General features: G+C 65.6%; 52 protein-coding genes, 1 tRNA gene and 1 rRNA gene (1 of these 54 running past the window's edge). 36 read left to right on the top strand and 18 right to left on the bottom strand.

Annotated elements, in window-relative coordinates; genetic code table 11:
- Positions 1-911, top strand: partial view of a D-alanine--D-alanine ligase family protein gene (locus MHY23_RS06310; RefSeq protein ID WP_311389331.1) — the 3' portion only. It extends 130 nt beyond the left edge of the window; only the last 911 of its 1,041 coding nucleotides appear in the window; its start codon lies off the left edge, out of view; the stop codon is at positions 909-911.
- An 11-nt stretch (positions 912-922) separates the two neighbouring features.
- On the opposite strand, the gene MHY23_RS06305 is transcribed toward MHY23_RS06310, so the two are convergent.
- Complete coding sequence (locus tag MHY23_RS06305; protein ID WP_239306852.1) at positions 923-1,852, bottom strand: DUF3515 domain-containing protein; 930 nt, start codon at positions 1,850-1,852, stop codon at positions 923-925.
- A gap of 34 nt (positions 1,853-1,886) precedes the next feature.
- Between MHY23_RS06305 and MHY23_RS06300 the strand changes: the two genes are divergently transcribed.
- From MHY23_RS06300 to MHY23_RS06270, 7 genes are read left to right on the top strand one after another with little or no spacing between them, the layout of a single operon-like run.
- A complete protein-coding gene (locus tag MHY23_RS06300) occupies positions 1,887-2,849 on the top strand; it encodes a thiamine-phosphate kinase (protein WP_239306851.1) in 963 nt (320 codons plus the stop codon).
- Complete coding sequence (locus tag MHY23_RS06295) at positions 2,849-3,490, top strand: uracil-DNA glycosylase (protein ID WP_239306850.1); 642 nt, start codon at positions 2,849-2,851, stop codon at positions 3,488-3,490. Before MHY23_RS06300 ends, MHY23_RS06295 begins: the two co-directional genes overlap by 1 nt.
- A gap of 24 nt (positions 3,491-3,514) precedes the next feature.
- Positions 3,515-5,047 carry a DAK2 domain-containing protein gene (locus MHY23_RS06290; RefSeq protein WP_239306849.1) on the top strand — a complete coding sequence of 511 codons (1,533 nt, stop codon included), beginning with the start codon at positions 3,515-3,517 and terminating at the stop codon, positions 5,045-5,047.
- Positions 5,048-7,150 (top strand): ATP-dependent DNA helicase RecG, encoded by a 2,103-nt coding sequence (locus MHY23_RS06285; RefSeq protein ID WP_239306848.1) that lies wholly within the window; start codon positions 5,048-5,050, stop codon positions 7,148-7,150. It begins immediately after the preceding gene.
- A gap of 18 nt (positions 7,151-7,168) precedes the next feature.
- Positions 7,169-7,753: a 16S rRNA (guanine(966)-N(2))-methyltransferase RsmD gene (rsmD, locus tag MHY23_RS06280; RefSeq protein ID WP_239306847.1), complete on the top strand. Its 585-nt coding sequence runs from the start codon at positions 7,169-7,171 to the stop codon at positions 7,751-7,753.
- A complete protein-coding gene (gene coaD / locus MHY23_RS06275; protein WP_126858292.1) occupies positions 7,754-8,230 on the top strand; it encodes a pantetheine-phosphate adenylyltransferase in 477 nt (158 codons plus the stop codon).
- Entirely contained in the window at positions 8,230-8,967 is a 738-nt protein-coding gene (locus MHY23_RS06270; protein ID WP_239306846.1) for a sulfite exporter TauE/SafE family protein, read from the top strand. The genes coaD and MHY23_RS06270 overlap by 1 nt, the downstream gene beginning before the upstream one ends.
- 90 nt (positions 8,968-9,057) lie before the next feature.
- Here MHY23_RS06270 and MHY23_RS06265 read toward each other — a convergent pair whose 3' ends face one another.
- The 9 genes from MHY23_RS06265 to MHY23_RS06225 form a co-directional block, all read right to left on the bottom strand.
- On the bottom strand, positions 9,058-9,831 hold the full coding sequence (locus tag MHY23_RS06265; RefSeq protein WP_304504235.1) for an amino acid ABC transporter ATP-binding protein: 774 nt from the start codon (positions 9,829-9,831) through the stop codon (positions 9,058-9,060).
- Positions 9,831-10,796 carry an amino acid ABC transporter permease gene (locus MHY23_RS06260; RefSeq protein ID WP_239306845.1) on the bottom strand — a complete coding sequence of 322 codons (966 nt, stop codon included), beginning with the start codon at positions 10,794-10,796 and terminating at the stop codon, positions 9,831-9,833. The genes MHY23_RS06265 and MHY23_RS06260 overlap by 1 nt, the downstream gene beginning before the upstream one ends.
- A 2-nt stretch (positions 10,797-10,798) precedes the next feature.
- On the bottom strand, positions 10,799-11,698 hold the full coding sequence (locus tag MHY23_RS06255) for an ABC transporter substrate-binding protein (RefSeq protein WP_239306844.1): 900 nt from the start codon (positions 11,696-11,698) through the stop codon (positions 10,799-10,801).
- 116 nt (positions 11,699-11,814) lie between these two features.
- Positions 11,815-12,450 (bottom strand): hypothetical protein, encoded by a 636-nt coding sequence (locus MHY23_RS06250; protein WP_239306843.1) that lies wholly within the window; start codon positions 12,448-12,450, stop codon positions 11,815-11,817.
- Between the two features lie 22 nt (positions 12,451-12,472).
- Positions 12,473-13,681 carry an MFS transporter gene (locus MHY23_RS06245; RefSeq protein WP_239306842.1) on the bottom strand — a complete coding sequence of 403 codons (1,209 nt, stop codon included), beginning with the start codon at positions 13,679-13,681 and terminating at the stop codon, positions 12,473-12,475.
- Positions 13,678-14,133 (bottom strand): MarR family winged helix-turn-helix transcriptional regulator, encoded by a 456-nt coding sequence (locus tag MHY23_RS06240; RefSeq protein WP_239306841.1) that lies wholly within the window; start codon positions 14,131-14,133, stop codon positions 13,678-13,680. The genes MHY23_RS06245 and MHY23_RS06240 overlap by 4 nt, the downstream gene beginning before the upstream one ends.
- Before the next feature lie 83 nt (positions 14,134-14,216).
- Positions 14,217-14,723: a hypothetical protein gene (locus MHY23_RS06235; protein WP_239306840.1), complete on the bottom strand. Its 507-nt coding sequence runs from the start codon at positions 14,721-14,723 to the stop codon at positions 14,217-14,219.
- Entirely contained in the window at positions 14,720-14,929 is a 210-nt protein-coding gene (locus MHY23_RS06230; protein WP_239306839.1) for a helix-turn-helix transcriptional regulator, read from the bottom strand. Before MHY23_RS06230 ends, MHY23_RS06235 begins: the two co-directional genes overlap by 4 nt.
- Positions 14,930-15,396: 467 nt before the next feature.
- Positions 15,397-15,470 (bottom strand) — tRNA-Leu (locus MHY23_RS06225).
- A gap of 152 nt (positions 15,471-15,622) precedes the next feature.
- Between MHY23_RS06225 and polA the strand changes: the two genes are divergently transcribed.
- A complete protein-coding gene (gene polA, locus MHY23_RS06220) occupies positions 15,623-18,226 on the top strand; it encodes a DNA polymerase I (RefSeq protein WP_239306870.1) in 2,604 nt (867 codons plus the stop codon).
- Positions 18,227-18,638: 412 nt separating this feature from the next.
- Here the strand turns inward: polA and MHY23_RS06215 are convergent, their stop codons facing one another.
- Positions 18,639-19,871, bottom strand: a complete 1,233-nt coding sequence (locus tag MHY23_RS06215) for a hypothetical protein (RefSeq protein WP_239306838.1) — start codon at positions 19,869-19,871, stop codon at positions 18,639-18,641.
- A 304-nt stretch (positions 19,872-20,175) separates the two neighbouring features.
- Here MHY23_RS06215 and rpsA point away from each other — a divergent pair, with 304 nt between their 5' ends.
- The 6 genes from rpsA to MHY23_RS06185 all read left to right on the top strand — a co-directional run bounded on the left by rpsA (position 20,176) and on the right by MHY23_RS06185 (position 25,899).
- Complete coding sequence (gene rpsA, locus MHY23_RS06210; protein ID WP_181888344.1) at positions 20,176-21,639, top strand: 30S ribosomal protein S1; 1,464 nt, start codon at positions 20,176-20,178, stop codon at positions 21,637-21,639.
- A gap of 109 nt (positions 21,640-21,748) precedes the next feature.
- A complete protein-coding gene (gene coaE / locus MHY23_RS06205) occupies positions 21,749-22,342 on the top strand; it encodes a dephospho-CoA kinase (protein ID WP_181888345.1) in 594 nt (197 codons plus the stop codon).
- Between the two features lie 68 nt (positions 22,343-22,410).
- Entirely contained in the window at positions 22,411-22,761 is a 351-nt protein-coding gene (locus tag MHY23_RS06200; protein ID WP_181888346.1) for a DUF4259 domain-containing protein, read from the top strand.
- Positions 22,762-22,826: 65 nt separating this feature from the next.
- A complete protein-coding gene (uvrB, locus tag MHY23_RS06195) occupies positions 22,827-24,926 on the top strand; it encodes an excinuclease ABC subunit UvrB (protein WP_239306837.1) in 2,100 nt (699 codons plus the stop codon).
- Between the two features lie 15 nt (positions 24,927-24,941).
- Positions 24,942-25,400: a universal stress protein gene (locus MHY23_RS06190; protein WP_181888348.1), complete on the top strand. Its 459-nt coding sequence runs from the start codon at positions 24,942-24,944 to the stop codon at positions 25,398-25,400.
- A gap of 52 nt (positions 25,401-25,452) precedes the next feature.
- Entirely contained in the window at positions 25,453-25,899 is a 447-nt protein-coding gene (locus MHY23_RS06185; protein ID WP_194990092.1) for a universal stress protein, read from the top strand.
- Positions 25,900-25,908: 9 nt separating this feature from the next.
- Here MHY23_RS06185 and MHY23_RS06180 read toward each other — a convergent pair whose 3' ends face one another.
- The 3 genes from MHY23_RS06180 to MHY23_RS06170 all read right to left on the bottom strand — a co-directional run bounded on the left by MHY23_RS06180 (position 25,909) and on the right by MHY23_RS06170 (position 29,852).
- The gene (locus tag MHY23_RS06180; RefSeq protein WP_239306836.1) at positions 25,909-28,062 is read right to left on the bottom strand and encodes a UvrD-helicase domain-containing protein; all 2,154 of its coding nucleotides are present in this window, start codon (positions 28,060-28,062) and stop codon (positions 25,909-25,911) included.
- A gap of 67 nt (positions 28,063-28,129) precedes the next feature.
- Positions 28,130-29,170 (bottom strand): DoxX family protein, encoded by a 1,041-nt coding sequence (locus MHY23_RS06175; RefSeq protein ID WP_239306835.1) that lies wholly within the window; start codon positions 29,168-29,170, stop codon positions 28,130-28,132.
- Positions 29,171-29,258: 88 nt separating this feature from the next.
- Positions 29,259-29,852 (bottom strand): MBL fold metallo-hydrolase, encoded by a 594-nt coding sequence (locus MHY23_RS06170; protein ID WP_181888352.1) that lies wholly within the window; start codon positions 29,850-29,852, stop codon positions 29,259-29,261.
- Between the two features lie 85 nt (positions 29,853-29,937).
- Here MHY23_RS06170 and uvrA point away from each other — a divergent pair, with 85 nt between their 5' ends.
- The 4 genes from uvrA (at position 29,938) to rplT (ending at position 34,282) form a co-directional block, all read left to right on the top strand.
- A complete protein-coding gene (uvrA, locus tag MHY23_RS06165) occupies positions 29,938-32,796 on the top strand; it encodes an excinuclease ABC subunit UvrA (RefSeq protein WP_239306834.1) in 2,859 nt (952 codons plus the stop codon).
- A gap of 250 nt (positions 32,797-33,046) precedes the next feature.
- Positions 33,047-33,619, top strand: a complete 573-nt coding sequence (gene infC, locus MHY23_RS06160; RefSeq protein ID WP_181888354.1) for a translation initiation factor IF-3 — start codon at positions 33,047-33,049, stop codon at positions 33,617-33,619.
- Between the two features lie 33 nt (positions 33,620-33,652).
- On the top strand, positions 33,653-33,847 hold the full coding sequence (gene rpmI / locus MHY23_RS06155) for a 50S ribosomal protein L35 (RefSeq protein ID WP_034999913.1): 195 nt from the start codon (positions 33,653-33,655) through the stop codon (positions 33,845-33,847).
- Positions 33,848-33,898: 51 nt separating this feature from the next.
- Positions 33,899-34,282 (top strand): 50S ribosomal protein L20, encoded by a 384-nt coding sequence (gene rplT, locus MHY23_RS06150; protein ID WP_070473163.1) that lies wholly within the window; start codon positions 33,899-33,901, stop codon positions 34,280-34,282.
- Positions 34,283-34,422: 140 nt separating this feature from the next.
- Here the strand turns inward: rplT and MHY23_RS06145 are convergent, their stop codons facing one another.
- The 4 genes from MHY23_RS06145 to MHY23_RS06130 all read right to left on the bottom strand — a co-directional run bounded on the left by MHY23_RS06145 (position 34,423) and on the right by MHY23_RS06130 (position 38,193).
- On the bottom strand, positions 34,423-35,868 hold the full coding sequence (locus MHY23_RS06145; RefSeq protein WP_239306833.1) for a hypothetical protein: 1,446 nt from the start codon (positions 35,866-35,868) through the stop codon (positions 34,423-34,425).
- A 162-nt stretch (positions 35,869-36,030) separates the two neighbouring features.
- A complete protein-coding gene (locus tag MHY23_RS06140) occupies positions 36,031-36,729 on the bottom strand; it encodes a response regulator transcription factor (RefSeq protein ID WP_239306832.1) in 699 nt (232 codons plus the stop codon).
- Between the two features lie 19 nt (positions 36,730-36,748).
- On the bottom strand, positions 36,749-36,919 hold the full coding sequence (locus MHY23_RS06135) for a hypothetical protein (RefSeq protein ID WP_239306831.1): 171 nt from the start codon (positions 36,917-36,919) through the stop codon (positions 36,749-36,751).
- Between the two features lie 131 nt (positions 36,920-37,050).
- A complete protein-coding gene (locus MHY23_RS06130; protein ID WP_239306830.1) occupies positions 37,051-38,193 on the bottom strand; it encodes a histidine kinase in 1,143 nt (380 codons plus the stop codon).
- 37 nt (positions 38,194-38,230) lie between these two features.
- Here MHY23_RS06130 and MHY23_RS06125 point away from each other — a divergent pair, with 37 nt between their 5' ends.
- The 17 genes from MHY23_RS06125 to MHY23_RS06045 all read left to right on the top strand — a co-directional run.
- Positions 38,231-39,043, top strand: coding sequence for an RNA methyltransferase (locus tag MHY23_RS06125; RefSeq protein WP_239306829.1), 813 nt, complete (start codon positions 38,231-38,233; stop codon positions 39,041-39,043).
- 134 nt (positions 39,044-39,177) lie between these two features.
- Positions 39,178-40,248, top strand: a complete 1,071-nt coding sequence (gene pheS / locus MHY23_RS06120) for a phenylalanine--tRNA ligase subunit alpha (protein WP_239306828.1) — start codon at positions 39,178-39,180, stop codon at positions 40,246-40,248.
- Positions 40,249-40,262: 14 nt separating this feature from the next.
- Complete coding sequence (gene pheT, locus MHY23_RS06115) at positions 40,263-42,770, top strand: phenylalanine--tRNA ligase subunit beta (protein WP_239306827.1); 2,508 nt, start codon at positions 40,263-40,265, stop codon at positions 42,768-42,770.
- Positions 42,771-42,824: 54 nt separating this feature from the next.
- Entirely contained in the window at positions 42,825-43,880 is a 1,056-nt protein-coding gene (gene argC / locus MHY23_RS06110) for an N-acetyl-gamma-glutamyl-phosphate reductase (protein WP_239306826.1), read from the top strand.
- A 49-nt stretch (positions 43,881-43,929) separates the two neighbouring features.
- The gene (gene argJ / locus MHY23_RS06105) at positions 43,930-45,090 is read left to right on the top strand and encodes a bifunctional glutamate N-acetyltransferase/amino-acid acetyltransferase ArgJ (protein WP_239306825.1); all 1,161 of its coding nucleotides are present in this window, start codon (positions 43,930-43,932) and stop codon (positions 45,088-45,090) included.
- 12 nt (positions 45,091-45,102) lie between these two features.
- Positions 45,103-46,038 (top strand): acetylglutamate kinase, encoded by a 936-nt coding sequence (gene argB, locus MHY23_RS06100; protein ID WP_239306824.1) that lies wholly within the window; start codon positions 45,103-45,105, stop codon positions 46,036-46,038.
- Positions 46,035-47,213 carry an acetylornithine transaminase gene (locus tag MHY23_RS06095; protein WP_239306823.1) on the top strand — a complete coding sequence of 393 codons (1,179 nt, stop codon included), beginning with the start codon at positions 46,035-46,037 and terminating at the stop codon, positions 47,211-47,213. Before argB ends, MHY23_RS06095 begins: the two co-directional genes overlap by 4 nt.
- A gap of 4 nt (positions 47,214-47,217) precedes the next feature.
- On the top strand, positions 47,218-48,159 hold the full coding sequence (gene argF / locus MHY23_RS06090) for an ornithine carbamoyltransferase (RefSeq protein WP_239306822.1): 942 nt from the start codon (positions 47,218-47,220) through the stop codon (positions 48,157-48,159).
- Complete coding sequence (locus tag MHY23_RS06085) at positions 48,156-48,653, top strand: arginine repressor (protein WP_239306821.1); 498 nt, start codon at positions 48,156-48,158, stop codon at positions 48,651-48,653. The genes argF and MHY23_RS06085 overlap by 4 nt, the downstream gene beginning before the upstream one ends.
- Before the next feature lie 80 nt (positions 48,654-48,733).
- On the top strand, positions 48,734-49,948 hold the full coding sequence (locus MHY23_RS06080) for an argininosuccinate synthase (protein ID WP_239306820.1): 1,215 nt from the start codon (positions 48,734-48,736) through the stop codon (positions 49,946-49,948).
- A gap of 2 nt (positions 49,949-49,950) precedes the next feature.
- On the top strand, positions 49,951-51,387 hold the full coding sequence (gene argH, locus MHY23_RS06075) for an argininosuccinate lyase (RefSeq protein ID WP_239306819.1): 1,437 nt from the start codon (positions 49,951-49,953) through the stop codon (positions 51,385-51,387).
- Positions 51,388-51,436: 49 nt separating this feature from the next.
- Positions 51,437-52,639, top strand: coding sequence for a hypothetical protein (locus MHY23_RS06070; RefSeq protein ID WP_239306818.1), 1,203 nt, complete (start codon positions 51,437-51,439; stop codon positions 52,637-52,639).
- The gene (locus MHY23_RS06065; protein WP_239306817.1) at positions 52,636-54,228 is read left to right on the top strand and encodes an extracellular solute-binding protein; all 1,593 of its coding nucleotides are present in this window, start codon (positions 52,636-52,638) and stop codon (positions 54,226-54,228) included. The genes MHY23_RS06070 and MHY23_RS06065 overlap by 4 nt, the downstream gene beginning before the upstream one ends.
- Positions 54,215-54,865 (top strand): hypothetical protein, encoded by a 651-nt coding sequence (locus tag MHY23_RS06060; protein ID WP_181888368.1) that lies wholly within the window; start codon positions 54,215-54,217, stop codon positions 54,863-54,865. Before MHY23_RS06065 ends, MHY23_RS06060 begins: the two co-directional genes overlap by 14 nt.
- Positions 54,862-55,041, top strand: a complete 180-nt coding sequence (locus MHY23_RS06055) for a Trm112 family protein (protein ID WP_181888369.1) — start codon at positions 54,862-54,864, stop codon at positions 55,039-55,041. Before MHY23_RS06060 ends, MHY23_RS06055 begins: the two co-directional genes overlap by 4 nt.
- A gap of 12 nt (positions 55,042-55,053) precedes the next feature.
- Complete coding sequence (gene tyrS, locus MHY23_RS06050; RefSeq protein ID WP_239306816.1) at positions 55,054-56,316, top strand: tyrosine--tRNA ligase; 1,263 nt, start codon at positions 55,054-55,056, stop codon at positions 56,314-56,316.
- 624 nt (positions 56,317-56,940) lie between these two features.
- Positions 56,941-57,269: ribosomal RNA gene (locus MHY23_RS06045) — 16S ribosomal RNA — on the top strand; the annotation flags it as partial.

The raw sequence follows: 57,269 nt of genomic DNA, 5'->3' as shown, positions 1-57,269 counted from the left end.
GTGTCTGGGTCGAGGGTGTGGCGAATCCGGCGGAAGGGGCGGAGCTTCCCGTCGTCAAGCATGGGCGCGAAGTTGCGCTCTCCCTGAACCCGCAGCGCAAGGGCTTGCTTTACGACGTCACCTCCGGCGAGCCCATCACCACCATCGACGCCGTCTTCCCGGTGCTCCACGGCAAATACGGCGAGGACGGCACGGTCCAAGGCCTGCTCGAGATGGCCGGGGTGCCGTACGTCGGCCCGGGCGTGCTGGCGTCCGCGTGCGGGATGGACAAGGAGTACACCAAAAAGTTGGTGGTGGCTGCCGGGATCCCGGTCACGCGCGAGGTGATCTTGGACGGCGCGCGCGAGCTCACCGAGGCAGAGCGTTCGCACCTGGGGTTGCCGGTGTTTGTGAAGCCGGCCAACGGCGGGTCCTCCATCGGCGTGTCCAAGGTGACCAGCTGGGAGGCGCTGCCGGCGGCGGTGTCGCTGGCGCTGGAGTCCGACGGCAAGGTCATCGTCGAGGCTGAGCTGGTCGGCGACGAGGTGGAAGTCGGGGTGCTGGAGCGCCCCGACGGCACCGTCGCCGCGTCCGTGCCTGCCAAGCTCAACGGCACCGAGGACTCCGCGGAGGGCTTCTACGGCTTTGAGACCAAGTACCTCGAAGAAGGTGTGACCGCCACCATCCCGGCGCCGTACTCGGACGAGCTGATCGCCCAGCTGCAGGACATGGCGGTGACCTGCTTTCGGGCGCTGGACTGCAAGTCGCTGGCGCGCGTGGACTTCTTCGTTACCGACAACGGGCCGGTGCTCAATGAGGTCAACACCATGCCCGGCTTCACCGCCATCTCCATGTACCCGCAGGTGTGGGCCGCCACAGGCGTGGACTACCCGGAACTGCTGGACACGCTGATCCGCACTGCGCTGCGGTAGGGGGTGCGGGCCTAGGCCTCGCCGGTGTGCTCGGCGATGAGGTTGGTCAGGTTCGTGATCGCCTCGTTGCTCTCCGCCTGCGGCAGCGACGCCGCCACCTGGACGTCGCGGCCCATCGCGTACCAGGTGGAAGCGGTGGTGCCGTTGGCCAGCTTCACGTCCTCGAACCACGGTACGCCGTTGATCTGGTCCAGCCGCGCGCCCGGGCCGTAGTTTTCCGGGTCGGCGACGCCGCAGCGCAGCACGATCGCGTCTTGGCCTTCGGCGGACCAGGCCACGGTCTGCTCGCTCACTGCGTCGACGCGGGTGTAGCCCTCCGCGATGGAGTCGGGGGCCGCGTCGAGCAGACTGTCGCACGTGCCAGCGTCGCCGGCTGCCGCAAGGTCCGCGAGCGGCGCGGGGTGCTGCTCGGGGGCTGGGCCGTTCAACGCGGAGGTGTCGATGCCGGCGACGGGGGCGGCGCCGCTACGGAGCTGCTCCACATCTGCGGTGACGGCGAGGACGGGGGAGCGGTCCACGGTGAACCAGGTGGCCAGGGTCGAGCCCGGGGTGGCGTCGTTGACGCGCAGCCAGCGCGCGTCGTCGATGTCCTCGGTCTGCGCGTACGGGGTGTACTGCGCGGGCGCTTCCACGCCGCAGCGCAGCGTGATGCGCTCGGTGGAGGAGGCCTGCCACGCGGCGGCGCCTTCGGGGGCGGGCTTGGCCAGTTCGGCGCGTTTGAGGTCGGCGAGGGTGGACGGGAGGGCGTCGATAAGCGATGTGCACTCCGCGGAAGACGCCTCGGGCGCGGGAACTTGCGTCATCGCCACCGGCTGCAACGCCACGCGGTTGAAGAACACGCGCGCGCCGACGAGCACGCCGAGCACCAGCGCCACCGCCAGCCCAAGACTGATGTAGATGGTGGTGCGGTTAAATTGAGCATCATGCGCCGTGGAACCCATGGCGGCTGAGTCTAGTGAAAGGGTGCGCGCAGACGTGATCGAGACAGGCTTTCCCACCGGCGGGCCGACGCTGGGCGAGCTCGGCGAGCGCGAAGTCATTGCGCTGATCCGCGCCCAGGCGCCGTCCGCGCTCAACGGCGACGACGCCGCGGTGCTCACCCAGGCGGCGCCGAACTCGCGGGTGGTGGCCAGCACGGACATGCTCGTGCAGGGCCGCCACTTCACCGCCGAGACCACCACGCCGTACCTGCTGGGGCGCAAGGCGGCGCTGCAGAACTTCGCGGACATCGAGGCCATGGGCGCGCGTCCGATTGCGGCGCTGATGGCGGTCTCCGCGCACCCGGACACCCCGGCGAAGGTGCTCGAAGAGCTTGCGCGCGGCGTGGGCGAGATGGCGTCGGACTACGCCTGCGAGCTCGTCGGCGGCGACGTCACCGGCGGCGACTACCTGGTCGTTTCAGTCACGGCGATGGGGGCGCTCGGCGGTAACCGCCCGCCGCTGACGCTGGACGGGGCGCGCCCGGGTCACCGGGTGATTGCCCACGGGCGCCTCGGCTATTCCGCTGCCGGCCTCGCGCTGCTGCAGGCGGGCGTGGACGTGCCGGCGCAGCTCGAGCCGCTGGTCGCCGCGCACCAGGTGCCGGAGCTGACCCCGGGCCGCGGCGTGGTGGCGCGCGCGGCGGGGGCGTGTGCCATGACGGACAACTCGGACGGGCTGATCCGGGATCTCACCCAGCTCGCGGAGGCGTCCGGCGTGGGTGTCGACCTGGCGTCCAACGCGATCGCCCCCGACCGGCTGCTGGTGCAGGCGGGCGAGCTGCTCGGCACGGACCCGTGGGAGTGGGTGCTCGGCGGCGGCGAGGACCACACACTCATCGGCACCATCGAAGGCTCCGCGCCGGTGGGCTACCGCTCCATCGGTGCGGTGACCAAGAAACAAGGCGTGCGTATCGACGGCTCCGCGCCCGCCACCGACACCGGATGGGAGAGCTTCTGATGTTGCCCGTGCACGAATCCTGGCGAGCGCCGCTGGCGCCGGTGGAAGAGCAGATCCACGCCATGGGCGACTTCCTGCGCGCAGAAGGCGAGTACCTGCCGCGCGGCAACGACATTCTGCGGGCGTTTGCGGACCCGTTCGAGGACGTGCGTGTGCTCATCCTGGGCCAGGACCCGTACCCGACGCCGGGGCACCCGATGGGTCTGGCGTTTTCCACGCAGCCAGGGGTGGCGGCGCCCCGCTCGCTGGTGAACATCTACAAGGAGCTGCAAGACGACTTGGGCGTCCCGCCGCGCAAAGACGGGGACTTGAGCTCCTGGTCGCAGCAGGGGATTTTGCTGCTGAACAGGGTGCTCACCGTGCGCCCGGGTGCCCCGGCGTCGCACCGCGGCAAAGGATGGGAGGCCGTGACCCAGGCGGCGGTTGAGGCGCTGGTGGCCCGCGGCACGCCGCTGGTGGCCATCTTGTGGGGCCGCGACGCGCAGACGGCCGCGAGGTTCTTGGGCGACACCCCGCGCATCGAGTCGCCGCACCCCTCGCCGCTATCCGCCTCCCGCGGTTTCTTCGGCTCCCGGCCATTCTCCGGGGCGAATCAGGAGCTGGAGAAAATGGGTGCCCAGCCGGTCAACTGGGCACTCTAAGCAGAACCTGTAAACTCTCTCAGCATGTCTGCATCTCCGCTTTCTAACGGCGCACGCCTGCTCGCATGGTCCCGCCGCGCCTTAAGCGAGCTGGAGCGCAAGCGCGCGGAGATCAATGAGCTCAACGTCTTCCCAGTACCGGACGGGGACACCGGCTCCAACATGGCGCACACGATGGCGGCAGCGGTCCAGGCCGCCTCGGAGCTGGAAGACGGCGCGGGCGTGACCGAGGTCGCCGAGGCGCTGGCCGTCGGCGCGGTGCGCGGGGCGCGCGGCAACTCCGGAGTCGTCCTCTCCCAGATCCTCCGCGGCTTCGCCCAAGCCGCCAGCTACGGGGTGACGGAAGGCGAGATGCTCGCCGTCGCGCTCACCAACGCCGTCGGGTTCGTGGACCGCGCTATCGCGGAGCCGGTCGAGGGCACCATCATCACGGTGCTGCGCGCCGCCGCCGACGCCGCGCGCCCCAACGCGCACCTGCCGCTTGTCGACGTCGCATCCGCCGCCACCGCCGCCGCCCAAGACGCGCTGCGACTGACCCAGACCCAGCTGCCGGTGCTGCGCGAGGCCGGCGTGGTTGACGCCGGCGGGGCGGGCCTGGTGGCGGTGCTGAACACCCTGACGGCTGAAGGGGAAGGTGAGCGGGAACCGGAGGACGTCGATAGGCAAATGCCCGAAACCCACGGCACCCAGGGCGAGCTGGAAGTGATGTTCAGCTTCCGCGGCGACCTGGACGCACTGAGAGGCGAGCTTGCGGGGCTGGGTGACAGCCTGATTGTCGCGCCGCTGAACGAGGGCGAGGCCACGGTACACATCCACTCCCGCGACGCCGGTAAGGTCATCGAGACCGCTTTCGCCGCAGGTGAGGTGTCTGACCTGCGCCTGGAGGTGCTCACGAGCGCCGTGGCGGCCGGCGCGCCGGAGCGCCTGATCATCGCGGTGACCCCGCCGGGGTCCGTGACCAGCCTGTACGCCGCCTCCGGTGCGGTGACGGTGGTGCCGGGGCCGAACGTGGCGGCGGACATGCTCGACGCGATCACCCGCTCCGGCAGCAACGAGGTGATCGTGCTGCCGAACGGGCAGCTGAGCAACAGCGAGCTCGCGGCGGTGGAGAACGCGGCGCGCGCGGTGGAGCAGTCGATCACCATCCTGCCCACGGTGCGGCTGGTCTCCGGTATCGCGGCGCTGTCCGTGCACGACCCGGCGCAGCCGTTGGCCACCGCCGCCTTCACCATGTCTGAGGCGGCCGGCGAGATGCGCACGGCGCTGGCGTTCCGCGCCGAGAAGGGCGGGCTGACCTTGGGCGGGGCCGTTGCGAGGGGCGACGTGGTGGTTACCTCCCGCGGTGAGCACATGCTCATCGCGGACGAGCCGATGGACGCCGTGGAGCGCGCCTGCCGCCGCCTGCTCGAGCACGGCGGGGAACAGGTGAGCATCCTGTTCGACCCGAACGAGCTTCGCGCGGACGCGTTGGAGGAGCTCGAGGGCAAACTCGGTGTCGACGTGATGGTCTATCCTGCGGACGGACTGCAAGCCTGCGCGGAGATTGGGGTGGAGTAGATGCTGGGTTTCGAGGACAAGCGCCCGCTCAACCTGGTCATTCCGCTGAAACAGGCCAAGGCGATAGGCAAGCACCTCGACATCCACACCTGCGGCGAGCTGCTGCGCTACTACCCGCGGCGCTACCTGCATTACGGCACCGGCGCCGACCTCGCCGGGGTGAAACCGGGCGACACGCTCAACGTCATCGGCACCGTCGTGGGCACCGAGCAGTTCACCTCGAAGAAGCAGCCGAAGCGGCCGATTTACAAGGTGTATGTGGACGACGGCCGCCAGGTGTTTTTGGCGACCTTCTTTGGCTCCCACTACGCCCAGCGCGTGCTCAAAGAGGGCCGGCGGGTGATGCTGACCGGCAAGTACGACGTGTTCCGCAACCAGCCGCAGCTCTCGCACCCGGATTTCGTGCTTCTGGACGGGCCCACGCAGGCCACTGGTGCGCTGCGGCAGCTCGGCCACTTCGGCGACATCGAGCAGATCATGAGCGGGCGTGAGTGGCTGCCCATCTACCCGGCGGTGAAAAACGTCAGCACCTGGACCATCATGGGCGCAGTCCATGCGGTGCTGAAAGAGCTTCCGCCTATCGACGAGCCTCTCGGCTTCACCCCGATAGGATTCTTGCCCCTGAACTCGGCGGTGCACCAGATTCACGAGCCGGGCCCGCCGGGGCCTGCCCGTGCGCTGGAGCGGCTGAAGTACGACGAGGCGCTGTCCGTGGCGTTGGCGATGGGTGTGCGGCGCGCCGACGCGGAGGCGCGCAGCGCGGAGGCCCTGCCGCGGGTAAAAGGCCGCGACCAGGACCTGCTGGTGCAGCGCCTGCCGTTCCCGTTGACCTCTGGCCAAAACGAGGTGGTCGCGGAGATCACCCGCGACATGGCGCGCACCGTGCCCATGAGCCGGCTGCTGCAGGGCGAGGTCGGTTCCGGCAAGACCATCGTGGCGCTGATTGCCATGCTCCAGGCTGTGGACAACGGCGCGCAGTGCGCCTTCCTCGCGCCCACCGAAGTGCTGGTGCTGCAGCACGCCCGCTCCATGACGAAGGTGCTGATGAACGCTGGCCTGCCCACCCGCGTGGTGGCGCTGACCGGGTCCATGACGGCGGCGCAGAAGCAGGACGCGCTGCTGAAGATCGTCACCGGCGAGGCCGACATCGTGGTGGGCACCCACGCGCTGATCCAGGACGGCGTGGAGTTTTTCCGCCTGGGGCTAGTGGTGGTGGACGAGCAGCACCGCTTCGGCGTGGAGCAGCGCGACGCGCTGCGGGCCAAGGCGGGGGAGGTAACCCCGCACCTTTTGGTGATGACGGCGACGCCGATCCCGCGCACCATCGCCATGACCGTCTTCGGCGACTTGACCGTGTCCACCCTGCGCGAGCTGCCCGGCGGGCGAAAGCCCATCCAGTCCGCGGTGGTGCCGCAGTTCAAGCCGCGCTGGGTGGCGCGCGCCTGGGAAAAGATCCGCGAGGAGGTTGCCGCCGGCCACCAGGCGTACGTGGTGTGCCCGCGCATCGACGGCGAGGGCGGCGTGCTCGAGGTCTTCGCCGAGCTCGCGTCCACGGAGTTCGAGGGGCTCAACGTGGCGTTTTTGCACGGCCGGATGAAGGGGGAGGAGAAAGACACCGTCATGGCGGACTTCGCCGCCGGCGGGGTGGACGTGCTGGTGGCCACCACCGTGATCGAGGTCGGCGTGGACGTGCCCAACGCGACGGTGATGATGGTGCGCGAGTCCGAGCACTTCGGCGTCTCCCAGCTGCACCAGCTTCGCGGCCGCGTGGGCCGCGGCGGCAACCAGTCGCTGTGTTTGTTCCACACCTTGGCGCAGGAGGGCACCCCGTCGTTTCAGCGCGTGAGCCAGGTCGCGTCCACCACGGACGGCTTCGCGCTGGCGGAGCTGGATCTGCTCAACCGCCGCGAGGGCGACGTGCTGGGCACCCAGCAGTCCGGCATGCACCGCACGCTGAAACTGCTCAACCTGGTGGAGGACTTCGAGCTGGTGCGCCGCGCCTACGACGACGCCGAGCGCCTGGTGGCGGACAACCTCGAGTTCGCCCGTGCCGCCACCGCGGATTTCATTCCGGAGGACTTCGAATACTTGGACAAGAGCTAGAGCGTTAGAGTTGTGGCCATGAACCGCATCATTTCCGGCGAGGCCCGCGGCCGCAAGATCAAGGTGCCGCCAGAGGGCACACGTCCCACCTCGGACCGAGCTCGCGAGGGCCTGTTTTCCTCCCTGCAGGTCCGCTTCGGGTTCGTGGACATGAACGTGCTCGACCTGTTCGCCGGCTCCGGCGCCCTGGGGCTGGAGGCGGCCTCGCGCGGCGCCGCCGAGGTGGTGCTGGTGGAAAACAACCCGGAGGCCGTGCGCGTCATCGAGTACAACGCCGGTGTGGTCGGCCACCCGAATGTGACCATCGAGCCGGTGAAGGCGTCTACGTACCTCGCCCGCGCGCCGCGCCACCACTTCGACATCGTGCTCGCGGACCCGCCGTACGAGCTCGCGGATGAAGCCGTCGCGGAAATGGTGGAGGCGCTGAAGCCAACGCTTCACGACGGCGCCGTGGTCGTCGTCGAGCGCCACCGCGAAAGCCCCGAGACGGCCTGGCCGGAGGAGTTCACCCCGACCGGCCAGAAGCTGAAGAAGCGCCTGTACGGCATCGCGCGCATGGACATGGCCGTGTACACGGATCCGGAAGCAGAGGTGGAGGAATAAATGACTACCGCAGTGTGCCCAGGCTCGTTCGATCCGATCACGAACGGCCATCTGGACATCGTCACCCGCGCCTCGCGCCACTTTGATGAGGTGGTGGTGCTGGTCACCGGCAACCCGACGAAGACCTCGGGGCTGTTTTCCATCGACGAGCGCGTCGAGCTGATCCGCGAGGTCATCGCGCACCTGCCCAACGTCCGAGTGGACAGCTGGGGCGGGCTGCTTGTGGACTACACCTCCGCCCACCACATCACCGCCCTGGTCAAGGGCTTGCGTTCTTCGTTGGACTACGAGTACGAGCTGCCCATGGCTCAGATGAACCGACGCCTGACCGGGGTGGACACTTACTTCCTGCTCACGGACGAGAAGTACGGCTACATCTCGTCCTCGCTGACCAAAGAGGTGGCCAAGTTCGGCGGCGACGTCACCGGCCTGGTGCCGGATTCTGTGCGCGAGGCGATGGCGGAGAAGTACCGCTAGTGTTCGTCGCTTTGGGTGTCGGCATCGCCGTCGCGGTGGGCGCGTGCCTGCAGCGCATCTCCGGCATGGGCGTTGGGCTTATCGCCGCGCCCGTGCTCTCGCTGTTGCTCGGGCCTGTCGACGGCATCCTGCTGGTCAACCTCCTCGCCGTCATCAACGCTTCGACCAACACCTGGGGCATGCGCGCGGACGTGGACTGGAAAAAGTTCGCCCCGATCGCGCTCGCGCTCATCTTCGGCGTGGTCCCGGGGACTTGGGTGGTGGCGAACGCGCCGACCAACGTGCTGCTCGTGCTGGTCGGGGCGCTGTTGCTGCTCGCGTTGTCCGTGGTCACGCTGGGCAAGCGCTACGTGCCCCGGGTCGAAGGGGTGGTGCCAGCGGCCGCGTCCGGTGTGATCGGCGGGTTCATGAACACCCTGGCCGGGGTGGCAGGTCCTGCGATCACGGTGTACGCGGTGGCTGCCCGTTGGCCGCAGCGGGTCTACGCCGCCACGCTGCAGCCGATCTTCTTGGTTGCCGGCACGCTGTCGTTCACGGTGAAAGTGGTCGCCGGCGCCGCCGACGTGACGGGCATCGAGCCTGCGCTGTGGGTCGCCACGCTGGCCGCTTTGGCGGTAGGCATTGGCGCGGGCAAGCGGCTGGCGCCCCGGGTGCCGTCTACAACCGCGCACAAAATAGCGCTGGGTTTAGCTTTCGCCGGCGGGGTGACGGCCCTCGTGCGCGGGCTTTTGACCTAAGTTTTTGTACGAATCGACAGCTGATTTGCGTTTGCCCAGGTCAGTTTCCGACCAAATGGGCAAAATGTCGATTCGTACAAAAATGCGCGCCTAGAACAGGGTGGAGACGAACGCCTTGGTGCGCTCGTGCTGCGGGTTGTCCAGCACCTGCTCCGGGGTGCCGTACTCGATGATCTGGCCGCCGTCCATGAACGCGACCTTGTCGGCCACCTCGCGGGCGAACGCCAGCTCGTGGGTCACCACCAGCATGGTCATGCCCTGCTCCGCCAGCTCGCGCATCACGCGCAGCACTTCGCCGACGAGTTCGGGGTCGAGGGCGGACGTGGGCTCGTCGAAAAGCATGAGCTTCGGATCCATGGCCACCGCGCGCGCGATGGCCACGCGCTGCTGCTGACCGCCCGAGAGCTGGATGGGGTAGGCGTCCGCCTTGGTGCCCAGGCCGACCATCTCCAGCAGCTCCATCGCGCGGGCCTTGGCCTGGTCCACTGGCTGGCCCTTGACGTGCACGGGGGCCTCGATGATGTTGTCCAGCACCGTGCGGTGGCCGAAGAGGTTGAAGTTCTGGAACACCATGCCGATGTCGCGGCGCTGCTTCGCGGCGTCCTTCTCGCTCATCTCGTGCAGCACACCGTCGCGCTCGTTGTAGCCGATGAGATCGCCGTCGACGTAGAGGCGGCCGGCGTTGACCTTCTCCAGGTGGTTCACGCAGCGCAGCAGGGTGGACTTGCCGGAGCCGGACGGGCCGATCAGGCAGGCGACCTCACCGGGGTAGACCTCCATGTCGATGCCCTTGAGCACGTCGAGGTTGCCGAAGGACTTCCACACGTCCACGGCCTGAATCATTGGCTTCTGCTTGACGGTCATTAGCGCTGCCCCTTCTTCTGCGGTTCTTCCACGATTTCAACGTTGTTGGGGATGGTGCCCTCGGCATCCGCCAGGCTGGCCAGCTGGCGGGCGGTGAGCTGGCGGGTGGCACCCCGGTCGAAGTAGCGCTCCAGGTAGTGCTGCGCCACCATGAGCAGCGAGGTGATCACCAGGTACCAGGTGGCTGCGACCAAGAGCATCGGCACCGGCTCGAACAGGGCCGCGGCGATGTCCATGGAACGGCCGTAGAGCTCCAGCGAGTAGGGGATAGCCACCACGAGCGAGGAGGTCTTGAGCAGTGAGATGAACTCGTTGCCGGTGGGCGGGATGATGATGCGCATGGCTTGCGGCAGCACCGTGCGGCGCATGGTCTGGCCCCAGCTCATGCCCAGCGCCTTGGAGGCCTCCACCTGGCCCTCCGGGACGGCGGAGATGCCGGACCGGACGATCTCGGCCATGTAGGCGGCCTCGTTGAGGCCCAGGCCGACAACGGCGAGCGCGAAGGCCGACGAGGTGAACGGGTCCAGCGGGATCTCGGTGAAGCCCAGGTTGATCGTGTCGTAGATCGCGCCGATCAGGCCCCAGAACATCAGCTGGACGTAGACCGGGGTGCCGCGGAAGATCCAGAGGAAGACCCAGCCGACGGTCTTGAACACCGGGTTCGGGCTCATGCGCATCACGGCGAGCAGCACGCCGCCGATCACGCCGAGGAGCATGGCCAGCACCGTAATCGCGATGGTGTGCAGTGCCGCGGTGGCGATGCGGGTGTCCAGCAGGTAGGCGAAGTACGTGTCCCAGCCGTAGGCGTCGTTACGCGCGGCGCCGATGACGAACCAGACCACCAGGACCACGAGTAGGGCGGCCAGCGCCCAGCGGCCCGGGTGGCGCAGCGGCTTGGCCTGGATGCGCTCGGGGCGGGTGCGCTCTTTCTGGCTCGCCGCGTACTTGGAATAGGGGGTGCTCATGCTCACTGTCCTCCCAGGGGTTGTTCGTTAATCAGGGCCTGGTCCAAGAGGCCGGTGTCGATGTTCCATTGCTCGAGGATTCGCTCGTAGTCGCCGGTGTCGATGAGGTGCTGCATCGCCGCCGCCATCGCGTCTGCAAGCGGCGAGCCCTTCGGCACCGCGAAGCCGTAGGGGGCTGCGTCGAACATCTCGCCGATCATTTCCAGCACGCCGTCGGAGCGCTCCACGGCCCAGGCGGTGACAGGCGAGTCCGCGCTGTACGCGTCGGCGCGGCCCACCAGCGCCGCAAGGGCGGCGTTGTCGGCGGTGTCGAAGGCGAGCACTGTGATCGGGTCCTTGCCGGCGGCCTCGCAGGCCTCGGATTTCGGGCGCACGTCGTCGGTGTCGGAGACGGTGGTGCGCTGCACCGACACCGTCAGCCCGCAGGCGTTGTTCGGGTCCACGTCAGCGCCAGGCTGGGCGGCCCACTGCACGCCCGCATAGAGGAAATTGACAAAGTCGAAGGACTGGCGGCGTTCCTCGTTGTCCGTGAAGCCCGACGCGCCAACGTCGAGGCTGCCCGAGGACACGGCGGGCAGGATCATGGCGAAGTCCATGTCGTCGGCCTGGAAATCCATGCCCATGACCGCTGCTGCGGCGCGGGCGAGGTCGAGTTCCACGCCGATGAGCTCGCCTTGCGAGTCTTTGAACTCGAAGGGGGCGAACGGCGGGTTCGTGCCCACGTTGAGCACGCCGTCGGCGGCGACCTCCGGCGGCACCATTGCCGCAATCTCAGGCACAGCGTCCGGGACGATTGGTTCCCAGCCGTCGGGGGTGCCGCCCTCCTCGTTGGTCACGCAACCCGCGAGCAGCATTGTCGCGCTCAGGCACGCGGCGACGCGCAGGGAGGTGGTGTGTTGCATACCGGCTCCAATACACGATGAATATTTACAAGCCATCGTATATTACACCGGGGTACAAATGCGTATCGACGGCCCCAAGGTCACCCCTGTGGCCGTCGATAAGTAAATGTTTTTGGCTACTGCTGCGCCATGCGAATACCGCGCATAACCAGCTCAATCAGCGAGCCGATCACCAGCATCCCCAAGAACACGGGGATCAGCACCGAGGTGGCCTGGCTGGAACCTGCGGAGGACTGCGCGAAATCGCCGGTGAAGAAACCGGAGGACATCATCGCGGAACCCTGGGCCTCCTGCTTCCACAGCTCGACCGGGTTTGCAGTGTCCGGAACGGAGGAGTTGCGCGCCCACGCCTGGACGAATTCTTTGCCTTCGCCTTCTTCCATGCCGTCGGTCCACTCCAAGAACATGTCGGAAGAGGAGACCTCTTTGAGCGGGTTCTTCTCCGGGTCGATGTAGAGCGGATCGTTTGCCGGATCGGGATTCAGCCCCTCGAGCCCAGGTGACGGATCGCCCGGCTTCCGCGGGCCCTTCTTCTTACTGTCGGTCTTGCTCGAGGAACCTTCCTCGCTGCTGGATGAGGTGCCCTCAGCCGAAAGTTTTTCAAACGCGTCCGCGGTGTTGCGGAAAACCTCGACATCTTCTGCGGTGATGCCGGTGCCTTCCGGCTTGGTCTGCGAGGTGGCGGACGGCGCGTTCAGGCCTGCAAGGACGAGTGCTCCGGCGGTCACGCCGGCGATGAGAGACTTGCGCATGGGGCGTATCTTAACCAATCCGTTAGAGAATGCGATGCAGAGTCTTTCGACCTGCGAAGAGGATCAACAGCGAAATGATGAGCGAGCCTGCGCCGAACCAGTACGGCACGCCAGCGCCCAGCGACGCGGCCAGCGGGCCGGATACAGCCGGCGCCACAGCGCCGCCGAGGAAGCGCATCCCCGAATAGCTCGACGACGCCACGTTGCGCGGCATCTCCGTCGCCTCCATGACGGCTTCAGTGAGCACGGTGTTGAAAACGCCACTGAAGAAACCCGCGAGAATGACCAGGACCACTACAACGCCCAGCCGGTGAGCGCCGAAGCCGAGGCCAGCCAGAACAGCACTGAAACCGAGGAGCACGGTCACCACCACCGGAATCAGGCCGAAGGCGCGGGTCAGGCGAGGCGCGATGAACACCGAAGAGACGGCCAGTGCAAGGCCCCAACCGAAGAAGACGTAGCCCAGCTCAGTCGCGCCGAAGTTGCGCCCGCTCAGCGCGGCAGCTTCCTCGATGGGGTAGGGCGAGTAGGCGAGCAGGGTGAAAAACCCGAAGTTGTAGAAAAACGCCACAAAGCCGAGCGTGAGCAGGGCTGGGTCCTTGGCTGCTGCGAGCCCCGCCGTCAGCGCGACGGGCTCCGGTTTGCGCTCCGCTTTGGCCAGCAGCGTGGCAATCGCGATAAAGCCGGCCGCCATGAGCACTGCCGTGCCGTAGAAGGGCGCGCGCCAGCTGATCTCGCCGAGCACGCCGCCGACGAGGGGGCCGATGGCCATACCGACGCCGATCGCGGCCTCGTACAGGATCACTGCCTGGCCCGCGTGCCCGGCCGCCGCGCCGACGATGGCCGCCAGCGCCGTAGAAATAAACAACGCGTTGCCCAGACCCCATCCAGCGCGGAACCCGATGATTGCGTCGACCGAACCCGCAGCACCAGACAGGGCAGAGAAGGCGACGATCAGCGCTAGGCCAATCAGGAGTGTGGTCTTGACACCGATGCGCGAAGAGATGAACGCGCTGAAGAACATCGCCAGCGCGGTAATAAGCAGGTAGCTGGTAAACAGGAGCATTGTTTGCGTCGGGGAGGCGTTAAGCTCCCGGCTGATCGCTGGCAGGATCGGGTCCACCAGCCCGATGCCCATGAATGACACCGCGCAGGCGAAGGCGAGCGCCCACACAGCGACGGGCTGTTTAAGGATTGAATTGTTTTCCGGTGTGTGCGGCGAGTCTGTCACTCGCGACCTCCTTTACGTTGTTTCAACTCTGCGGTCAGCTCCGGCAGAAGCTCCGCCGCGCGCTTGAGCGTCGCGACGTCCTCCGGCTTCAACGGCTCGAACACAGGGGCAAGCGCCTCGGCTGCTGCTGCCCTGTAGCTGCGTAGCACCTCGCGGCCGGCATCGGTGATGGTCAGCGCTGTTGCGCGGGCATCGTCGTCGGCGGTGTGTCTGGCGGCGTAACCGTCGTTCACAAGCCGCTTCATGGCCTGGCTCATGGAGGGCTGGCGGATGCCTTCCCGTGCTGCAAGCTCTCCAATCCGGAGCCCCGGCTCGCGCTCGAGGGCCGCAAGCGCGCGCATGGACACGTTTGAAAGCTCCATGCCCGACGCCTGGTACGCGGCGCGTGTGAAATGGCTTCCGGCCGCGATGAGCTCAACAGCGAGTGCGGCGAGGTCCTCGTTGGAGTGCATAGGAGGACTATATAGGTTGCCTATGTATAACAAAACCCCGCAGGCCGGGGGCGTGCGGGGTGTGCTCGTGGCGGGGAGAGGGGCTAGTCCTCTGCCTCTGCGTCGAGGCGGGCCTGGTCGCGCCGGCGGCGCTTCTTGCTGATCTGGTGGCTGGTCACTCCGGCCACTACAGCGCCCACGACGGCACCGACGATTGCACCGGTAGCGCCTGCGCTGTCAAAGCTGCCCGAGGGGTCGAAGCCGCCAGTGACGATGAGGCCTGCTAACCAGACCGCGCACAATGCGAAGTAGGTGATGAGCACGCCACGGGGAGTATCACGCAGGCGGATGACTGGTGAGGCAACGTAGTTACGCATCCACTGCGAGCTTGCCGCGCTGCTGATGATGGGGATGAGCAGCACGACGACGGTCCACAGAGACTGCTGTCCTGGAAGTACCCACGCGAGGATCGCGCCGACGAGCGCCATGCCGATCAGCGAGGTGTAAAAGCCCACCGAGCTGGCCTTGTGGTACGTCGCGGCCTCGAACTCGTCGGTGGCGGTGCCGTCGACGTAATTGACGATGGAGTCTCCGAAGTTCTTGAACATCATTCCTCCTTGGTTTGGCCAAAGATTTCTTCAACTGACTTTTCAAACTGCCGGCAAATGTCGAGAGCTAAGTAGACGGAAGGCGAGTAGTTGCCCCGCTCGATGTTGGCGATGGTCTGCCGGGAAACGCCGACGCGATCAGCGAGCTCCTGCTGCGACAACTCGTACCAGCGCCGCCATTTGCGAACTGTGTTCATGTGGTCGCCCATGTAGCCTCCTTCCATTTACAAAATGTAAAAGGAACGACCCTCACTGTCAAGAGTGCTTTACATTTGTGTCACGGGGCTGGGGTAATGTAGGGATAAGAAAAAGGCACCGCGCCCGACGGTGCTTCGAGAAAAAGTGTGCCCCAGGTGATGTCTGGTTCGGTGACATCGTTCCGCTCCTCGCCCGCAACGGCCTCGAGCGGCAACGGAGCGCTCGTCGATAAGCAAAGGCTTCTGCCTGCGCTTTCCTGGGGCCGCAACGCGGGTCCCAAACTGGCCCATACCGCGTCAACCCACCCCTGAAGCAACCCCGAAGCGTCCGGGGCAATTTGCTGCCCGCTGAAACCGACCGGGATGTAGCGCTGAAAAACTCTCAGAACCCTACGAGTCACCCCATCTCGGGGCACACGAAAAAGAAAAATCTCGAGACACCGTAGAAACGATGTCTCGAGACAACAAACAACACAGCGTGCCCCAGGTGAGACTCGAACTCACACTGGACGGGTTTTGAATCCGTTGCCTCTGCCAATTGGGCTACTGGGGCGTCGGGCGAAAGTTTATCCCAGCGCAGCCTCCGCCACGAAATCACCTCGCTAATGGGCGAGCCGGGCCATGTCGGGCTGCCCGCTAGACTGGCCAACCGTGAACGATACACCCGAGAACACGAAGCGACTGTTGCTTATCGACGGCCACTCGATGGCCTTCCGCGCCTTCTACGCGCTGCCTGCGGAGAACTTCTCCACCTCAGGCGGCCAGCACACGAATGCGGTCTACGGGTTTTTATCCATGTTCGCCAACATCCTGGCGGACGAGAAGCCGACGCACGCCGCGGTCGCCTTCGATGTGGGCCGCAAGACGTTCCGCACGGAGCGTTTCCCGGAGTACAAGGCGCAGCGCGAGGCGGCACCGCCGGAATTCAAGGGCCAGGTGCCGATCATCGAGGACGTGCTGGGCGATCTCGGCATCACCACCTTGAGCAAGGAGAACTTCGAGGCGGACGACATCGTCGCCACGCTCGTCACCCAGGCCCGCGCTGAGGGGGACTTCGAGATCGTGCTGGTCAGTGGCGACCGCGACTACATCCAGCTTGTGGACGGCACCACCACGCTGATGTACCCCACCCGTGGCGTATCCACCATGACCCGTTTCACGCCCGAGGAAGTGGAGAACAAGTACGGGCTGACTCCTGCGCAGTACCCGGACTTCGCGGCGCTGCGCGGCGACCCGTCGGACAACTTGCCCAGCGTGCCCAAGGTGGGGGAGAAGACCGCCACGAAGTGGATCTCGCAGTACGGCAGCCTCGAAGGGCTCATCGAAGGCGCCGACGAGCTCAAGGGCGTGGCTGCGAACAACTTCCGCGAGCGCATCGACCAGGTCCGGCTGAACCGCGAGCTGACCCAGATGGTCACGGACGTCGAGCTGCCGGTCGCGCCGAACGACCTGGAGCTCAAACCGGCGGACGTCACCCAGGTTGCGGCGCGCTTCGACGACCTGGAGTTCGGCGTGAACCTGCGCGAGCGCGTCCTCGCCGCCGTGCCTACCGACGGCACCGCCCCTGAGCCGGAAACCGTCGAACTCGAAGACATCATCATCGACGACGAGCCGCTGGACACCTGGCTCAAGCCCCGTCAAGGCGACGGCCTTGCCGTCTACGTTTCGGGTAACGCTACTCCCGGGCAGGGGGATGTGGTGGCGCTGGCGATCGTCGATAAGCAAAGGCATGGCGTATCCAAGCTCGCTGCTGACTTGAGCGCCGAGGAGGACGCCGCGCTCAAGCAGTGGTTGGAGTCGGACGCGCCGAAGTACATGCACGAGGCGAAGGCTGCGTACCACATGCTGCGCGGCCGGGGCATCGAGCTTGACGGCATCGCGCACGACACCGCGATTGCCGCCTACCTGCTGCGGCCGGGCCAGCGCACCTACGCGCTGGAGGACATCTACCAGCGCCACCTGCAGCGCCAGCTCAACGTCGGCTCCGACCAGATGAGCCTGCTCGGCGACACTGCGGACGTCGACGCCGCCGCGGCGATCCTGGAACTGTCCGCGGAGCTGACCAAGGAGCTGCGTGAGATCGACTCCTATGAGCTCTACGCGGACCTGGAGTTGCCGCTGGTCACCGTGCTTGCCGAGATGGAGCACACCGGCATCGCGGTGGACCTGGACGTGCTGGAAAACCAGCGCAAGGAGCTCACGCTCAAAGTGGAGCAGGTTGAGGAGGAGGCGCGTGCGCTTGTGGACGAGCCTTCGCTGAACCTGTCTTCCCCCAAGCAGCTGTCCGCAGTGCTCTTCGACAAACTCGAGCTGCCGAAGACGAAGAAGACCAAGACCGGGTACTCCACGGCCGCGGGCGAGATCGAAGCGCTGGCGGAGAAGAACCCGCATCCGTTTTTGGACCACCTGTTGGCGCACCGCGAGCACCAGAAGCTCAAGTCCACCATCGAGGGGCTGATTAAGACGGTGCAGCCGGACGGTCGCATCCACACCACGTTCAACCAGACCGTGGCGTCGACAGGCCGCTTAAGCTCCGCGGAGCCGAACCTGCAGAACATCCCTGTGCGCACCGAAGCCGGCCGCGCCATCCGTTCCGCGTTCGTGGTGGGCGAGGGTTACGAGTGCCTGCTTACGGCCGACTACTCGCAGATTGAGATGCGCGTGATGGCTCACCTGAGCCAGGACGAGGGCCTGATCGAGGCGTACAGGGCGGGGGAGGACCTGCACAACTTTGTCGGCTCGCGCGTGTTCGACGTGCCCATCGACCAGGTCACCCCGGAGCTGCGGCGCCGCGTCAAGGCCATGTCTTACGGCCTGGTCTACGGGCTCTCTGCGTACGGGTTGTCCAACCAGCTGTCCATCTCCGCCGGCGAGGCGAAGGACATCATGGCCAGCTACTTCGAGCGCTTCGGCGGCGTGAAGCGCTACCTGGATGAGGTGGTGGAGCAGGCGCGTCGCGATGGCTACACGTCCACCGTTTTCGGCCGCCGCCGCTACCTGCCGGAGCTCAACAGCGACAACCGCGTGGCGCGCGAGAACGCGGAGCGCGCCGCGTTGAACGCGCCGATCCAGGGCACGGCCGCGGACATCATCAAGGTGGCCATGCTGCGTGTGGACGCCGCGCTGGAAGGCAAAAAGTCCCGCGTGCTGCTCCAAGTCCACGACGAGCTCGTTGTAGAGATAGCCCCGGGCGAGTTGGACGAGGTGCGCGAAATCGTGGAGCGGGAAATGGACGGTGCCATCGAGCTGCTTGTCCCGCTGGAGGTCTCCGCCGGCACCGGCGCCAACTGGGACGCCGCCGCGCACTAGGAATCTGGCTGGAGCAACGCTGAGGCGGGTAGGAACGATATCGATTCCTACCCGCCTCGCGCACGGCACCCCGCCCACGGCCGTGATCCCCCGTGGAGCCTCCCCCAGCAGCTCCGAGTGCGTATTCAGTTGTGGACCTCCCCTTGGGGGAAGGGGCCGCCGGGGATGGCCTTGACCGGGCTGGGGCTTAGATTTCACCCCTGGCCAGGTCGTCCCCCGAAAGCCAAGTGCGACCTTACCGACGGGTAAGGAAACACTCAACGGTCCCACAGGAGAACTTCAGGATCGAACACTGCGTTAACTGGATCACATGGATAGTTGGACGGCTGGCCAGCAATTAAAGGTGGTGGGTTACGCGCAGTTCACTTGCGCGTAACGGAGTGTTTCGCCCCCGATTTGTACCCCCGGTGTGCTAGAGCAGGTCGTTGAGGGACCGGCGCTTGTTGTCGTCCTCGGACGACTCAACTTCTTCTTGGACCGCGTCCTTGAACTCGTCCTCCTCCAGGTTCGATTCGGCGGCGAGATCCTCGACTTCCTGGCCGTCTCCGGCCTCAACTGCGTCCGCGCGGCGCTCGCCCTCGTCTTTCAGCTCGTCGCGGTGGCGCAGGTAGGTCACCGTCATCACCGCCATGACGAACAGGCCGAGGTAGCCCAGAATCGGGTACAGGCTGTTCACCAACGGCTGGAAACCGGCGAAGGAGAGCCCGAAACCGACAACGCAGGCGATGGCGTAGGTGGGGTAGAAGCGCTCCGGGTGTTTGCTGGTCAGGCGCTTCGCCAACGCGTAGAACATGCCTAGGCAGGTGTTGAAGACCATGAGGAAGATGACCCAGGTCATGATGAAGCCGAGCACCGGGTTGACGTTGTCGATCACGGCGAGCAGCGGCATGTCCGCGCCGTTGACGGACTCCACCTGGATGAGCAGCGACGCCACGAGCAGGGCCAGCATGACCGCGTAGATCACGCCACCGAGGATGCCGCCGAGGCGGCTGCTTTTTGTGTCGAACTCGTCGCCGGCCATGACCAACGCCATCGACACACCGCACAGCGCGTTCAGACCGGTGTGGTTGAGTGCTCCCAGCCACCAGTACGGGGTGCCGTCTGCGCGGGCAACCTCCTGCTGGGCGTAGTTGCCCACCTCGCTCCAATTCACGTCCACCTGCGTGAACGAGTAGATGCTGCCAATCAGCACGAACACCACCAGCAGCGGGGTGGCCCAGCCGATCACCGAAGACACCTTGTCTACGTCGAACCGGCCGACAATGAGCATGAGTGCGAGCATGGCCACGGCCCCGATCCAGATGGGCCACCCGAACGACTGCTGCAGATTGGACCCAGCGCCGGCAAACATGACGAACCCGACGGAGAACATGCACGCCACCGCGGACCAATCCATGATGAACGCCGCGGGCTTGGATGTGACGTTGTAGAAGACCTCGTTGTGCTCGCGCGCCAAAAAGTACGAGCCGAAGGTCATGAACGCCGTCGCGGCGAACAGCATGGTCACACTGGCCAGTATCACCCCGAAGAACCCGTTGGTGCCGTAGGCGACAAAGTACTGCAGCGCCTCCATGCCGGAGGCGAAGCCGGCACCGACGACAATGCCGACAAATGATGCAGCGACTGCGAGGCTGCGTTTCCACATAAACGATTGCTCCCAAAACCGTTGGTATCTATCAGACTCCGCTTATGCTAGCGGTCGGGGCAAACCGGAGGGACGTCGGAAAGCACCTGCGAATCATTTGCTCTAGCTGGGCAAAGTGTCTACACTCGTGCGGGCGTGTCTACGCGCGGGCGATGGCACCCACCGTAATAGGAGGGTGAGGTGGCCGTCGCAGCGTGAGATCGGCGCACGCGAGCCTATAGCACCCAAGCTGCAGGTTTACGTGGCCGAGAGAGACGCTTCTGTCCAAACACGATCTCCTATTTTTTCGGAGCACATAGAACTTATGCGCACTTCCAACGCACCCCAGGTAGCCATCAACGACATCGGTGGCCCTGAGGAATTCCTCGCCGCAGTCGACGCGACCATCAAGTACTTCAACGATGGCGACATCGTCACCGGCACCGTGGTCAAGGTCGACCACGACGAGGTCCTGCTCGACATCGGCTACAAGACCGAGGGCATCATCCTCACCCGCGAGCTGTCCATCAAGCACGACGTCGACCCGGAAGACGTGGTCGAGGTCGGCGATGAGATCGACGCACTTGTCCTGACCAAGGAGGACAAGGAAGGCCGCCTGATGCTGTCCAAGAAGCGTGCTCAGTACGAGCGCGCTTGGGGCACCATCGAGGAGCTGCAGGCCAACGACCAGCCGGTTACCGGCACCGTCATCGAGGTCGTCAAGGGCGGCCTCATCCTCGACATCGGCCTGCGCGGCTTCCTGCCGGCATCGCTGGTCGAGATGCGCCGCGTCCGCGACCTGGATCCGTACATCGGCCAGGAGCTCGAGGCGAAGATCATCGAGCTGGACAAGCACCGCAACAACGTGGTCCTGTCCCGCCGCGCTTACCTGGAGGAGACCCAGTCCGCGGTCCGCTCCGACTTCCTGCACCAGCTGCAGAAGGGCCAGGTCCGCAAGGGCGTCGTGTCCTCCATCGTCAACTTCGGTGCGTTCGTCGATCTCGGCGGCGTCGACGGCCTGGTGCACGTCTCTGAGCTGTCCTGGAAGCACATCGACCACCCGTCCGAGGTTGTCGCAGTGGGCGACGAGGTCACCGTCGAGGTGCTCGACGTCGATCTCGACCGCGAGCGTGTCTCCCTGTCGCTGAAGGCGACCCAGGAGGATCCGTGGCGCGTCTTCGCCCGCACCCACGCTGTGGGCCAGATCGTCCCGGGCAAGGTCACCAAGCTCGTCCCGTTCGGCGCGTTCGTCCGCGTCGAGGAGGGCATCGAGGGCCTCGTCCACATCTCCGAGCTGGCTCAGCGCCACGTGGAGGTCCCGGACCAGGTTGTCAACGTCGGCGAAGAGGTCATGGTCAAGGTCATCGACATCGACCTGGACCGTCGCCGCATCTCCCTGTCCCTCAAGCAGGCTGACGAGGACTACGTCGAGGAGTTCGATCCGTCCCGCTACGGCATGGCCGACTCCTACGACGAGCAGGGCAACTACATCTTCCCGGAGGGCTTCGACCCGGAGACCAACGAGTGGATGGAAGGCTACGACGAGGCTCGTCAGGCATGGGAGGCACGCTACGCCGAGGCAGAGCGTCGCCACCAGGCCCACACCGCTCAGATCGAGCGTCACCGCGCCGCTGCCGCCGAGGCCGCGGAGCAGGAGGGCGATCAGGCCAACTACTCCTCCGAGTCTGCAGCTGCAGCTCCGGCAGCTGACCAGGCTGAGGAGAACATCGGCTCCCTGGCTTCCGACGAGCAGCTCGCGGCTCTGCGCGACAAGCTCGCTGGCAACTAAGCACTCGCAAGCTCGTGCTTAGGAAAAACTCGTAAGCACGCTGCTTAGCGACGGCGCCCCGTCCCCGACCAATCTGTCGAGGGCGGGGCGTTTTGCTATCTTCGGCCCCATGAAGAAAGTGGGCCTGACAGGCGGCATCGGCAGCGGAAAATCCACGGTGGCGCGGATGCTTGGCAGCGCTGGCTTCGCCGTGGTCGACGCCGACCAAATCGCACGCGAGATCATGGAACCCGGCTCGCCGGTGCTGAACGAGGTAGCGCGGGAGTTCGGCGCGGACCTCATCGGCGACGACGGGGCGCTCAACCGCGGGGAGCTTGCGCGCCGCGCGTTCGCCACGACGGAAGACACGCAGCGCCTCAACGCCATCACGCACCCCGCCATCCAGGCCGAGTCCGAACGCCGCTTCGCCGCCGCGGAAGAGGCGGGGGAGCAGGCCGTCATCTACGACATGCCGTTGCTCGTGGACCTCGGGCTGCACAAGGACATGGACCTCACCGTTGTCGTGGATGTGGACAAGGAGGAGAGGATCCGGAGGCTCGTCGCAAAGCGAGGGCTCGATGAGGCCGATGCGAGGGCGCGCATGGCGCAACAGATCGACGACGCCGCGCGGCTTTCGGCGGCAGACGTCGTGATCGACAACAACGGTCCCCTCGAGGCGCTGGAACCGCAGGTGGCGGCGCTTGCCGAGAGAATCAAAGGTTAGTGAACTGTACTGGCGAAATTTACCGGTGTGACACGTTTCATTTACCTTGCTGCCTTAACTTTCGGTGCATGGGAACGTGGAACACGGGGCCGTTCGACAACGACTCCGCAAATGATGCCGTGACAGCGCTGGTCAACGGCACGTTCCGCATGGACCAGTTCCGCTTCGAATGCGGTTTGGGCTCACTGGGAACGGGGGAAGCGGAATCCGTGATCGCGCTCGCCGCAGTGATCAACGGCCATCTGCCAGAGGGGCTCGAGGGCAGGATCGACTACCCGTTCACCATGGACGACAGGCAGTGGATCCGCCGCCGCGCTCAGGCGGTGATGCGCCCGGGCGGTTCCGCGCTGTATTCCATGTGGGAGGAAGCCGGCGAGCTGCAGGAGTGGCTGGAAACCTCCCGCAAGTACGCCGCTTAACGTTCGCGACTTTGCTTATCGACGAGCAATGCCTCGCCGACGCTCTTGGCGATACACTGGCCACTATGGCTTTTGCTGCTGAACATCCCGTCCTCGCGCAGTCTGAATTTCGCCCAGTGGGGGAGATTGAGCGACGCGAGAAACCCTTCGAGGTCGTCTCCGAGTTCGAACCCTCCGGCGACCAGCCCACGGCGATTGCGCAGCTGGACGAGCGTTTGAACCGAGGCGAGCGCGACGTCGTGCTCATGGGTGCCACCGGTACCGGCAAGTCCGCCACCGCCGCGTGGCTGATTGAAAAGCAGCAGCGCCCCACGCTGGTGATGGCGCCGAACAAGACGCTGGCAGCGCAGCTGGCCAACGAGCTGCGCCAGCTGCTGCCCAACAACGCGGTGGAGTACTTCGTGTCGTACTACGACTACTACCAACCGGAGGCCTACATCGCGCAGACCGACACCTACATTGAGAAGGACTCGTCCATCAACGACGACGTGGAGCGCCTCCGCCACTCCGCCACCTCCGCGCTTTTGAGCCGCCGCGACGTGGTCGTGGTGTCTTCGGTGTCCTGCATCTACGGCTTGGGCACCCCGCAGTCCTACCTGGACCGATCGATTGTGCTGCGCGTGGGCGAGGAAGTGGAGCGCGACCGTTTCCTGCGCCTTTTGGTGGACGTGCAGTACGAGCGCAACGACATCGACTTCAAGCGCGGCACCTTCCGCGTCAAGGGCGACACCGTGGACATCATCCCGGCCTACGAAGAGGTGGCCGTGCGCGTGGAGTTCTTCGGCGACGAGGTGGACTCGTTGTACTACATCCACCCGCTCACCGGCGACGTGATCAGTCAGGAAGACGAGGTGCGCATCTTCCCGGCCACCCACTACGTGGCCACGGACGAGCGCATGGAAAAGGCCATCGAGGCGATCAAGGAGGAGCTTGCGGACAGGCTCGAGGAGCTGGAGAACAAGGGCAAGCTGCTCGAGGCGCAGCGTCTGCGCATGCGCACCGAGTACGACCTGGAGATGATCCAGCAGGTCGGGTTCTGCTCCGGCATCGAGAACTACTCGCGTCACATGGACGGCCGCCCGGCGGGGTCTGCGCCGGCGACGCTGATCGACTACTTCCCGGAGGACTTCCTCACCATCATCGACGAGTCCCACGTCACCGTGCCCCAGATCGGCGGCATGTTCGAGGGCGACATGTCGCGCAAGCGCAACCTGGTGGAGTTCGGCTTCCGCCTGCCGTCCGCGGTGGACAACCGACCGCTGACCTTCGACGAGTTCGAGGCCCGCGTGGGCCAGACCGTCTACATGTCCGCCACCCCCGGCGACTACGAGCTCGAGGCCGCCCAGGGCGAGTTTGTGGAGCAGGTGATCCGCCCGACCGGTCTGGTGGACCCGAAGGTCACCGTCAAGCCCACCAAGGGCCAGATCGACGACCTGATCGACGAAATCCGCACCCGCACCGCCAAGGACGAGCGCGTCCTTGTGACAACCCTGACCAAGCGCATGGCCGAGGACCTCACGGACTACCTGCTGGATAACGGCATCAAGGTGCGCTACCTGCACTCGGACATCGACACCCTGCAGCGCGTGGAACTGCTGCGCCAGCTGCGACTCGGCGAGTACGACGTGCTCGTGGGCATCAACCTGCTGCGCGAGGGCCTGGACCTTCCCGAGGTCTCCCTCGTCGCCATCCTGGACGCGGACAAGGAGGGCTTCTTGCGCTCGACCAAATCCCTCATCCAGACCATCGGCCGTGCCGCACGAAACGTCTCCGGCGAGGTGATCATGTACGCCGACCAGGTCACCGAGTCCATGCAGGAGGCCATCGACGAGACGGAGCGCCGACGCGAGAAGCAGATCGCCTACAACGAAGAGCACGGCATCGACCCGCAGCCGCTGCGCAAGGCGATCGCGGACATTCTGGACCAGGTGTATGAGAACGCGGACGCGGATGCGTCGGCAAGCTTGAGCTCCGATGCGGCCGTCGCCGAGCGCCCGGATGTGTCCACCATGGCCTCGGACGAGGTGCAAAAGCTTATCGACGACCTGACGGTCCAAATGCGCGACGCCGCCGGGGAACTGAAGTTTGAGCTCGCCGGCAGACTCAGAGACGAGATTGCAGATCTCAAGCGGGAGCTGCGTGGTATTAAAGACACAGGCAATTAGCGAAAGGAACCTGCTTTGCACACCTACAAGTCGATCGCCGTCGGTACCGACGGCTCCGCCACCTCCATGGTCGCAGTGCGTGCCGCAGCCAGCCTCGCCCGCGTCTACGGTGCCGAGCTGACCATCATCTGCGCCCACTACACCGCGTCCGGCTCGATGCTGAACTCCACCAACGCGGAGCTGTCCCGCGTGGACATCGTCACCGCCACCAACGCGCGCGAGATTCTGCGCAAGGCGGACGAGATTGCCAAAGAGGAGCAGGCCGGCAAGGTCAACCTGGTGTCCAAGGGCGGCCAGCCCGCGAACGTGCTGGTGGAGGCCGTCGGCGAATACGGCGTTGACCTGCTCGTTGTGGGCAACAAGGGCATGCGCTCGATGGCCGGCCGCATCTTCGGCAACATCCCCGGCAACGTGGCCAAGAAGGCCCCGGTGGACGTCATGCTCGTGGATACCCGGGCAGAGGGACACGACTAAAATAACCGGGGGTAGACTGGCTCTGCCCCAAACGCTTTGAAAGGTGATCATCATGGCCGATACCCCGTACAAGACCATCGTCGTCGGCTCCGACGGTTCCAAGTCCTCTCTGCTGGCCGTTGAGCGCGCCGCGAAGATTGCAGCTGCCTTCGGTTCCACCCTCGTCATCGGTACCGCGTACTACGAGAACGAGGAAGAGGCCGCGAAGACGCTGCGTCAGGATTCCGTGACCATTCTGGGCGACCAGAAGGCGCTGGAGAACCTCGAGGGTGCGGCAGACCACGCTCGCGCCGCGGGTGCGCCGGATGTGCAGACCGCGACCCGCCCGGGCACCCCGGTGCAGGCGCTGATGGCCATCGTCAACGACAACAAGGCAGATCTGCTCGTGGTGGGCAACCGCGGCATCAACTCCCTGACCGGCCGCCTGCTGGGCTCCGTGCCGGCGGACGTTGCGCGTCAGTCCGACTGCGATGTCATGATCGTTCACACCGTGAACTAACGCTGTGAACTATTCGCCGACCACCGTCAGCGTCTGCGTGGCGCGGGTGACGGCGACGTAGAGGTCTTGCCACCCCTGTGGCGAGGCCTCTTTAATTTTGCTCGGCTCCACCACCACGACGTTGTCGAACTCCAGGCCCTTCATCTCGCCGACGTTGTCCGCGTCAATAACGGCGGTTAAGCCGTCGCGCTTCTCGACGAGGCTAAAGTCCTCCACGAACTGCACCGGCACGCCGGATTCGCGGATCGCCTCAGGGACGGTGGCCTCTGGGTCGATCTCAGCCAAGATCTTGGCAGCATAATCCGCGATCTCCTTCGGCGTGCGGTAGTTCACCGTCAGCTCGTGCAGGCGGAACCGGTTGCCCACAAAAGGCTCCAGCGCGTTGGTCCAGTCGTCGACGCCGGCGGGGGAGGACGTCTGGGCAGTGTCGCCCACCAGCGTCATCCACCGCGACGGGCAGCGACGGAACATCATGCGCCACTCCATTGGGGACAGCTCCTGGGCCTCGTCCACGATGACGTGCCCGTACGCCCACGTCTGGTCCGCGCGTGCGCGCTGCGCGGTGGAGCGGGTGTCCGTCTCCCGTTGGCGGCTCGCGAGCGTCTCCGCGTCGATGACGTCGGCTGCGGAGAGGATCTCGGCTTCGAACTGGTCGTCGTCGTTGTCCGTGGATTCAGACGAGGACAGGACGTCGAGCGCGCCCTCCGCCTCTGCGACGAGCTCGCGCCATTCCTCTTCTTCCTTCCGGCGCTGCTCCTCGGGGTCGACGGTGCCGATGAGCACGGCCAGCTCGTCCACAAGCGCGGTGTCCGCGTGGCTGAACGGGGAGCCGGGCGCGCGGTACAGGGCGTCGCGGGTGTAGTCGTCGTAGTCGTGGGCGACCTCGGCGATTGCGTCCTTGTCGGTCAGCAGCGCATCCAGCACCTCCACGGGGTCGAGCTCCGGAAAGTGCGCGTCGATGAGTTGCTCTACCTGGGGGTCGTCCGCGAGGTCGTCGTGAAGCTGGTCCACATCCGCGTCCGAGAGCAGGTTCGCCCCGCCGAGCGGGTCCTCGCCGATGCGCTTCGCCAGCGCCTCCGCCAGCAGCTGCGTCAAGTGCTCCGCGAAGTAGGCGCGCGCCTGGTTATGCGGGCGGCGTGAACGACGCGCCCTCGTGCGCGCGGCCTTGACCATCTGCGGGGTGGCATCTACCGGCACCGAATCGAAGGTGAGCCGCACAGGCGCATCCGGCAGCGTCTCGTAGGACTGCACGGCGCGCTTGAGGATGGTCACCATCTCTTCCGAGCCCTTCACCTCGCGCGCGGCGACGCTGTCTTGGCCTGTGGGGGTAAAACCAGGCACGAGCTGGTCGGCGGTAGACAGCACCACGCCAGTTTCACCCAGCTCCGGCAGCACGCGTGAAATGTATTCGAGGAACGTCGCGTTCGGACCGACCACCAGCACACCGGTGCGTGTGAGCTGCTCACGCCAGGTGTAGAGCAAGTACGCGATGCGGTGCAGCGCCACCGCCGTCTTGCCGGTGCCCGGGCCACCCTGGACGACCATGACGCCGCGGGTGGCGTCGCGGATGATCTCGTCCTGCTCGCGCTGGATGGTCTCCACAATGGAGCGCATGTGGCCGGTGCGGGCCTCGTTCATCGCGCGGCGCAGCGCCGCCTCGGATCCGACGCCGGCGTTGGAGGATTCCGCGGCGTCGCCAGAAAGCACCTCGTCGTCCACGGCGGAGACCGTGCGGCCGCGCATGCGGATGTTGCGGCGCGTTTCCACGCCCTCCGGGTGGGCGGTGGTTGCGAGGTAGAACGGGCGGGCGAGGGGAGCGCGCCAGTCCAGCAGGAGGGTGCGGTAGTTGTCCTGCCTGTCGTCGATGCCCATGCGGCCGATGTAGCGCCGCTCCAGATCCGGCCGGCCCGGCACCGGGTTCTCCGGGTCGTCGTCGGCGACGTCGATACGGCCGAAGACTAAGCCGGTCTCCGCGACGTTGAGCGCGTCCAGCTTCGCGTTGAGCCCGTGGTACTCCGTTTCGCGGCGCACTAGGGCATCCGAGTCCGGATTGTCCGGGTCCACGTCGCGCTGCACCTCTTCCAGGCGTGCTTGCGCCCGTGCCACCTCGCTATCGAGGTGCGCGAAGAGCTGATCCACGTAAGTCTGTTCTGTTTCCTGCATCCCCACAACAAACGGCCCCGGGGCAGGGAATATTCCCAGCCCCGGGGCCGCTAAGCAGTCAGAGTAGTTACGCGAACTTCTTCTGCGCCTTCTTCACCAGCTTCTGCGCCTTCTTCTCGGCCTTCTTGGCCTTGCGCTTCCACTTGAGCTTGGTGATCCAGTTCGGGTCAGCGTCCAGCTTGTCCCACGCGTCCTGCAGGGAGTCGACCGCGTTCTGCGCCTTGTCCTGAGCCTTTGCGGAGGCCTTGTTGACCTTGCGCTTCGCCTTGAACTTGTCCAGGGCGGACGGCTGCAGGTCGTCCAGCTGGCCCTGCAGATCGTCGACGATGCTGTTGACCTTGCGCTTCGCCTTGAACTGCTGGATCTTGGACGGCTTGATGTCGCCATATGCGTCCTCGGCCTTGTCGGTGGCCTTGTCCGCAGCGTCGTCCAGCCAGTCGCCCGCGTCGGACAGGAAGCTGGACGCCTGCTTCTTTGCGTCGCCCAGCCAGTCGTTCGCAGCGTCGCTGGCCTTGTTGGCCTTCTTCTTCCAGTCGCCCTTGTTGTCGTCGACGTAATCGGTGACCTGGTCGGTCGCGTCGGAGAACCAGTCGGACGCCTTGTCCCAAGCCTTCTCGGTCTCCGACTTGGTCGGCAGCGCCTGCTTGACGTTCTTCTGCGCGGCCTGGGCAGCGTGCTGCGCGCGCCACTTCAGGTCCGGCTTGCCGTTGTTGTCCACGGTGGCCAGCAGGACACCGCCGGCCAGGCCGAGGTCCGTCAGGGCGCCGGTGCGGCGGCGTGCCTTCTCGTCGTCGTCCTCTGCCTCCCAGAACGCGTGGCGGCCCACAACGGTAGGCAGCGCGGTGGCGGCCAGCAGGGTGGCGGACAGGCGCGGGAACTTGCCGATGGCGAAGGACGCGCCAGCGCCAGCCTTGGTAGCGCCGACGATCTGCGCGGCGGTCTCCGGGCTCTTCGGCAGGAAGCCGCGGTACTCGCGCGGGGTCAGGGCGCGCAGCTTCTTCAACACGCTGTCCGCGCTGTCCTTGTGGCCAGCCGGGTTCAGCAGGGTCTCGACACCGTCGATCACGTAGACCGAAGCCAGCATCGGGCGTGCGATTTTCCGGATCATACTTTTACCCAATCCTTACTTTTTTGTAGCTGAATGTGCTCCCGCCGAGTGTAGCGATTTTGCGCCACCGCGGTGGTGGGTTTTTCGGTTACCAGCGACGATCCCACCAGTCGTCCAGGTGCGGGCGCTCCTCGCCGAGCGTGGTGGGTTTGCCGTGGCCCGGCCAAACGACGGCCTCGTCCGGGTAGACGTCGAAGACCTTCTCCTTCACGTCGTTGAAGAGGCGGACAAAGTCTCCCTCGGACTGGGTTTTGCCCAAACCGCCGGGAAACAGCGAGTCGCCGACGAACAGGTTGACCGTGCCGTCAATCTCCGCAGTCAGGCAGGCGCCGCCCGGGGTGTGGCCGCGCAGGATGGTCACGGGGAGCGTGTGGCCGGCGAACTCGATCGTGTCGCCGTCGTTGAGCTCCACATCGGCCGGGGCAGGGATCGCCGGGGCGTCCAAGAACGGCGCGTAGTGCTTCGCGCCGGTGGCTTCGAGCACTTCCTTGAGCGCCCGGGTGTGGTCGTAGTGCCGGTGCGTGGTCAGCACCGCGGTGATCTTCACGCCGGCGTCGTCGGCCATGGCCAGGAGTTCGGGGGCGTGCGAAGCTGCGTCGATAAGCAACCCCTGCCCCTCGCTGCAGAGGAGGTAGCAGTTGTTGTCCATGTCGGAGACAGAGATATGGCGAAGGGTAAGCATGCACCCAAGGCTACTCAGGAATGTTTCCCCGCAATCGCGCGTTGGTAGCGTCTTGGGAGTACTAATCGACGAAAGCGAGAGTGACGTGGCCGAAAAGCTGACAGTGCGCGGCGCGCGCGAACACAACCTCAAGGGCGTGGACATTGAGCTGCCCCGCGACAAGATGGCGGTGTTTACCGGCCTGTCCGGCTCCGGCAAGTCCTCGCTCGCCTTCGACACCATCTTCGCCGAAGGGCAGCGCCGCTACGTGGAATCGCTGTCCTCGTATGCCCGCATGTTTTTGGGCCAGATGGACAAGCCGGATGTGGATTACATCGACGGGTTGAGCCCGGCGGTGTCCATCGACCAGAAGTCCACCAACCGCAACCCGCGCTCCACCGTGGGCACTATCACGGAGATCTACGACTACCTGCGCTTGTTGTACTCGCGCGCAGGCACCCCGCACTGCCCGGTGTGCGACGCGGTGATTGAGCGCCAGACTCCGCAGCAGATCGTAGACCGCGTGCTCGAGCTGGAGGAGCGCACGAAGTTCCAGGTGCTCGCGCCGATTGTGCGCAAGCGCAAAGGCGAGTTCCAGGACTTGTTCGCCGACCTGTCGTCGCAGGGCTATTCGCGCGTGAACGTGGACGGGGAGACCTACCAGCTCTCAGACCCGCCGAAGCTGGAGAAGCAGATCAAGCACAACATCGACGTGGTGGTGGACCGCCTCACCGTCAAGGCCAGCCAGAAGCAGCGCCTGACGGATTCCGTGGAGACGGCGCTCAAGCTTGCGGACGGCCTGGTCGGCTTCGACTTTGTGGAGCTGGACGCCGACGACCCGGAGCGCGTGCAGATCTTCTCCGAGAAGATGGCCTGCCCCAACGGCCACAAGCTCAACGTGGAGGAATACGAGCCGCGCGCGTTCTCCTTCAACTCGCCGTTCGGCGCCTGCCCGGCCTGCGACGGCCTGGGCGTGCGCAAAGAGATCGACGTGGACCTGGTCATCCCGGACCCGGACGCACCCGCGGTGGACGCGTTCCAGCCGTGGAACTCCAGCCCGAACAAGAAGTACTTCACCAAACTCATCGAGGCGCTGGCGAAAGAGGAGAAGTTCGACGCCAATGCGCCGCTGAGCTCGCTGACCAAAACGCAGCAAAAGCACCTGATCCACGGCTCGTCCACGAGGGTCAACGTGCGCTACAAGAACCGCTACGGGCGCCAGCGCTCCTACACGGCGGCCTACGAGGGCATCGTGGGCTACCTGGAGCGCAAGCTGGAGCAGACTGAGTCCGAAACGCAGAAGGAACGCCTGCTCGCGTACACCCGCGAGGTGCCGTGCCCGACGTGTGACGGTGCGCGCCTGAAGCCGGAGATCCTGGCTGTGCGCCTGGCGTCGACCACGCACGGCGAGCAGTCCATCGCGGGCCTGACACAGCTGTCCATCGAGGAAGCCTCCGAGTACCTGGACAACCTGGTGCTGGGCTACCGCGAGGAAATGATCGCGGGCGCGGTGCTGCGCGAGATCCAGGCGCGCCTGCACTTCCTGTTGGACGTGGGGCTGAACTACCTCACCCTGGCCCGCTCCGCCGGCACCCTGTCCGGCGGCGAGGCGCAGCGCATCCGCCTGGCCACCCAGATCGGCTCCGGCCTGGCCGGTGTGCTCTACGTTCTGGACGAGCCGTCCATCGGCCTGCACCAGCGCGACAACCAGCGCCTGATCACCACGCTGAAGAAGCTGCGCGATTTGGGCAACACCCTGGTCGTGGTGGAGCACGACGAGGACACCATCCGGGAGGCGGACTGGCTCATCGACATCGGCCCGCGCGCCGGCGAATACGGCGGGGAAGTGGTCTACCAGGGCAAGCCGGAGGGCATCCTCAAGGCCAAAGACTCGATCACGGGCGACTACCTGGCTGGCCGCAAGGTGATCGAGGTGCCGGAGCACCGGAGGGACGTCGATAAGCAACGGCAACTGAAGGTCATGGGCGCGCGCGAGAACAACCTGGACAACGTCAGCGTAAACATCCCGCTCGGCGTGCTGGTGGCCGTGACCGGCGTGTCCGGCTCCGGCAAGTCCACGCTGGTGAACCAGATTCTGGCCAAGACGCTGCAGAACCAGCTCAACGGCGCGCGCCAGGTGCCCGGCCGGGTGAAGAAGGTCGAGGGGCTCGAGCACCTGGACAAGCTCGTGCAGGTGGACCAGAGCCCGATCGGGCGCACACCGCGCTCCAACCCGGCGACCTACACCGGCGTGTTCGACAAGATCCGCAACCTGTTCGCCGAGACCCAGGAGGCGAAGGTGCGCGGCTACAAGGCCGGCCGCTTCTCCTTCAACGTCAAGGGCGGGCGCTGCGAGGCCTGCCACGGCGACGGCACCATCAAGATCGAGATGAACTTCCTGCCCGACGTGTACGTGCCCTGTGAGGTGTGCGAGGGCGCGCGCTACAACCGCGAGACGCTCGAGGTGCGCTACAAGGGCAAGAACATCGCCGAGGTGCTGGAGATGCCCATCTCCGAGGCCGCCGAGTTCTTCGAGCCGATCACCTCCATCCACCGCTACCTTCAGACGCTTGTGGACGTGGGCCTGGGCTACGTCCGCCTCGGACAGAGCGCGACCACGCTGTCCGGCGGCGAGGCGCAGCGCGTCAAACTCGCGGCGGAGCTGCAGAAACGCTCCAACGGCCGCACGATCTACATCCTGGACGAGCCGACGACCGGACTGCACTTCGAGGACATCCGCAAGCTCATGCTGGTGCTCAACGGCCTAGTGGAGAAAGGCAATACCGTGCTGGTCATCGAGCACAACCTCGACGTGATCAAGTCCGCGGACTGGATCGTGGACATGGGGCCCGAGGGCGGCTCCGGCGGCGGCACGGTGGTCGCGCAGGGCACGCCGGAGGACGTCGCAAAGGTGCCCGGTTCCTTCACCGGACAGTTCCTGCAGGACATCCTGGCGAAGGCCTAGCGACGCCCACGGCGCGCCGATTTGGTTTGTGCAGGCATGAGCATGTATATTGCTGCCTACACCGCCCAGCGCGCCCGTGTTATGCGGGTGTGGGGGCCGCAAGAGGAGTGAATCCCACCCCAAGCCGCTCACCAAAGTGAGTTGGATACGGGTCAAACGGTGCGCAAGACATAGGTGTGTCTTGGCGTGCCATGGACGAACTCCCGCCACCCATCAGGGTGAGCGGGTTTTTCGCGTGGGATGAGTCCGATTGCGGTTCAAGTGCGGCACGCATTGTTTCTTTACGTCTCTAGGAGTTCTCATCAGCGCTGAAGCTCGGATCAATGAACGAATCCGCGTCCCTGAAGTTCGCCTCGTCGGCCCGTCCGGCGAGCAGGTGGGCATCGTCCGCACGGACGACGCCCGCAAGCTGGCGTACGAGGCGGACCTCGACCTGGTTGAGGTAGCCCCGAAGGCCAAGCCGCCCGTGGCCAAGATCATGGACTACGGCAAGTTCAAGTACGAGCAGGATCAGAAGGCCCGCGAGGCCCGCAAGAACCAGCAGCAGACCGTGGTCAAGGAACAGAAGTTCCGCCCCAAGATTGATGAGCACGACTACCAGACCAAGAAGGGCAATGTTGAGCGCTTCCTGGAGAAGGGCAACAAGGTCAAGGTCACCATCATGTTCCGCGGCCGCGAGCAGGCCCGCCCCGAGCTGGGGTACCGCCTGCTGGAGCGTCTCGCTGACGACATCGGGGAGCTCGGCGTTGTCGAGTCCCGTCCGAAGCAGGACGGCCGAAACATGACGATGGTCTTCGGACCGGCTCGCAAGGGCAAAAAGTAGTTCCAACAATCGACACTCTGAAGGGCTTTCACCATGAAGCAGAAGACCCACAAGGGCACCGCAAAGCGCATCAAGGTCAACGGCAAGGGCAAGCTGCGCCGCGAGCAGGCTGGTAAGCGCCACCTGAACGAGAAGCTCTCGTCGAAGCGCCGCCGCAAGCTGTCCGGCTCCACCGACGTTGCGAAGGCAGACGTCAAGCGCGCAAAGCGCCTCCTCGGCATGTCCTAAGCACTGCCCGATCAATCAACCGATACGAGAAAAGAAAAGGAAGTTTGACTCATGGCACGTGTGAAGCGTTCAGTCAATGCTAAGAAGAAGCGCCGCGCAATCCTCAAGTCCGCGAAGGGCTACCGCGGCCAGCGCTCCCGCCTGTACCGCAAGGCGAAGGAGCAGTGGCTGCACTCCCAGACCTACGCGTACCGCGACCGCCGCAAGCGCAAGGGTGAGTTCCGCAAGCTGTGGATCCAGCGCATCAACGCCGCTGCCCGCATGAACGACATCACCTACAACCGCCTCATCCACGGCCTGAAACTGGCCGAGGTCGAGGTCGACCGCAAGATCCTGGCCGAGCTGGCTGTCAGCGACTTCGCTGCCTTCTCCGCTCTGTGCGAGGTTGCGAAGAACGCTCTGCCGGAGGACGTCAACGCTCCGAAGGCTGCGTAAAGCACTTTCGCTTAACGACGAAGCTCCCGCCCATCCCCGAACAGTCGGGGGAGGGCGGGAGCTTTCTTTTGTGGGCGACACGCAAAAGGGAGCGCGCCCACCGCTGGGGTGGGCGCGCTAATCGCTGTGGTGGGGCTGTCTTAGAAGATGCCCTCGTTCTCGCGGCCGAAGTCGTCGAGCGTGACGTCGCGGGAGTCAACGTCCTGGTCGTTGTACTCGGAGTCGTCGCCGTCCAGACGGCCAGTCTGGGAAACGGTGATGTAGTTGGTCAGACGGCCTTCCTTGGTGTTGCCGTCGCCGAAGGAGAAGGAGACGAGGTCTGCTTCCTCACCCGGGTTGATCGGGTTGGACAGGGTGACCTCGAAGATGCGGGCCTGCTCGTCCTCGTCCCAGCCCAGATCCCGGGCGTAGCCGCCCTCGCGGGTGGTGGTGGTGATCAGACGGTCGACGCCCTCCGGTCCGTCCTCGGTGCGGACTGCGACGCGGAAGGTCACCGCCGGGAACTCGCCCCAGTAGCGCTCGTTGCCGACGTTCTTCACGCGCAGCGCAGTGGAACCGGCGAAGCCCTTCGCCTTCGCGGAGGAGACGGTGAAGTACGGCTCGAGGTCTAGGTCGTGCTCGGCCTTTTCAGCCTTGTCGTCGCCCTTGTCGTCGGTGGACTCTTCCTTCTTGTCGGAAACGGCGTCGACCTCGATGGCGCCCTCGTTCTTCTCGGCTTCCTCCTTGGCGGCCTTCTCGTTGTCGGCGGCGAGGTTGACGTCCTTGTTGCTGACGTCGGCGGTCTTGTTGTCGTCGACCTTTTCCACGTCGTCGATGTTGTCGCCCTTGTTCAGGGTGTCGACGTCCTTGTCGTACTCAGCGTTCGGCTCGTCCTTGACCTCGGTGGTCTGTGCGCCCTTGTTCGGCGCCCAGGAATCGGCCGGGGTGTCGAAGTTCTTCACGCGGACCTCGTTCTTCACCGGCATGTTGGCAACCCATGCGGTCGGGGTCGCCCAGGTGCCGTTCGGGCGGCAGCGCTGCTGGGTGCCAGTCATGGTGACGGTGCGGAAGCCGTAGGTGGCCTCACCGGTGTTGCCTGCCGGCACATCGTATGGGCCGACGGTCTGGCCGACGTTCCAGGACAGCTCAGCGGAGACGTCCCAGCCGAGCGCCTTCGCCACGGAGTAGCCGATGTTGCCCTCGATGCCGTCCTTGGAGCCGGAACCGCCCAGGTTCAGCGTCTCAGTCTTGGAGCCGTTGACGGAAGCGGAGACAGTCTGGGTGCGGGAGAGGTCCTGCTGCAGCGGGATTGCCTCGTCGGACAGGTTCGTGGTGGAGATGGTGCCCACCGGCAGGAAGTTGTCCTTCACCTTGTACACGACGGTGCGGTAGTCCTCGGTGGAGTTGCACACCGGGCGCGGGTTGAGCACGTTGGCCTTCAAGTGGTCGGAGCCGCGGTAGGTGTGGACGATCGGGAGTTTGTCGTTGTTCGCCGGGGTCTCGGGAGCGGACTCCTCGAGGGTGGTCGCGTTCGCGGGAGCGATGGCAGCGCCGGCCATCAGAGTGCCGAGAAGCGCGGTAGTGATGCGTCGGGTCTTACGGGTCATACGTTGTCCTTTCCTGTGAAGCTACCGCCAGCGTCGCTAGCAGTCGGGGTGATTGCTTACAGGGGTCAACGTAAGGACGTTGCTGTCGCATGACAAGGAAATTTTGGGGTCTCGGCACCTTCGTGTCCGATGCCGATACTTTCGTTCAGAACCGGGGAGGGGCTAGTGCACCTGCGGCCCGCGGCCGTTGAGGACAGTGACGACAAGGTCGAGGCGGGACGAGACCCCGTATGCCGAGAGCAGCTTCGAGACCATCTTCTTCACGGTGGACTCGGAGTAGTTCAGGTGCTTCGCGATGTCGGCGTTGCTCAAGCCGTCGCAAAGCAGCTCAAGGACTTTCTGCTCGGTCTCGGAAACGCCCGCAGGCACGTTGACCGCGGCCTTTGGGCGCTCGGGAGCAGGTTGCGGAGCTTGTGCGTCGCGCTGGGAGAGGTGGGGGAGCAGCTTGTTCATTGCAGCAGGCGAAATTACGGTGCCGCCTGCAACTGCTTGCCGCACCGAAAGGATGATTTCCTCGCGCGGCTGGCTCTTCAAAATGTAGCCGCGACCCCCGTGGTCGAGGATGTCGAGCATCGCAGTGTCGTTGTCCAAGGAACTGATCGCCAAAAATGCAGGGGCTGCACCTCTCGCGGCAAGGTTGCGCAGCAGCTCTGCGCCGCCCATGTGCTGCATGTAGACGTCGGAGAGCACCACATCCACGTCTAATTGGGGGATGCGCTCGAGCGCTTCGGATCCGTCCGAAGCAGTTTCGACGACGGTGATCTCCTCGGCGCTGTCGAGGTAGCTTATCAGCACCTCGCGTACCAGCGGGTCATCGTCGACGAGGAAAACCCGGATTGGGTTTTCAGAAGGTGTTCCCATGGAGTGATTACTGGCGAAATTACTTGCACCAGAGGCGGCCAACCATGCCGCCACACTCGAAGGTGTCGCCGATGGCACCGGCCGCATACGGGGTTGCCACGGTCTGCGCTTCTGCAGATGCTGCAGGTGCGACGGTAATGAGGCCGGCTGCAACCAGGGCGGAGGCGGCGAGGCGAGCAAACTTGCGCATTTGCTTGTCCTTTCGTGAACTAAAGCTGTAATTCGCTACGTGAATTATGGGTGTACACGGTAACAATGTGCAATTTTTCTGGCTGCATAGGGACAAAGATGGTACGAAAGTACCCTCCACCCGGCGCCAATCTACTTTCGTTCCTTCGGGACGGTGAGGTGGTAGCGGAAGGCTTCACCGTGGTAGCCGGCTTCCAGAACGGCACCATCTTGTGCCAGCAGCGATGCGACCTCGCCTAAGCCGACGCCGGTACTCATCTCCACTGTCTGTTCTTGTTGGGCCCCGAAATTTTGGACAAGGATTTGCACGTCGTTGTCGTCTTCGACTGCCGCGACAATGACTGGCTGGTGCTTGTCCGCGTACTTGATCACGTTCGTCTGGATCTCACGAAACGCGCTGGGAGCATGTTGCAGTGCAATTGTGTTGAGGCCGTCGCCGTGCAGGCCACTTTCTGTGATTGTGTATCCGTGGCTACGCAAAGTGTCCGTGAAGGACTGCAGTGCTTCACGCAGTTTCGGAGCATTTGCGGTCTCATCGTCGTTAAACACCGAATCCTCAGAGCGCATAAATCGGATGAGCTGACGGACTTCCTGCATGGACCGTCTCGCGTCGTCCGCGATGAGCTTCGCAGCCTTGGCGGTCTGATCGTCGCCCGTCATTGCCAAAGCCTCGCTTCGGAGCACAACCGAAGTCAGGGAGGACGCCACAGAACCGTGCAATGCCTTTACGGTTCGGTCTCTTTCACGTTCCAGCTCGGCCTTGAGACGTTCGGCTTGCCGTTCCCTGTTGAGTAGGAACGAACGCAGGACGAAGCCTGTGGCCCAGGCGGCATACAAAAATACCCCGAGGAATGTGGCAGTGTCTACAGAGTTGGGTAGAAAAATGCCCTTTGAAAAGTCTGTTTGAGCGAGGTACCAGAGCAGCAATGTGATGAGTACGCCTCGAGACCAACGGGTGCGCAACCCCACCACAGCAGCCACCGCGAACATACCGATGATGATGATCGCGCTTCGGAATTCCGTTTCTAACGCGGAAAACTGCAGCAAAAAGCCGTATCCCAGTCCCGCCGCGACCGGGGCGAAAAACGCCGCCACGATTAGAAATACCGCGTAGAGCGCCACCGCGAACCGAGACCACTCGACCGCGATCGGTGCCCCCGGCAGAGCTACCAGCCCGAGAGCGAAAAGAAGAGCTGCGAGCGCAAAACCGATGCGCCAAGGGCGCGCCGCCGGTGAAAGAAGGCGGGCGCGCACGAGCTCCGGAAACGTAGGCACGGCAAACAGCGTAGCGCCCGCAACGTAGTCTGTAGCTATGCCATTGGATTTCCAGCAGCCGTTCACAGAGCGCACTCCGCGTGTGGTTAATGCGGGGAAGTTGAAGAGGGCGCAAGCTCGTCGTAAAGCAAAGGCCTTCCTGGCGGAAGGCGAGAACGCTGTGGAGGCCGCCGTGGCCACGGGGGCGGCGACAGACCTCTTCGTTACCGAGGCCGCAGCCGAGCGCTTCGAGGAGATCGTGCGGGCGGCGGGTTACATGGACGTGTACACGCACGCGATTACGGAAAAAGCTGCGGACTCGCTCGCGGACGCGGTGACGTCCACCGGCATCTTTGCGGTGTGCCGCCCTGTGCTGTGGACGGTGCCGAAAATCATGAAGGGCCGGCCGAAGTTGGTGGCGGTGTGCGTGGAAACCAACGATCCCGGCAACGCCGGCACAATCATCCGCATCGCGGACGCTGTGGGTGCGGACGCGGTGATTTTCGCCGGCGACACCGTGGACCCCGAGGCGCCGAAGGTGGTGCGCTCAACCGCGGGCTCGCTGTTCCACATCCCTGTGGCGCGCGACCGCGAAGTGCGCCGGGTGATCGGCCAGCTCGAAGACGCTGGGCTGTCCACCTTCGCCACCACCATGGACGGCGAGGTGAACCTTGCGCAGCCGGGGGAGACGCTCGCGCAGCCGACCGCTTGGCTGTTCGGCAACGAGGCGCACGGGCTTGACAGCGACATCCTCGCGGCCGCCGACCACCGCGCCTCCATTCCGATCCAGGGCGGCGCGGAGTCGTTGAACCTGGCTACTGCGGCGAGTATCTGCCTGTGGGAGTCGTCGAAGGCGCTCGCGGAGGACTAGCTTTATCGGCTGGATTTTGCGCGCCCGCCCTCGCGCGGTCGCTGTGTCGGCCGATAGGTAAAGTGGTGGACGCTTTTGAACCGACACTGCTGCGGTCTGTATAAACAGCGCAGCGCACTTGTGGAAAGGTGCGGGTGAACACGAGCGTGGCCGACAACGCAAACCCAACTCCGGAAATTGAACTGACCGAGGATGCCCTGAACAAGGCAGCGGACGAGGCGATCGCTGCCTTTGAGGCGGCCGAGGACCTCGCTGCGCTGGAGGATGCGCACCGCGCGCACCTGGGGGAGAAGGCCCCGATCCCGCAGGCCCGCCGCGCACTTGGGACGCTGCCGAAGGATCAGCGCAAGGATGCCGGTCGGTTCGTGAACATGGCCCGCGGCCGCGCAGAAAAGGCCTACGCCCAGCTGCGCGTGCAGCGCGAAGCGGAGCACCGCGAGAAGCAGCTGCGCGAGGAGAAGGTGGACGTCACCCTGCCCACCTCCCGCACGCAGGCTGGCGCGATGCACCCGATCACCACGCTGTCCGAGCACATTGCGGACATCTTCATCGGCATGGGCTGGGAGGTCGCGGAAGGCCCGGAGGTGGAGGCGGAGTACTTCAACTTCGACGCGCTGAACTTCATCCCGGATCACCCGGCCCGCACGCTGCAGGACACCTTCTACATCGGCGAGGAAGGCTCCAAGCAGGTCATGCGCACCCACACTTCGCCGGTGCAGGTGCGCACCATGCTCGAGCGCGACGTGCCCATCTACATCGCGTGTCCGGGCCGTGTGTTCCGCACCGACGAGCTGGATGCTACCCACACCCCGGTGTTCCACCAGGTGGAGGGCCTAGCTGTGGACAAGGGCCTGACTATGGCGCACCTGCGCGGCACCCTCGACCACCTGGCAAAGGTGCTGTTCGGCCCGGAGACGAAGACGCGTATGCGCACGAACTACTTCCCGTTCACCGAGCCGTCCGCTGAGGTGGACGTGTGGTTCCCCAACAAGAAGGGCGGCGCGGGCTGGATCGAGTGGGGCGGCTGCGGCATGGTCAACCCGAACGTGCTGCGTGCTGTCGGCATCGACCCGGAGGTCTACTCCGGCTTCGCGTTCGGCATGGGCTTGGAGCGCACCCTGCAGTTCCGCAATGGTCTGTCGGACATGCGAGACATGGTCGAAGGCGACGTCCGTTTCACCATCCCGTTCGGCGTGCAGGCGTAAAGGAGACACTGACAATGCTCATTTCCAAAAATTGGATCGTCCGCCTGCTGCAGAACGCAGGTAACAAGGATTTCAACCTCACCGATGAGGAGCTCGACGCGGGCTTCGTGCGCGTCGGCTTCGAAACCGAGGGCTACGCGCCGCTTCCGGAGGTCACCGGCCCGCTGGTCATCGGCCGCGTGGAGGAGATTGAGGAGTTGACCGGCTTCAAGAAGCCGATCCGCTACTGCCAGGTGGACGTGGGCCAGGCCAACGGCACGGGCGAGCCGCAGGGCATCATCTGCGGCGCCCGCAACTTCAAGCAAGGCGACTTGGTCGTCGTCTCGCTGCCGGGCGCGGTGCTGCCGGGCGGGTTCGAGATCTCGGCGCGCGAGACCTATGACCACATCTCCGCAGGCATGATGGCCTCCGCGGCCGAGCTCGGGCTCACCGCGAAAAGCGAGGGCATCATTACGCTTCACGACGGCTCCGCCACCCCCGGCCAGGACGCCCGCGAGATTCTGGGCTCGGACGACACCGTCTTCGATGTCAACGTCACCCCGGACCGCGGCTACGCTTTGTCCGCCCGCGGCCTGACCCGAGAGATCGCCTCCGCCTTCGACCTCGAGTTCACCGACGTGGCGCAGGATCCGGCAATCGCCGGCATCGACATTGCTGGCGTGCCGGCTCCGGCGGGCGAGACCATCGCGGTTTCCGTGGAGGAGTCCACCAAGGCCAAGCGCTTCGGCGTGCGCACCGTCGAGGGCATCAACCCGAAGGCCACGGCGCCGTTCTGGATGCAGCGTGAGCTCATGCTCGCCGGCGTGCGCTCGGTCAACGCCGCAACCGACGTGACCAACTACGTCATGCTGCTGACCGGCCAGCCGATGCACGCCTTCGACGCCGACAAGATCGCCGGCGGCCTGCGCGTGCACAACGCTGCTGAAGGCGAGAAATTTGAAACGCTCGACCACGTCGAGCGCACGTTGACCGCAGAAGATGTGGTGATCAGCGACGACAACGGCATTCAGTCGCTGGCCGGCGTCATGGGCGGCACCACCTCCGAGATCTCGGACGAGACGGTCAACGTCCACTTCGAGGCCGCGACCTGGGACCCGCTGACCGTGGCGCGCACCGCGCGCCGGCTCAAGCTGAGCTCGGAAGCCTCGCGACGCTTCGAGCGGGGCGTGGACCCGCAGCTCGTGGAAAACGCCCTCGACATCGCGTGCGCGCTGCTGGTGGAGATCGCCGGCGGCACGATTCACGCGGGCAGAACGCTGGTCGGTGACGTCGAGAAGCGTGATGCGATTGCGATGCGCGCGACGCGCCCGGCTGAGCTGATCGGTGTGGATTACGCACGTGAGACCGTGGTGCGGCGCCTGGAAGAGGTCGGCTGCGAGGTCGCTGGCGACGGCGAGGAGCTTGAAGTCACCCCGCCGACCTGGCGCACAGACATCACGGTGCCGGTGGAGCTGGTCGAGGAGGTCGTGCGCCTGGAGGGCCTGGACGACATTCCGTCGATCCTGCCCACGCCCCGTGGCGGCCGCGGTTTGAGCCCGCTGCAGCGACGCCGCCGTGCGGTGACCCACGCGTTGGCGTACTCCGGCTACGCGGAGATCATCCCCACGCCGTTTATCGCCAACGACACCTTCGACACCTGGGGCCTCGATGCGGACGACCCGCGCCGAAATACCGTCAAGGTGCAGAACCCGCTGGATGCGGACTACGGCATCCTGGGCACCACGCTGCTGCCGCCGATGCTGGAGGCCGCGGGCAGAAACGTTGCGCGCGGCCGCGGTGATGTGGCCATCTACTCGGTGGCGCAGACCTCGGAAAAGCGCGCGGACGTCTCGCCGCTGCCGGAGGTGTCCGAGCGCCCGGCGGACGAGGTCGTCGCAGAACTTATTGAGTCGCTGCCGAAGCAACACCTCCACGCCGCGACGGTGGCGCTAGGCAATACGGAGCTGGAGGGCCCGTGGGGCAAGGGGCGCGCCTACGAGTGGTCCGATGCTATCGAAGCCGCCCAGCTCGTCGCCCGCGTCTGCGGTGTCGACCTGGATGTTGAGGCTGCCGAGTACCTGCCGTGGCACCCGGGCCGTTGCGCTGCGCTGAAGGTCGACGGCCAGGTGGTCGGCCACGCCGGCGAGCTGCACCCGCAAATCCTGGAGAAGCTGAACCTCCCGGTGCGCACCTGCGCGATGGAGATCGATCTGACCGCCATCCCGCTGGCAGAGCGCCTGCCTGCGCCGCGACTGTCCGCGTTCCCGCTGCTCAACCAGGACATCGCCCTGGTCGTGGACGAGGCTGTGGCGGCCGAGGACGTGCGCCGCGCTGTCCAGGAAGGTGCTGGCGAGCTCGTTGAGGCGGTGACGCTTTTCGACGTCTACCGGTCCGACAACCTCGGCGACGGCAAGAAGTCGCTCGCGTTCGGCCTGGCGTTCCGCGCCCCGGACCGCACGCTGACCGAGGAAGAAGCCTCCGAAGCGCGCCTGAAGGCGGCCGAACTGGCCAAGGAGCGTTTCGGCGCAGAAATGCGCGGCTAAATATATTTGCGTGAATAACTTCCACGCGACTGCATAACTGTTACACTTGCGGCCATGTCAGAAGGCAAGGTTGTCAAAGTAGCGGTCGCGGGGGCCACGGGTTATGCGGGCGGTGAGATTCTCCGCCTGCTGCTGGGTCACCCGGCGTATCTCGCGGGTGAGCTGGAGATCGGCGCGCTGACCGGCGCGTCCAACGCCGGCCAGCGTGTCGGCGAGCTCATGCCGCACCTGCCGGAGCTGGCCGACCGGGTTATCGAAGAGACCACCGTTGAGGTGCTCTCCGGCCACGACGTGGTCTTTTTGGGGCTGCCGCACGGACACTCCGCGGCCATCGGCGCAGCACTTGGCGAGGACGTGACCGTTATCGACTGCGCCGCCGACTTCCGCCTGCGCGATGCTGAGGCCTGGCGCGCCTACTACGGCTCGGAGCACGCAGGCACGTGGCCCTACGGGCTGCCGGAGTTGCCGGGGCACCGGGAGGACGTTGCAAAGGCAACGCGCATCGCTGTTCCCGGGTGCTTTCCCACGGGTGCCACGCTCGCCGCATGGCCGGCGGTGCAGGCGGGCCTGGTCGAGCTGGATCTGACGGTGGTGGCTATTACCGGCGTGTCCGGGGCCGGCAAGAAGCCCAAGGTGGACATGCTCGGCGCGGAAACGATGGGCTCGCTGAAGGCCTACAGCGTCGCCGGCGCACACAGGCACACACCGGAGATTGCGCAGAACCTCGAGGAAGTCGCGGACAGCCAGGTCACCGTGAGCTTCACACCGGTGCTTGCGCCGCTGCCGCGCGGCATCCTCACCACCGTCACCGCGCCGCTGGCACATGGCGCGGACGCGGAGACGGTGCGCGCTGCATACGATAACGCCTACGCCGAAGAACCGTTCGTGCACCTGCTGCCTGCCGGCCAGCAGCCGCAGACGCAGCACGTGGTTGGCTCCAACATGTGCCACGTCCAGATTGAAGTGGATCAGGCAGCAGGCAAAGTTGTGGCCACCAGCGCCATCGACAACCTGACCAAGGGCACCGGGGGAGCGGCGGTGCAGTGCATGAACCTTGCGCTCGGGTTCGAAGAGGGGGCGGGTCTGTCGCGAGCCGCGGTGGCTCCGTAACCGCCGACGAGACACCCCCACCTCTTTTTCTGAAAGGATCCCCTCCACCATGAGCACTCTTGGAGTCACCGCACCGCAAGGCTTCTCCGCCGCCGCCACAAGCGCGGGCCTGAAGGCATCCGGCAACCCGGATATGGCCGTCGTCATCAACGAAGGTCCCGAATTCGCCGCGGCCGCGGTTTTCACGCGCAACAAGGTCTTCGCCGCGCCTGTGAAGGTCAGCCGCGCGGCGGTGGCCGCCGGCGAACTGAAGGCTGTGGTCTTCAATTCCGGCAACGCCAACGCCTGCACTGGCGAGCAGGGGCTGCATGACGCGCAAACTATGCAGCGACTTACGGCCGAAGGTGTGGGCGCAGAGCCCGCTCAGGTGGCCGTCTGCTCCACCGGCATCATCGGCGATCTGCTGCCGATGGAGAAGGTGGAAGGCGGCATCGCGGCCGTCGTCAATCAGCTCGGCGACCACGGCGCGGACGCCGCCGAAGCCATCCGCACTACCGATACCGTCGCCAAAGAAGTGCTGGTCAAGGGCGACGGCTGGACTCTCGGCGGCATGGGCAAAGGTGCCGGCATGATGGCGCCGTCGCTGGCGACGATGCTGGTGTGCCTGACCACCGACGCGAAGGTGGAGGCCCAGGCGCTGCAGACTGCGCTGGAGCGTGCCACGGCAACCACCTTCAACACCCTGGACATCGACGGTTCCACCTCCACCAACGACACCGTCATCGCGATGGCCAACGGCGCGAGTGGGGTATCCCCGGACCAGGACGAGCTGGACGCCGCGGTGTACGAGGCCTGCGCGCAGCTGGCGGCGATGATGCAGTCCGACGCCGAGGGCGTGACCAAGCGCGTGAGCATCACCGTCGAAGGCGCCGCGGACGACGAGCAAGCACTCAACGCTGCGCGCACCATCGGCCGCGACAGCCTGGTCAAAACGGCGATGTTCGGCTCCGACCCGAACTGGGGCCGCGTGCTCGCCGCCGTCGGCATGGCGGACGCGGACATGGACGCGGACAACATCTCGGTGACCTTCAACGGCCACACCGTCTGCGAGTACTCCGCCGGGGTGCCCGGCGCGCGCGAGGTGGATCTGAGCGGGGCGGACATCGCTGTGGTGGTGGACCTGGGCACCGGTGGCGAGGGCCGCGCGACGGTGCGCACGACTGACCTGTCTCACGCCTACGTTGAGATCAACTCGGCCTACAGCAGCTAGGAGGTGGGAGAGATGATGCCGAATCTGACCAACGAGCAGCGCGCCACCGTGCTGGCGGAGGCGCTGCCGTGGCTGCAGCATTACCGCGACAAGATCGTGGTGGTCAAGTACGGCGGCAACGCCATGATCGACGAGGAATTGAAGGCCGCCTTCGCCGCCGACATGGTGTTTTTGCGCACCGTGGGCGCGAAGCCTGTGGTGGTGCACGGCGGAGGGCCGCAGATCACCCAGATGCTCGGTCGCTTGGGGCTGGACGGCGGGGAGTTCATCGGCGGGTTCCGCGTGACCACCCCGGAGATCTTGGACGTGGTGCGCATGGTGCTCTTCGGCCAGGTGGGCCGGGACCTGCTGGGCAAGATCAACTCGCACGGGCCCTACGCGGTCGGCACTTCGGGCGAGGACGCCGGGCTGTTTACCGCCAAGCAGCGCGAGGTGGTCGTCGACGGCCAGCTGCAGGACATCGGCCTGGTGGGCACGATCACGGACGTGAACCCGGAGGCGGTGATGGACATCATCGAGGCTGGCCGGATCCCGGTGGTTTCTGGCATCGCACCGGGGGAGCACGGCGAGGTGTACAACATCAACGCCGACGAGGCCGCGGGTGCGCTTGCCGCAGCGATCGGCGCCGAGCGCCTGGTGGTGCTCACCAACGTCGAGGGGCTCTACACGGACTGGCCGAACAAGGACTCGCTGCTGTCCAAGATCGAGGCGGGCGAGCTGGCCAAGATGCTGCCCGGCTTGGACACCGGCATGATCCCGAAGATGGAGGCCTGCCTCACCGCAGTCCAGGGCGGGGTGAAGGCAGCGCACGTGATCGACGGACGCGTGGCCCACTCCGTGCTGCTGGAGCTACTGACGATGGGTGGCGTTGGCACCATGGTGCTGCCGGACGACTACGACCGCGCGCACTACCCGGACGGAACGATCTTTAGAAAGGATGACGCATGAGCGAGTTTTCTTCGCGCTGGACTTCCGCGCTTTTAGACACCTACCCCGCGCCGCCGGTGGAGCTTGTTTCCGGCGAGGGCTCCACGGTCACGGACGCGGACGGCAACACCTACATCGACATGCTCGCCGGCATCGCCGTCAACGCGCTCGGCCACGCGCACCCGGCCGTCGTCGAGGCGGTGAGCGCGCAGGTGGCGACGCTTGGCCACGTGTCCAATCTCTTCGGCTCCCAGCCGGTGGTTGAGGTCGCCGAGGCGCTGCGCGCCCGGGTCGGCGACGAGACCGCGCGGGTGTTTTTCTGCAACTCCGGCGCCGAGGCCAACGAGGCCGCCTTCAAGCTCGCGCGCCTGACCGGCCGCCGCCGCATCCTCGCAGCTGAGCGCGGCTTCCACGGCCGCACCATGGGCTCGCTCGCGCTGACGGGCCAACCGGACAAGCGCGCGCCGTTCGAACCCATGCCGGCAGGCGTCGAGTTCTTCCCATACGGCGACATCGAGGCGCTCGAGACCCTGGTGCAGCAGGACCCGGGCAACACCGCCGCGATCATCCTGGAGCCCATCCAGGGCGAAACGGGGGTCATCCCCGCGCCGGAGGGCTTCATCAAAGCGGTGCGGGAACTTTGCGACGCCCACGGCATCCTGCTCATCACCGACGAGGTCCAAACCGGCGTCGGACGCACCGGCGACTTTTTTGCCTTTCAACACGAAGGCGTCCTGCCGGACGTGATCACCATGGCCAAAGGGTTGGGCGGGGGACTGCCCATCGGCGCGACCATCGCCCGTGGCAAGGCAGCGGAGCTGTTTACCCCGGGCTCGCACGGCACCACCTTCGGCGGCAACCCCGTCGCCTGCGCCGCCGCGGGGGCCGTGCTTGAGGCCATCGACGAGGACTTCCTCGCCGAGGTGCGCCGCAAGGGGCAGTTGCTTATCGACGCAGCTTCGCAGATCCCCGGTGTCACCCAGGTCCGCGGGCGCGGGCTGATGCTCGGGGTGGTGCTGGATGAGGCGGTGGCGAAGCTCGTCGTCAAGCATGGGCTTGAAGAAGGCCTGATTGTGAACGCACCGGGCGACGACGTCATCCGCCTGACACCGCCGCTGGTGATCAGCGACGATGAGATTGTTGAGGCGGTAAAGCGCCTCGCCGGCGCGATTGAAGCAGCGAAAGAACGGAGCTAAACCGATGGTCAGACACTTCCTGGCAGACGACGACCTGACACCCAACGAGCAGGCCGAGGTGCTCGCACTGGCCGCGGAACTGAAGCGCGAGCCCTTCTCGCGCCGGCCGCTCGAGGGGCCGCAATCGGTCGCCGTGCTGTTCGACAAAACCTCCACCCGCACCCGCTACTCCTTCGACGCCGGCATCGCGCAGCTCGGCGGGCACGCGATTGTCACCGAAAGCGGCAACTCGCAGATGGGCACGAAGGAGAACTACCAGGACACCGGCGCGGTGCTGTCGCGGTTTGTCGAAGCGATTGTGTGGCGCACCTACGCCCACGACAACCTGCGGGAAATGGCGGAGACGGCCACCGTCCCGATCGTCAACGCGCTGTCCGACGACCTGCACCCGTGCCAGATCCTCGCCGACCTGCAGACCGTGGTGGAGAACTTCTGCCCGGATGAGGGCCCGGCTGGGCTGAAGGGGCTCAAGGCCGTTTACCTGGGCGACGGCGACAACAACATGGCCAACTCCTACCTCATCGGGTTCGCCACCGCCGGGGTGGACATCACCGTCATCGCCCCGGACGGCTTCCAGCCGCGCGAAGAGTTCGTTGAACGCGCGCGGCGCCGCGGCGAGGAAACCGGAGCGACAGTCGCCGTGACCTCGGATATCGCGGCCGCGGAGGGTGCGAACGTGGTCATCACGGACACGTGGGTGTCCATGGGCATGGAGGAAGACGGCAAGGACCGCCGCACGCCGTTTTTGCCGTACCAGGTGGATGCTGCCCTGATGTCGCGCGCGGCTGAGGATGCAATATTCTTGCATTGCCTTCCCGCGTACCGTGGGAGCGAAGTCGCCGCGGACGTCATCGACGGGCCGCAATCGCGCGTCTTTGATGAAGCGGAAAACCGCCTGCACGCCCAAAAGGCGCTGCTGGCCTGGCTTTTGGAGCACCAAGTATGACCCAACCTGTATCCCGCACCGCGCGGCAGGCGAGAATCCTCGAGCTGCTCGAATCAACCCGCGTGTCCTCCCAGGTGCAGTTGTCTGAGCTACTGCTGGACGAGGGCATCGACATCACCCAAGCCACCCTCTCGCGCGACCTGGATGAGCTCGGCGCGAAGAAGGTGCGCCCCCGCGCGGGCGGCCGCGCCTACTACACCGTGGGCGGCGAGGCAGATTCGCTTGAGACGGCGCACTCCGGCCCGCGCGAGAAGCTGCGCCGCATGATCGAGGAGCTGGTGGTCTCCGTGGACTACTCCGGGCAGCTCGCTGTGGTGCGCACGCCGCCCGGCGCCGCCCAGTATCTAGCCAGCTACATCGACCGCGTGGGTCTGGACCAGGTGGTCGGCTCCATCGCTGGCGATGACACGGTTTTCGTGCTCGCCCGCGAACCGATCACCGGCAGGGAGCTGGCGCAGCAGCTGTTCGGGCTGAAGGAAACTGTCGGCGAATAGACATCGCCGTGCCGATCGCATAATTTTACGTACACTGAATAATTCTGAATCGTCCTGGAATTCGAAGGAGATCTTTCACCATGACTAACCGCGTTGTGCTCGCGTACTCGGGCGGCCTTGACACCTCTGTCGCCATCCCTTACCTCGCTGAAATGACCGGCGGCGAGGTCATCGCCGTCTCCCTGGACCTGGGCCAGGGCGGCGAGGACATGGAGTCCGTGCGCCAGCGCGCGCTGGACTGCGGCGCTGTGGAGTCCATTGTGGTGGACGCCAAGGACGAGTTCGCCGAGGAGTACTGCCTGCCCACCATCAAGGCCAACGGCATGTACCAGGGCGAGTACCCGCTGGTTTCCGCCATTTCCCGCCCGCTGATTGTCAAGCACCTGGTGCAGGCTGGCCACAAGTTCGGCGGCACCCACGTCGCCCACGGCTGCACCGGCAAGGGCAACGACCAGGTCCGCTTCGAGGTCGGCTTCCTCAACCAGGACCCGGACCTGGAGATCATCGCCCCGGCACGCGACTACGCGTGGACCCGCGACAAGGCCATCGAGTACGCCGAGGGCAAGGACCTGCCCATCGAGCAGTCTGCGGCATCGCCGTTTTCCATCGACCAGAACGTCTGGGGCCGCGCGGTTGAGACCGGCTTTTTGGAGGACCTGTGGAACCCGCCGACAAAGGACCTCTACGCCTACACCGAGGACCCGGCACTGGGCAACGCCCCGGACGAGGTGATCATCTCCTTCGAGGCAGGTAAGCCGGTGGCTATCGACGGCCGCAAGGTCACCGTCCTCGAGGCCATCGAGGAGATGAACCGCCGCGCCGGCGCCCAGGGCATCGGCCGCCTGGACATGGTGGAGGACCGCCTGGTGGGCATCAAGTCCCGCGAGGTCTACGAGGCTCCGGGCGCAGTGGCCCTGATCACCGCGCACAAGGCGCTTGAGGACGTCACCGTCGAGCGCGAGCTGGCCCGCTACAAGCGCCTCATCGACGCCCGCTGGTCCGAGGAGGTCTACGACGGTCTCTGGTTCGGCCCGCTGAAGCGCTCCCTGGACGCGTTCATCGAGTCCACCCAGGAGCACGTCACCGGCGATATCCGCATGGTGCTGCACGCCGGCACCGCCACCGTCAACGGCCGCCGCTCCAACCACTCCCTGTACGACTTCAACCTGGCCACCTACGACACCGGCGACAGCTTCGACCAGACCCTGGCAAAGGGCTTTGTGCGCCTGCACGGCCTTTCCTCCCAGATCGCCAACAAGCGCGATAGGGCGGCTGCCGCCTCCCAGGAGAAGTAGGGATGGAACAGCACAAGACCAACGAGGGCGCGCTGTGGGGAGGCCGTTTCTCCGGCGGCCCTTCGGAGGCGATGTTCGCCCTGTCCGTCTCCACGCACTTCGACTGGGTGCTCGCGCCTTACGACGTGCTCGCCTCCAAGGCGCACGCGAAGGTGCTCAACAGGGCGGGTTTGCTTAGCGACGAAGACCTCACGGTGATGCTCGACGGACTCGACAAACTCGGCCGCGATGTCGCCGACGGCTCGTTCGGCCCGCTGCCCACCGATGAGGATGTGCACGGCGCGATGGAGCGCGGCCTGATCGACCGCGTCGGCCCCGAGGTTGGCGGCCGCCTGCGCGCGGGCCGGTCCCGCAACGACCAGGTCGCGGCGATGTTCCGCATGTGGCTGCGCGACGCACTCCGCGGCGTGGCCCAGGACGTCTCTGACCTGATCGACGCGATTGTCCAGCAGGCCGAGGCCCACCCGGACGCGATCATGCCGGGCAAGACCCACTTCCAGGCCGCGCAGCCGATCCTGCTCGCGCACTCGCTTTTGGCCCACGCCCAGCCGCTGCTGCGCGACTTAGAGCGCATCCAGGACGCGGACAAGCGCCTGGCCGTTTCGCCGTACGGCTCCGGTGCGCTGGCGGGCTCCTCGCTGCACCTGGACCCGGAGGCGATCGCCGAGGAGCTCGGCTTCGCCTCCGCCACAGACAACTCGCTCGACGGCACCGCCTCGCGCGATTTCGCCGCCGAGTCGGCGTACGTGCTGGCGCAGATCGCCATCGACGTCTCCCGCTTCGCCGAAGAGATCATCGCCTGGTCCACGCCGGAGTTCGGCTACGTCACACTGCACGATGCGTGGTCCACGGGCTCGTCGATCATGCCGCAGAAGAAGAACCCGGACGTACCGGAGCTCGCCCGCGGCAAGGCTGGACGCTTGATTGGCAACCTCACCGGGCTACTGGCCACGCTGAAGGCCATGCCGCTGGCGTACAACCGCGACCTGCAGGAGGACAAGGAGCCGCTGGTGGACTCGGTGACCCAGCTGTCGATTCTCTTGCCGGCGTTCACCGGCCTGGTGTCCACGCTTTCGTTCCACGAGGACCGCATGCGCGAGCTCGCCCCGGCGGGCTTCACGCTGGCGACGGATCTGGCCGAGTGGATGGTGCGCCAGGGGGTGCCGTTCCGCGAGGCCCACGAGGCGTCCGGCGCCTGCGTCCGCATCGCGGAGTCCCGCGGCGTGGATTTGGTCGACCTCACGGACGAGGAACTGCAAAGCGTCGATAAGCGTTTGCTCCCTGAGGTCCGCGAAGTGCTCACCGTCGACGGTGCGGTGGCATCCCGCGACACCCGCGGCGGCACCGCCCGCCCGCGCGTGGAGGAGCAGCGCGAGCGTGTGCGCGAGGCGAACAAGGCCGCGCGCGAGTGGGCGACAACGCCGGTGCGCGCGCAGTAGTTCGTCGATTGCGGCGCGCATGTCGGCTCGGCCATTTAGCATGTGAGCTATGAGTGTGCCGAGCAGCCATGACGCCAAGCCCCGGGGACGGAAAGTCTCCGTGGTGCTTGGCGTCATTTTAGTTGGGGTGGTTATCGCCGCCGTCGCGCTGGGACGGGGGCTGCTGCCCTTCGGCGGCGGTGACGCCGACGGCGGGGGCGGGGGCGGGGGAGCGGCCGGCGGTTCCGGCGGGTCCGGCGGCAAGCTGACGCAGCTGCACGGCGTGATCGGCTCCGAAAAGCGGGCCTACTTCGAAGACCCCGACGTGGTGGCTCGGCTGGAGGAGCTGGGGTACAGCGTCAGCGTCACCACCGCCGGCTCGCGCCAGATCGCCACCACCACGGATATTGCGGAGCAGGACTTCGTCTTCCCGTCGTCGGCGCCCGCGACACAGAAGGTGCGCGAGCAGGGCAGCGGCTACTCCGTGGACTTCCCGTTCTTCACGCCGATGGCGGTGGCGAGCTGGAAGCCGATCGCCGACCTGCTCGTGGCGGAAGGGGTGGTCAGCGAGCAAAACGGCGCGTACACCCTGGACGTGAACAAATACATGGACCTGGCCCGCTCCGGCAAACGTTGGCGTGATCTGGGCGAGGCGTACCCGTCGCCACGCAATGTGCAGATCCGCTCCACGGACATCCGCACCTCCAACTCCGCGGCGATGTACCTGTCGCTGCTGGCGTGGGAGGTGGCCGAGCGCGACCCGGAGCGCGGAGGCGACGTCGGGTACCTTATCGACGAGATCGCCCCGTTTTTCACCGCGCAAGGCTACAGCGAGGCGTCCTCGTCCGGCCCGTTCACGGACTACCTGAGCCAGGGCATCGGCGCGGCGCCCATGGTGATGGTCTACGAGGCGCAGTTCTTGGGCGAGCAGATGCGGCCGAACTCGCGCATCCGGGACGACATGGTGCTGCTGCACTTGAGCCCCACCGTGCTCGCGAACCACGGCATTGTCGGTGTCTCGGAGGGCGGCAAGGAGCTCGGTCGCCTGCTGTCGAACGACCCGCAGCTGCAGCAGCTCGCCGCGCGCCACGGGTTCCGCCCCGCGAACTCCGGCAGCTTGGCGCAGGAACTCGAGGACCGCGGTCTCGAAGCGCCTTCCGACTACGTCAATTCCATCGACCCGCCCTCCTACGACAGGCTCGAGCAGCTCATCGACGGAGTGGGACAACGCTACGCCGGAGCGCCCGCGCCGGTGAAGGAGGACGACCAATGAAACGCCTATTCGCGGCGCTCGCCGCCCTGATGTCGCTCATGCTCGCCTCGTGCGTCTCGCTCGACGGCGGCACTTCCGGTTCCTCGGGCTTCGGCGCTGGCTCCGGTTCCGGCAAGCCGGCGGACCTGACCATCGTCGCCGCGACAGAGCTGAAGGATCTCGAGGGCCTGGTCGACCAGGCCGCCAAGGACCTCGGCTTCTCCATCGACATGCAATTTCCCGGCGGCACCCTGGACAACTCGCAGACCCTCAAGCGCGGCGACTTCGACGGAAAAGTGGACGCCACCTGGTTCGCCACCAACCGCTACGTCAACCTCATCGGAGCCACCGACAAACTCGACGGCGAGACGAAGATCGCCACCAGCCCCGTCGCTTTCGGAGTGTGGGAGGACAGCGCCAAGCGCCTCGGCTGGGACGCGAAGCAGCCCACGTGGGCGGAGTTCGCCGAGGCCGCGGAGGCCGGGGAGTTCAGCTTCGGCATGACCAACCCGCAGGCGTCCAACTCCGGGTTCTCCGCGCTGGTCGCCGTTGCCACCGCGCTGGCGGACACCGGCGACGCCATCGCGCCGGCGGACCTGGAGCGCGTGGGCCCGCGCCTCGAGCAGCTGTTCCAGGCCCAAACCATGGTCTCCGGGTCCTCCGGGTGGTTGGCCGAGGCGTTCGCCGACGACCCGGAGCGCGCGGACGCGATCGTCAACTACGAGTCCACGCTGCACCAGATGCGCCAGCAGGGCCAGCCCATCGAGGTCGTGGTCCCGGCGGACGGCGTGATCTCCGCGGATTACCCGCTGTCCGCGCTCGCGCAGCCGGCGAATACGGACGCGCGGGAGCGCGTCGAAAAGCTTGCGAATTGGCTCCTCGAGCACCAGCCCGACATCGCGGACACCTTCCGCAGGCCGGTGACGCAGGTGGACAACCTGCCCGCGGAGATCGCGGACCAGCAGGTCATCGAGCTGCCGTTCCCCGCGAACGAAAGTGTGGTGGACGAGCTGCTGTACGCCTACGACAACTCCTACCGCCAGCCCGGCACTACCACGTTTGTGCTGGACACCTCGGGTTCGATGGAGGGCCAACGCATCGCGTCGCTGAAAGACATCATGCATTCGCTTATCGACGGCTCCGCTTCCACCCTCACCGGCGACGTCTCCCTGCGCGACCGGGAGAACGTCACGCTGCAGTCCTTCGACAGTCGGCCGAATGACCCGGTCACCGCGCGGTTCTCCCACGAGGACCCGGCGGCGGCAGCTGCGCTGACCAAGTACGTGGACGGGCTCAGCGCCAGCGGCTCCACGGCGATGTACCAGACGTTGCTGGAAGCGCTGCGGGAGACGGATCCGGCCGGCGGTATCCCGTCGATAGTCCTGCTCAGCGACGGCCAAGACACCGTCGGGCCCCGCTTTTCCAAGTTCAAGGAGGAATACGAGCAGCTGCCGGCCGCACAGCGGTCCGTGCCGGTGTTTGTGATCCTCTACGGCGACGCTAGCGAGTCGGAGATGCGTGAACTGGCGGAGCTGACCGGCGGCGAAGTGTTCGACGCGCTCGGCGGCGACCTCGCGGCGGCGTTTAAGGAGATCCGTGGCTTCCAATAATGTTTCAGGCAACGCGTTCGCCCGCTACTTCGCGTCGCCGAAGAACCAGGTCGGGCTGGTGCTTGCCATCCTGGTGGTTGTTCTGCACCTGGTGGTGGGTATCGGTGTCTACTGGCCGGTGGCGGCGCTGGCGGCCTACGGCGCGGGCGCGGCGCTGACCCCCGCGCGCACCCCAAAGGAGCTGCCCGTGGCGCCGGCGGAGCCCACCCCGGTGGTGCTGGAGCGGTCGCTGCAGGAGACCTCCAGGCGTTTGGGTGGCGCCCGCCCGCCGCGCCAGGTGATGGCCCAGGCGCGTGCGCTCGAAGACACTGTCCGGTTCGTGCTCTCGGAGTGGGAGCACCTGGAACCTACCCCGGAGCACCGCCAGACGATTTGGAATGTGGTGAAGGTGTACTACCCGGAGGTCGTCGATACGTATCTCGATGCCCCGCAGTACCGCGACGCCTCCGCAGTGCGGGTGGTCGTGGACTCGCTGACCACGCTCACCCGCGCCGCAGGAAGGGTGCGGCAGGGCATCTTGGACGACAACCTGCGGGCGATGGACTCCCAAGCGCAGTTCCTGCGGGAGGAGCTCGGGGAGTTGCCCGGACTCGACGACAGCTACCGCGGCGGCGACGGGTACGATCCGAAACCATGAGTCTGGATCCGAAGCTTCTCAGCGTCCTCGCGTGCCCCAAGGACAAGGGCCCGCTGGAGTACAACCAGGAAAAGCAGCTCCTGGTCAACGAACGCCTCGGAATTGCCTATCGCATCGACGACGGCATCCCGGTTTTGCTCATCGACGAAGCAGAGCCCTACACCCCCGCGAACTAGAAGAAAGCGACCATGACTTCCACCAACATCATTGATGAGCTGACCTGGCGAGGGCTGATCAACCAGTCCACCGACCTAGACAACCTGCGCGAAGCCGCGCAAGCGCCGATCACCCTGTACTGCGGCTTCGACCCGACCGGCCCGTCGCTGCACGCCGGCCACCTCGTGCCGCTTCTGATGCTGCGCCGCTTCCAGGAGGCCGGCCACACACCGATCGTGCTGGCCGGCGGCGCCACCGGCATGATAGGCGATCCGCGCGACGTAGGGGAGCGGTCCATGAACTCCGCGGACACCGTGAAGGATTGGGCGGAGCGCATCTCCGGCCAGCTCAAGCGCTTCGTGCACTTCGACGGCGACAACGCCGCGAAGCTGGTCAACAACAACGACTGGACCAAGGACCTCAGCGCGATCGAGTTCCTGCGCGACATCGGCAAGCACTTCTCCCTGTCCACCATGCTGGGCCGCGAGACGGTGAAGCGACGCCTGGAAAACGACGGCATCTCCTACACCGAGTTCTCCTACATGCTGCTGCAGGCCAACGATTTTGTGCAGCTGCGCCGCGAGCACGACTGCATCCTGCAGATCGGCGGCGGCGACCAGTGGGGCAACCTCGTGGCCGGCGTCGACCTGAACCGACGCATCGACGGCGCGCAGACCCACGCGCTGACCGTTCCGCTGGTCACGGATTCCGAGGGCAAGAAGTTTGGCAAGTCCACCGGCGGCGGGTCCCTGTGGCTCGACCCAGAGATGACCAGCCCGTACACCTGGTACCAGTACTTCGTCAACACCGCGGACGCCGACGTGATCCGCTACCTGCGCTGGTTCACTTTCTTGGACCAGGAGGAGCTCTCCCGCCTCGAGGTCGAGGTGGAGGAGCGCCCGTTCAAGCGCGAGGCGCAGCGTCGCCTCGCGCAGGAGATGACGGATCTGGTCCATGGCGTCGAGGCGCGTGAGGCAGTCGAGCTCGCATCCCAGGCGCTGTTCGGCCGCGCCGAGCTTGCGGATCTGGACGAGGCGACCCTTGCCGCGTCCGTCTCCGAGACCGACGTCTTCGAGTTCTCCGGCGAGACCACCATCGTGGATCTGCTCGTCGGCGCAGGTCTCGCGGATTCCAAGGGTGCCGCCCGCCGTTCCATCAAGGAGGGTGGCGCGTACGTGAACAACGTCCGCATCGAGGACGAGTCGTGGGCACCCACCGACGACGACTTCCTCCACGGGTCCTGGCTGGTGCTGCGCCGCGGCAAAAAGAACTTCGCGGGAGCAAAACGCGTGTAGCACCCAGCTTTACGACGAGCTAACGCCCAGGCCAGATTTCCCCTCTGGCCTGGGCGTTTTGTGTTGTGATTGGCTTCGTGGTTATATATCCATCCGTTGCTTCTGAGCGGTTCGGCCGCTTGGAGGGAATGGTTTAAGTGAATAGGGGTTACGTTCTGGTTAACCGGGGTTTAACGTGAGTTTGACTTTTGGTTGGTTGGTTGTGTAGCTTCTGACGAAGCCGCTTTTTCCGGCTGGGGCCGTGTTTGGTTCTGGTTGGCAGGTGTGCTGGTGTTGTTTGAGAACTCGATAGTGTGCCAATGTACTTTTGTTGCGTGGGTGTGTTTGCCTGCCTTGTTTTGTGCACTGTGTGGTGTGTGCCCTGTTGTGGGTGTGTGCCGGTGGTGGCGTGGTTGAATTCCAATGATGGATCGCGTCATCTTTTTTGGTTCATAGTGTGCGTGGGGTGTGGTTGAACATGTTTCACGTATTTTTTTGGCCAGCCTCCTTTGTGCCCCGTCGGGTTGGGGGTTGGTTGTTTGAACCTTTGTAATTTTTGGATTTTGCCAGTCCAGCACTTTGTGTTGGTTGGTTTGTTTTTGGTTGGGTTTGGGCTTTTCACGGCCTGTTTCTGCTGAAACTGTTTTTGTGGAGAGTTTGATCCTGGCTCAGGATGAACGCTGGCGGCGTGCTTAACACATGCAAGTCGAACGGAAAGGCTCCTGCTTGCAGGGGTACTCGAGTGGCGAACGGGTGAGTAACACGTGGGTGATCTGCCCTGCACTTCGGGATAAGCCTGGGAAACTGGGTCTAATACCGGATAGGACGATGGTTTGGATGCCATTGTGGAAAGTTTTTCGGTGTGGGATGAGCTCGCGGCCTATCAGCTTGTTGGTGGGGTAATGGCCTACCAAGGCGTCGACGGGTAGCCGGCCTGAGAGGGTGTACGGCCACATTGGGACTGAGATACGGCC

The sequence above is a fragment of the Corynebacterium sp. ACRQP genome, assembly GCF_022345915.1.
GTDB classification, from domain to species: Bacteria; Actinomycetota; Actinomycetes; order Mycobacteriales; family Mycobacteriaceae; genus Corynebacterium; species Corynebacterium lehmanniae.
This window is presented reverse-complemented; position numbering and strand designations above follow the sequence as displayed.

Bases quoted from the DNA above. Each gene is read 5' to 3' on its own strand.
- MHY23_RS06305 (WP_239306852.1), bottom strand. From the start codon at position 1,852: ATGGGTTCCACGGCGCATGATGCTCAATTTAACCGCACCACCATCTAC.
- MHY23_RS06295 (WP_239306850.1), top strand. From the start codon at position 2,849: ATGTTGCCCGTGCACGAATCCTGGCGAGCGCCGCTGGCGCCGGTGGAA.
- MHY23_RS06290 (WP_239306849.1), top strand. From the start codon at position 3,515: ATGTCTGCATCTCCGCTTTCTAACGGCGCACGCCTGCTCGCATGGTCC.
- MHY23_RS06285 (WP_239306848.1), top strand. From the start codon at position 5,048: ATGCTGGGTTTCGAGGACAAGCGCCCGCTCAACCTGGTCATTCCGCTG.
- rsmD (WP_239306847.1), top strand. From the start codon at position 7,169: ATGAACCGCATCATTTCCGGCGAGGCCCGCGGCCGCAAGATCAAGGTG.
- coaD (WP_126858292.1), top strand. From the start codon at position 7,754: ATGACTACCGCAGTGTGCCCAGGCTCGTTCGATCCGATCACGAACGGC.
- MHY23_RS06265 (WP_304504235.1), bottom strand. From the start codon at position 9,831: ATGACCGTCAAGCAGAAGCCAATGATTCAGGCCGTGGACGTGTGGAAG.
- MHY23_RS06260 (WP_239306845.1), bottom strand. From the start codon at position 10,796: ATGAGCACCCCCTATTCCAAGTACGCGGCGAGCCAGAAAGAGCGCACC.
- MHY23_RS06255 (WP_239306844.1), bottom strand. From the start codon at position 11,698: ATGCAACACACCACCTCCCTGCGCGTCGCCGCGTGCCTGAGCGCGACA.
- MHY23_RS06250 (WP_239306843.1), bottom strand. From the start codon at position 12,450: ATGCGCAAGTCTCTCATCGCCGGCGTGACCGCCGGAGCACTCGTCCTT.
- MHY23_RS06240 (WP_239306841.1), bottom strand. From the start codon at position 14,133: ATGCACTCCAACGAGGACCTCGCCGCACTCGCTGTTGAGCTCATCGCG.
- MHY23_RS06235 (WP_239306840.1), bottom strand. From the start codon at position 14,723: ATGATGTTCAAGAACTTCGGAGACTCCATCGTCAATTACGTCGACGGC.
- MHY23_RS06230 (WP_239306839.1), bottom strand. From the start codon at position 14,929: ATGGGCGACCACATGAACACAGTTCGCAAATGGCGGCGCTGGTACGAG.
- polA (WP_239306870.1), top strand. From the start codon at position 15,623: ATGGCCTTCCGCGCCTTCTACGCGCTGCCTGCGGAGAACTTCTCCACC.
- MHY23_RS06215 (WP_239306838.1), bottom strand. From the start codon at position 19,871: ATGTGGAAACGCAGCCTCGCAGTCGCTGCATCATTTGTCGGCATTGTC.
- rpsA (WP_181888344.1), top strand. From the start codon at position 20,176: ATGCGCACTTCCAACGCACCCCAGGTAGCCATCAACGACATCGGTGGC.
- coaE (WP_181888345.1), top strand. From the start codon at position 21,749: ATGAAGAAAGTGGGCCTGACAGGCGGCATCGGCAGCGGAAAATCCACG.
- MHY23_RS06200 (WP_181888346.1), top strand. From the start codon at position 22,411: ATGGGAACGTGGAACACGGGGCCGTTCGACAACGACTCCGCAAATGAT.
- uvrB (WP_239306837.1), top strand. From the start codon at position 22,827: ATGGCTTTTGCTGCTGAACATCCCGTCCTCGCGCAGTCTGAATTTCGC.
- MHY23_RS06185 (WP_194990092.1), top strand. From the start codon at position 25,453: ATGGCCGATACCCCGTACAAGACCATCGTCGTCGGCTCCGACGGTTCC.
- MHY23_RS06180 (WP_239306836.1), bottom strand. From the start codon at position 28,062: ATGCAGGAAACAGAACAGACTTACGTGGATCAGCTCTTCGCGCACCTC.
- MHY23_RS06175 (WP_239306835.1), bottom strand. From the start codon at position 29,170: ATGATCCGGAAAATCGCACGCCCGATGCTGGCTTCGGTCTACGTGATC.
- MHY23_RS06170 (WP_181888352.1), bottom strand. From the start codon at position 29,852: ATGCTTACCCTTCGCCATATCTCTGTCTCCGACATGGACAACAACTGC.
- rpmI (WP_034999913.1), top strand. From the start codon at position 33,653: ATGAAGCAGAAGACCCACAAGGGCACCGCAAAGCGCATCAAGGTCAAC.
- rplT (WP_070473163.1), top strand. From the start codon at position 33,899: ATGGCACGTGTGAAGCGTTCAGTCAATGCTAAGAAGAAGCGCCGCGCA.
- MHY23_RS06145 (WP_239306833.1), bottom strand. From the start codon at position 35,868: ATGACCCGTAAGACCCGACGCATCACTACCGCGCTTCTCGGCACTCTG.
- MHY23_RS06140 (WP_239306832.1), bottom strand. From the start codon at position 36,729: ATGGGAACACCTTCTGAAAACCCAATCCGGGTTTTCCTCGTCGACGAT.
- MHY23_RS06135 (WP_239306831.1), bottom strand. From the start codon at position 36,919: ATGCGCAAGTTTGCTCGCCTCGCCGCCTCCGCCCTGGTTGCAGCCGGC.
- MHY23_RS06125 (WP_239306829.1), top strand. From the start codon at position 38,231: ATGCCATTGGATTTCCAGCAGCCGTTCACAGAGCGCACTCCGCGTGTG.
- pheT (WP_239306827.1), top strand. From the start codon at position 40,263: ATGCTCATTTCCAAAAATTGGATCGTCCGCCTGCTGCAGAACGCAGGT.
- argC (WP_239306826.1), top strand. From the start codon at position 42,825: ATGTCAGAAGGCAAGGTTGTCAAAGTAGCGGTCGCGGGGGCCACGGGT.
- argJ (WP_239306825.1), top strand. From the start codon at position 43,930: ATGAGCACTCTTGGAGTCACCGCACCGCAAGGCTTCTCCGCCGCCGCC.
- argB (WP_239306824.1), top strand. From the start codon at position 45,103: ATGATGCCGAATCTGACCAACGAGCAGCGCGCCACCGTGCTGGCGGAG.
- MHY23_RS06095 (WP_239306823.1), top strand. From the start codon at position 46,035: ATGAGCGAGTTTTCTTCGCGCTGGACTTCCGCGCTTTTAGACACCTAC.
- argF (WP_239306822.1), top strand. From the start codon at position 47,218: ATGGTCAGACACTTCCTGGCAGACGACGACCTGACACCCAACGAGCAG.
- MHY23_RS06085 (WP_239306821.1), top strand. From the start codon at position 48,156: ATGACCCAACCTGTATCCCGCACCGCGCGGCAGGCGAGAATCCTCGAG.
- MHY23_RS06080 (WP_239306820.1), top strand. From the start codon at position 48,734: ATGACTAACCGCGTTGTGCTCGCGTACTCGGGCGGCCTTGACACCTCT.
- argH (WP_239306819.1), top strand. From the start codon at position 49,951: ATGGAACAGCACAAGACCAACGAGGGCGCGCTGTGGGGAGGCCGTTTC.
- MHY23_RS06070 (WP_239306818.1), top strand. From the start codon at position 51,437: ATGAGTGTGCCGAGCAGCCATGACGCCAAGCCCCGGGGACGGAAAGTC.
- MHY23_RS06065 (WP_239306817.1), top strand. From the start codon at position 52,636: ATGAAACGCCTATTCGCGGCGCTCGCCGCCCTGATGTCGCTCATGCTC.
- MHY23_RS06055 (WP_181888369.1), top strand. From the start codon at position 54,862: ATGAGTCTGGATCCGAAGCTTCTCAGCGTCCTCGCGTGCCCCAAGGAC.
- tyrS (WP_239306816.1), top strand. From the start codon at position 55,054: ATGACTTCCACCAACATCATTGATGAGCTGACCTGGCGAGGGCTGATC.